Source organism: Pseudomonas sp. Soil_N_39, assembly GCF_057655955.1.
This window is the reverse complement of record NZ_JBDGLI010000006.1, coordinates 128863-184485: the sequence shown is the minus strand read 5'-3', so window position 1 is coordinate 184485 and position 55623 is coordinate 128863. Positions and strand designations below refer to the sequence as shown.

Below are 55623 nucleotides of genomic sequence, written 5' to 3'. Positions count from 1 at the left end.
ACGACTTCCAGCGGTACGTCATCCAGCAGGGTTCGAGACTGGATGCGTCGGGCACGCAGATGGTCCAGCGCCAGGTTACGGGCGGTCTGGAACACAAAGGGTTCAAGGTGCTCGACCGTGCGTTCGGCCAATGCGCGGGTGACGCGCAGGTAGGTTTCCTGAAGCAGGTCTTCGGCGGTACTGGGGTTGCTGACCATGCGCTCGAGGGTGCGCAGCAGCGGCGTGCGCTGGGCGAGGAAGACGTGATGAAAGCGCGATTGACTCACGGTAGGGCCCGATCCGGTTCGAGCTGATGATAATGCTTATCATCTACAGGGCGGGTCAAGCCTTCATTTCACCAGCGTTGAAACCCTGTGGGAGCGAGCTTGCTCGCGATGACGGAGTGCCAGTCGCCATTGATGTTGGCTGATACACCGCTATCGCGAGCAAGCTCGCTCCCACAGAAAAGCTCAAGACTGCCGTGTCGATTATTCCGCGTTACACAACGCCAGGCAGTTATCCAGCATGCGGTTGGAGAAGCCCCATTCGTTGTCATACCAGGCCAGTACCTTGAGCAGCTTGCCGCTGGCCTTGGTGTGGTTGGCGTCGAAGATCGACGACAGCGGGTTGTGGTTGAAATCGCTGGAGACCAGCGGCAGGGTGTTGTAGCCGAGGATCTTCGAATGCTGGCTGGCATGGCGCAGCAGCTCGTTGACTTCTTCGGCCGACGCTTCGCGCTTGAGCTGCACGGTGAGGTCGACCAGGGACACGTTGATCACCGGTACGCGCACCGCCATGCCGGTCAGCTTGCCGGCCAGTTCCGGCAGCACCAGGCCCACCGCTTCGGCGGCGCCGGTCTTGCTCGGGATCATGTTCTGGGTGGCCGAACGGGCGCGGTACGGGTCGCTGTGGTAGACGTCGGTCAGGTTCTGGTCGTTGGTGTAGGCGTGGATCGTGGTCATCAGGCCACTTTCGATACCCAGCTCGCGGTGCAGCACCTGGGCCACCGGGGCCAGGCAGTTGGTGGTGCACGACGCGTTGGAGATGATCTGGTGGGACTGGCGCAGGATATCGTGGTTCACGCCGTACACGACGGTGGCATCGGCGCCCTTGGCCGGGGCCGAGATGATCACCTTGCGGGCGCCGGCGCTGATGTGCGCGGCGGCCTTGGCACGGTCGGTAAACAGGCCGGTGCATTCGAACACGACGTCGATCTTCTCGGCCGCCCAAGGCAGTTCGGCCGGGTTGCGGATGGCGCTGACCGAGATGCGGTCGCCATTGACCGTCAGGCTTTCGTGGTCGTGCTGCACGTCCGCATCGAAAGTGCCATGCACGGTGTCGAACTTGAGCAGATGGGCATTGATGGCACTGTCACCCAGGTCGTTGATGGCGACGATCTGCAGGTCGCGACGATAGCCTTGGGTATACAGTGCACGGAGGACGTTGCGGCCGATGCGGCCAAAACCATTGATTGCGATTCGAAGAGTCATTAACTGCGCCGCCGTCGATTTGTTGTTGGAATTACAAGATTATTCGCATAAAAATAGAAAACAAGCCTTTTTAGTGGCAATATTTTGTTTTATCTACAACGAGTGACCTGAATCAACTGGTCCGAATGGTCAAAAACCGTCTGTCGCCTCGCCTTCCACACAGCGTGCGGCGGGCTTTTGACCAGCATAGACAATCAGGTCGCCACACCCGTTAGCCTGGAGTTCTACACATGCATCCCCGCGTTCTTGAGGTCACCGAACGGCTTATCGCCCGCAGCCGCGCCACGCGTGAGGCTTACCTTGCATTGATCCGTGGTGCTGCCAGCGACGGCCCGATGCGCGGCAAGCTGCAGTGCGCCAACTTCGCTCACGGCGTGGCCGGTTGCGGCACCGAAGACAAACACCACCTGCGGATGATGAACGCCGCCAACATCGCCATCGTGTCGTCCTATAACGACATGCTCTCGGCCCACCAGCCCTACGAAACCTTCCCGGAACAGATCAAGAAAGCCCTGCGCGAGATCGGCTCGGTCGGCCAGTTCGCCGGTGGCACGCCGGCGATGTGCGACGGCGTGACCCAGGGCGAGGCGGGGATGGAACTGAGTCTGCCGAGCCGCGAAGTGATCGCGCTCTCCACGGCGGTGGCGCTGTCCCACAACATGTTCGACGGCGCGCTCATGCTCGGCATCTGCGACAAGATCGTCCCGGGCCTGATGATGGGCGCGTTGCGCTTCGGTCACTTGCCGACGATCTTCGTGCCAGGTGGGCCGATGGTCTCGGGCATTTCCAACAAGGAAAAAGCCGACGTGCGCCAGCGCTACGCCGAAGGCAAGGCCACCCGCGAAGAGCTGCTGGAATCGGAGATGAAGTCCTACCACAGCCCCGGCACCTGCACCTTCTACGGCACCGCCAACACCAACCAGTTGCTGATGGAAGTGATGGGCCTGCACCTGCCTGGCGCCTCGTTCGTCAACCCGAACACGCCGTTGCGCGATGCCCTGACCCGTGAAGCGGCGTTCCAGGTCACGCGCATGACCAAGCAAAGCGGCAACTTCATGCCGATCGGTGAGATCGTCGATGAGCGCTCGCTGGTCAACTCCATCGTCGCGTTGCACGCCACCGGCGGCTCCACCAACCACACGCTGCACATGCCGGCCATCGCCATGGCGGCAGGCATCCAGCTGACCTGGCAGGACATGGCCGACCTCTCCGAGGTGGTGCCGACCCTGAGCCACGTCTACCCGAACGGCAAGGCCGACATCAACCACTTCCAGGCGGCGGGCGGCATGTCGTTCCTGATCCGTGAGTTGCTGGAAGCCGGTTTGCTTCACGAAAACGTCAACACCGTGCTCGGTCACGGCCTGAGCCGCTACACCCAGGAGCCGTTCCTCGAGGATGGCGAGCTGGTGTGGCGCGACGGCCCGATCGAAAGCCTCGACGAAAACATTTTGCGCCCGGTGGCTCGCGCCTTCTCGCCGGAAGGTGGGTTGCGAGTGATGGAAGGCAACCTGGGCCGTGGGGTGATGAAGGTCTCGGCCGTGGCCTTGGAAAACCAGATTGTCGAAGCCCCGGCCATGGTCTTCCAGGATCAACAGGACCTGGCGGACGCGTTCAAGGCCGGCCTGCTGGAAAAAGATTTTGTCGCAGTGATGCGCTTCCAGGGCCCGCGCTCCAACGGCATGCCGGAGCTGCACAAGATGACGCCATTCCTCGGTGTGTTGCAGGACCGTGGCTTCAAAGTGGCGCTGGTGACCGACGGGCGCATGTCCGGTGCGTCGGGGAAAATCCCGGCGGCCATTCATGTCAGCCCCGAAGCTTATGTCGGCGGCGCGTTGGCCCGGGTGCAGGAGGGCGATATCATCCGCGTCGATGGCGTCAAAGGCACCTTGGAGTTGAAGGTGGACGCCGAGGAATTCGCCGCGCGCACGCCGGCCAAGGGCCTGTTGGGTAACAACATCGGCACCGGCCGCGAGCTGTTCGGTTTCATGCGCATGGCCTTCAGCTCGGCGGAGCAGGGCGCCAGCGCCTTCACTTCTGCCCTGGAGACGCTTAATTGAAACTGGCTTTGGTCGGTGATATCGGTGGGACCAACGCACGCTTCGCGCTGTGGAAAAACCACACCCTGGAAAACATTCAGGTGCTGGCAACGGCGGACTACGCCTGCCCGGAAGATGCCATCCAGGTGTACCTGAGCGGCATGGGCCTGAAGCCGGGCGCCATCGGTTCTGTGTGCCTGTCGGTGGCCGGCCCGGTGAGCGGCGATGAGTTTCGTTTCACCAACAATCACTGGCGCCTCAGCAACGTGGCGTTCTGCAAGACCCTGGAGGTCGAGAAGCTGTTGCTGGTCAATGACTTCTCGGCCATGGCCCTGGGCATGACCCGCTTGCGTCCCGATGAATACCGGGTCGTCTGCGAAGGCACCCCGGAGCCGATGCGGCCGGCGGTGGTGATCGGGCCGGGCACCGGGCTGGGCGTCGGGACGCTGCTGGACCTGGGCGAGGGCCGCTTCGCCGCGCTGCCGGGGGAGGGCGGCCATGTCGACCTGCCCATGAGCAGCCCACGGGAAACCCAGCTGTGGCAGCACATTTACAATGAAATTGGCCACGTCAGCGCCGAGACCGCCCTCAGTGGCAGCGGTTTGCCGCGGGTGTACCGGGCCATTTGCGCCGTGGACGGCCATGTGCCGGTGCTCGATACCCCCGAATCCATCACCGCGGCCGGCCTGGCTGGCGACCCCATCGCCCTGGAAGTGCTCGAGCAGTTCTGCCGCTGGTTGGGGCGCGTGGCCGGCAACAATGTGTTGACGTTGGGTGGGCGCGGCGGCGTCTACATCGTCGGTGGCGTGGTCCCGCGCTTTGCCGATTTCTTCCTCGAAAGCGGTTTCGCCCGTTGCTTCGCCGACAAGGGTTGCATGAGCGATTACTTCAAGGGCATTCCGGTCTGGCTGGTGACCGCGCCATACTCCGGCCTGATGGGCGCGGGCGTGGCGTTGGAGCAATCCGCCGCCGCTTAAAATTCGATATATACCCACCCCTGTGGGAGCGAGCTTGCTCGCGATGACGGAGTGCCAGTCGCTATTGAGGTGACTGTTACACCACTATCGCGAGCAAGCTCGCTCCCACAGGGTTTTTGTAGTGTGTTTGTAGTCCTCATCCATCAGGCATAATCGCCCCAATCCAAACAACAAGGACGAGGCCCGTGAGTTCAGTAAACAAATCGATTTTGTTGGTCGACGACGACCAGGAGATTCGCGAACTGCTGGACACCTACCTCAGCCGTGCGGGGTTCCAGGTGCGCACCACGCCCGACGGCGCCGGGTTTCGCCAGGCGTTTAACGATGCGCCGAGCGACCTGGTGATCCTCGATGTGATGCTGCCCGATGAAGATGGCTTCAGCCTTTGCCGCTGGGTTCGCCAGCACCCCCGCCAGGCCCATGTGCCGATCATCATGCTCACCGCCAGTTCCGACGAGGCCGACCGGGTCATCGGCCTGGAGCTGGGCGCCGATGATTACCTGGGCAAGCCCTTCAGCCCCCGTGAATTGCAGGCGCGCATCAAGGCGCTGCTGCGCCGGGCGCAATTCGGCCAGGAACGTTCCGGCGGTGAAGTGCTGGCCTTCGATGAATGGCGGCTGGACATGGTCAGCCATCGGCTTTTTCACACCGACGGTGAAGAAGTGATTCTCTCCGGTGCCGACTTCGCCCTGCTCAAGTTGTTTCTCGACCATCCCCAGGAAATCCTCGACCGCGACACCATCGGCAATGCGACCCGTGGCCGTGAATTGATGCCCCTGGACCGGATCGTCGACATGGCGGTCAGTCGCCTGCGCCAACGCCTGCGTGACACCGACAAGCCGCCGCGGCTGATTCGCACGGTGCGGGGCAGCGGTTACCAACTGGCGGCCAGTGTGGTTGCCAGCAATGGGCATTGACTGGATCAGGAAAATCGCCCGGCGGGTACCGGTACCGCGCTCGTTGCTAGGCCGGATGCTGTTGCTGACCTTGCTGGTGGTGTTGTTCGCCCAGACCCTGTCCAGCGTGATCTGGGTCTCGCAATTGCGCGCCACCCAGCTCGAAGGCCTGATCACCAGTGCCCGCAGCCTTGCCCATTCGATGAACGCCAGCGTCAGTTATTTGCGGTCGCTGCCGGTGGCTTACCGGCCGCTGGTGCTCGATCAGTTGCGCAGCATGGGCGGCACGCGGTTTGTCGTCACCCTCAATGACAAACCCCTGGGCATGGACGTGTTGCCGGTCACGCCGCGCAAGCTGGCGGTGCTCAAGGCGGTGGACGAGGTGCTGCGCCAATCCCTGGGCAGTAGCGCCGACATCTCCGTGCAGTTTGTCAGCCCCGATGACCTGCGGATTTTCAACGCCGGACTCAAGCTCGACGAACTGCCCCGTTCGTGGGCCCACTACGCCTTGACCCTCGAACCGGTGAACCCGCCAGTGCTGGTCACGCAGATCCAGATGGCGCCGGGCGAGTGGCTGTACATCGCCTCGCTGCTCCCTGAGCCCTACACCAGCCTCGAAGAACAGAGCCTGCCCAAGCAACAGGTCGGTTTCATCCTGCTCACCAGCAGCCTGTTGTTGCTGTTCATCGGTTTGCTGGTGCACTGGCAGAGCCGGCCTCTCAAGCGTCTGGCCCGGGCCGCGCGGGACATGTCGCTGGGTGCCGAAGTGGAACCGGTGGCCGAGGGCGGTGGCAGCGAAGTGGTGGAAGTGGGGCGAGCCTTCAATGCCATGCGCGAGCGCATCAGCCGTTACCTGACGGAGCGCAGCCAGTTGTTCAGTGCGATCTCTCACGACTTGCGCACACCGATCACCCGGTTGCGGCTGCGGGTCGAGCTGTTGGAAGACGAAAACCTGCAAGCCAAGTTCGGCCGTGACCTGGATGAGCTGGAGCTGCTGGTCAAAGGCGCGTTGCAATGCGTCAAGGACACCGACATCCACGAAAACATTGAGCCGGTGGACCTCAACCATGTGCTCGATTGCCTGGTCGAGCCGTACCTGGCGCCTAACGGCAACGGTCGGGTGACCCAGGATGGCCGGGCGCTGGCGCCGTATCCCGGCAAGCCGCTGGCCCTCAAGCGCTGCATCGGCAACCTGATCGACAACGCCTTGAAATACGGACAGAACGCCCATCTGCACATCGATGACGATGAAGCCGCGTTCATCCTGCACGTCGACGATGAAGGCCCCGGTGTGCCGGAACAGCGCTTGGAGCAAGTCTTCGAACCACACTTCCGCTTGGCCGGGCAGCAGCAGGGCTACGGCCTGGGTCTGGGCATCGCCCGCAACATCGCCCACAGCCATGGGGGTGAAGTGAGCCTGCAGAACCTGCGCGAGGGTGGGTTGCGGGTGACGTTGCAGTTGCCGCGCAGTGTGGATTGATCAGACCGCGTTATCGTTCATCGCGAGCAAGCTCGCTCCCACAGGAGTTTTGTGAACGCCGCAGACCCAGTGTGGGAGCGAGCTTGCTCGCGATGGCGCCAGTAGCCTCACCTCATCTCCCAGGTAAATGTCACAAGTCGGTGACATAACTCGCCCCTTTCGTTACCTGCCGCCCGCCATCCCTTGTTTAGACTCCCTGCGTCAAAACAACAAAAAAGGTATTCCGATGGACACCTTCCAACCGGCCTTCAGCAGTTGGCTGAACGCGCCTGCCCACCAGCAATGGCTTGCCGATGAAGGCTTGCGGCTGCTGGCGTTCGCCAAGGCCTCGAAGCTGCCGGACGGCTTTGGCAATCTGGACGAACTTGGGCGCCTGCCGGCCGATGCCCGGGCCGAGACCATGAACACCGCGCGCATGACCCACAGCTTCGCCATGGCTCACATCCAGGGCCTGCCGGGTTTCGCTGAGCTGGTGGATCACGGCATCCAGGCCCTCAACGGCCGTTTGCGCGACGCCGAGCACGGTGGCTGGTTCGCCACGACGCGGCCTGATGAAGACGGCGCTGGCAAGGCGGCCTACCTGCATGCATTCGTTGCCCTGGCGGCCAGTTCCGCGGTGGTGGCCAAGCGTCCCGGCGCGCCAGCACTGCTGGACGAAGCGGTGCGGATCATCGATGAGCATTTCTGGTGTGAGGAGGAAGGCGCGTTGCGCGAATCCTTCAACCGCGACTGGAGCGAGGAGGAGGCCTATCGCGGCGCCAACAGCAACATGCACGCCACCGAAGCCTTCCTGGCCCTGGCCGATGCCACCGACGATCCTCGTTGGCTGGCCCGCGCCCTGCGCATTGTCGAGCGGGTGATCCACGGTCATGCCGCGGCTAACGACTACCTGGTGGTGGAGCATTTCGATCGCCACTGGCAGCCGTTGCGCGAATACAACCAAGACAATCCCGCCGATGGTTTCCGCCCCTACGGCACCACGCCCGGCCACGGTTTTGAATGGGCTCGGCTGCTGCTGCACCTTGAAGCCGCACGGGTCCAGATCGGCATGCTGACCCCGGGATGGCTGGCCCAGGACGCGCAAAAACTCTTCGACCAGAACTGCCGCCACGGCTGGGACGTCGATGGCGCGCCGGGCATTGTCTACACCCTGGACTGGGATAACCGCGCCGTGGTTCGCCATCGCCTGCATTGGGTTCACGCCGAAGCGGCGGCCGCTGCCAGCGCCTTGCTCAAGCGCACCGACGAGGCGAAGTACGAGGCCTGGTACCGGTGCTTCTGGGAGTTCTGCGACAAACATTTCATCGACCGCTGCAACGGCAGCTGGCATCACGAACTCGATCCGCAAAACCGTCCCAGCGCCGATATCTGGCCGGGCAAGCCGGATCTTTATCACGCCTGGCAGGCGGTCCTGATTCCGCGCCTGCCCCTGGCACCGAGCATGGCGTCAGCCCTGGCGCGGTTATCCAGCTCTGCGCCTGTGTAACCATGTCGTGACATTTGCACGTCCCTTCGTTACCTGCGAAGGGATTCCCTCTGATTAGAATCCATGCAGCGCAAGCACCAGACTTGCATGCATAACAACAAGAAAGGTAATTCTAGATGAATGCGATTTCTCGCCTCGCTACTGTCATTTCTCTTGCTTCCCTGCTTCCCGTCGCAGCCTTCCCTGTCACCACGCTTGCCGCCGAATCCAAAGGTTCCGTGGAAGTCGTCCATTGGTGGACGTCGGGTGGTGAAAAAGCCGCGATCGATGTGCTCAAGGCCCAGGTAGAGAAAGACGGTTTTACCTGGAAGGACGGCGCTGTCGCCGGTGGTGGCGGTTCCACTGCCATGACCGTGCTCAAGAGCCGTGCGGTGGCCGGCAACCCACCGGGTGTCGCCCAGATCAAGGGCCCGGACATCCAGGAATGGGCGTCCACCGGCCTGCTCGACACCGACATCCTCAAGGACGTTGCCAAGGCCGAAAAGTGGGACAGCCTGCTCGACAAGAAAGTCTCCGATACCGTGAAGTACGAAGGTGACTACGTCGCCGTGCCGGTGAACATCCACCGCGTCAACTGGCTGTGGATCAACCCGGAAGTCTTCAAGAAGGCCGGCATCACCAAGAACCCGACCACCCTCGAAGAATTCTACGCAGCCGGCGACAAGCTCAAGGCCGCGGGCTTTATTCCGCTCGCCCACGGCGGCCAGCCTTGGCAGGACAGCACCGTGTTCGAAGCCGTGGTGCTTTCGGTGATGGGCGCTGATGGCTACAAGAAGGCCCTGGTCGACCTGGACAACAAGGCCCTGACCGGTCCGGAAATGGTCAAGGCGCTGACCGAGCTGAAGAAAGTCGCGACCTACATGGACGCCGACGGCAAGGGCCAGGACTGGAACCTGGAAGCGGCCAAGGTCATCAACGGCAAGGCCGGCATGCAGATCATGGGTGACTGGGCCAAGAGCGAGTGGACCGCAGCGAAGAAAGTCGCCGGCAAGGACTACGAGTGCGTGGCCTTCCCGGGCACCGACAAGGCCTTCACCTACAACATCGACTCCCTGGCGGTGTTCAAGCAGAAGGACAAGGGCACTGCGGCTGGCCAGCAGGATATCGCCAAGGTCGTGCTGGGTGAGAACTTCCAGAAAGTCTTCAGCATCAACAAGGGCTCGATCCCGGTGCGCAACGACATGCTGGGCGACATGGCCAAGTACGGTTTCGATTCCTGCGCCCAGACCGCTGCCAAGGACTTCCTGACGGACGCCAAGACCGGCGGCCTGCAACCGAGCATGGCGCACAACATGGCGACCACGCTGGCGGTACAGGGTGCGTTTTTCGATGTGGTGACCAATTACATCAACGACCCGAAAGCCGACCCGGCTGACGCAGCCAAGAAACTGGGTGCGGCGGTGCAGTCAGCGAAGTAATTAGCGCCGCGGTCCCTTTGTGGGAGCGAGCCTGTGGGAGCAAAGCTTGCTCGCGATGAACGATAACGCGGTCATTCGAAAGACCGAGGTGCCTTCATCGCGAGCAAGCTCAGCTCCCACGCAAGCTCGCTCCCACACAGGGAATGTTTTGTAGTCTTTTTCTCTTGTACTGGATCTTCCCATGAGTTCTGTTGCTGTGTTCAGCAAGGCCTCGCCGTTCGATGCATTGCAGCGCTGGCTCCCGAAACTGGTGCTGGCGCCGAGCATGTTCATCGTACTGGTGGGCTTCTATGGCTATATCTTGTGGACGTTCGTCCTGTCGTTCACCACCTCGACGTTCCTGCCGAACTACAAGTGGGCAGGCCTGGCGCAGTATGCGCGGCTGATGGACAACGACCGCTGGTGGGTGGCGAGCAAGAACCTGGCGCTGTTCGGCGGCCTGTTCATTGGTATCACCCTGGTGATCGGCGTACTGCTGGCGGTGTTTCTCGACCAGCGCATTCGCCGCGAAGGTTTTATCCGCACCATTTACCTGTACCCGATGGCGCTGTCGATGATCGTCACCGGTACGGCCTGGAAATGGTTGCTCAACCCGGGCATGGGCCTGGACAAATTGTTGCGTGACTGGGGTTGGGAGGGCTTCCGCCTGGACTGGCTGATCGACCCGGACCGCGTGGTGTACTGCCTGGTGATCGCGGCGGTGTGGCAGGCTTCGGGGTTCATCATGGCGATGTTCCTGGCCGGCCTGCGGGGTGTCGATCAATCGATCATCCGTGCCGCGCAGATCGATGGCGCGAGCATGCCGCGCATCTACTGGAAAGTGGTACTGCCGAGCCTGCGTCCGGTGTTCTTCAGCGCCGTGATGATCCTGGCGCACATCGCGATCAAGAGCTTCGACCTGGTGGCGGCGATGACGGCCGGTGGCCCGGGTTATTCCTCCGACCTGCCGGCGATGTTCATGTATTCCTTCACCTTCAGTCGCGGCCAGATGGGCATGGGCTCGGCCAGTGCAATCCTGATGCTCGGTGCGATTCTCGCGATCATCGTGCCTTACCTGTACTCCGAGCTGAGGACCAAGCGTCATGACTAGTCTCGCTGCCAAACCTTCCATCAGCCTGAGTCGCATCGCGATCTACGCGGTGCTGATCCTCGCCGTAGTGCTTTACCTGGTGCCGTTGGTGGTCATGCTGTTGACCAGCTTCAAGACACCGGAAGACATCAGCACCGGCAACCTGCTGAGCTGGCCGACCGTGGTCAGCGGCATCGGTTGGGTCAAGGCCTGGGCCACGGTGGACGGCTACTTCTGGAACTCGATCAAGATCACCGTCCCGGCGGTGCTGATCTCCACCGCCATCGGTGCCTTGAACGGCTACGTGTTGTCGATGTGGCGCTTTCGCGGTTCGCAGTTGTTCTTCGGCCTGTTGCTGTTCGGCTGCTTCCTGCCGTTCCAGACCGTCCTGCTGCCGGCCTCGTTCACCCTCGGCAAGATGGGCCTGGCCAGTACCACCACGGGCCTGGTGTTCGTGCACGTGGTCTATGGCCTGGCGTTCACCACGCTGTTCTTCCGCAACTACTACGTGAGCATTCCCGATGCACTGGTGAAGGCGGCGCGACTGGACGGTGCGGGTTTCTTCACCATTTTCCGGCGGATCATCCTGCCGATGTCCACCCCGATCATCATGGTTTGCCTGATCTGGCAGTTCACGCAGATCTGGAACGACTTCCTGTTCGGCGTGGTGTTCTCCAGCGGTGATTCGCAACCCATCACCGTGGCGCTGAACAACTTGGTCAACACCAGTACCGGGGCCAAGGAATACAACGTGGACATGGCGGCGGCGATGATCGCCGGGCTGCCGACCCTGCTGGTCTATGTGGTCGCAGGCAAGTATTTCGTGCGCGGCCTGACGGCCGGCGCAGTCAAGGGGTAATCATGGCAACGCTTGAACTTCGCAACGTAAACAAGACCTATGGTGCCGGCCTGCCGGACACCCTGAAGAACATTGAGTTGTCGATCAAGGATGGTGAGTTCCTGATCCTCGTCGGACCTTCGGGCTGCGGCAAGTCGACGCTGATGAACTGCATCGCGGGCCTTGAGACCATCACTGGCGGCGCGATCATGATCGGTGACCAGGATGTCAGCGGCATGAGCCCGAAGGATCGCGACATCGCCATGGTGTTCCAGTCCTACGCGCTGTACCCGACCATGAGCGTGCGCGAGAACATCGAGTTCGGCCTGAAAATCCGCAAGATGAAACAGTCGGACATCGATGAAGAGGTCAATCGCGTGGCCAAGCTGCTGCAGATCGAGCACCTGCTCAATCGCAAGCCCGGCCAGCTTTCCGGCGGCCAGCAACAGCGCGTGGCCATGGGCCGGGCCTTGGCACGGCGGCCAAAGATTTACCTGTTCGACGAACCGCTGTCCAACCTCGACGCCAAGCTGCGGGTCGAGATGCGTACCGAAATGAAATTGATGCACCAGCGCCTGAAGACCACCACGGTCTACGTGACCCACGACCAGATCGAAGCCATGACCCTGGGCGACAAAGTGGCGGTGATGAAGGACGGGATCATCCAGCAGTTCGGCACGCCGAAAGACATCTACACCAACCCGGCCAACCTGTTCGTGGCGAGCTTCATCGGTTCGCCGCCGATGAACTTCATTCCGCTGCGCCTGCAACGCAAGGACGGTCGCCTGCTGGCGCTGCTCGACAGCGGCCAGGCCCGTTGCGAGCTGCCGCTGGGCATGCAGGACGCCGGCCTGGAAGACCGCGAAGTGATCCTCGGCCTGCGCCCGGAACAGATCGCGTTGGCCGGCAGCGAGCCTAATGGCCTGCCGACCATTCGTGCTGAAGTCCAGGTCACCGAGCCTACCGGGCCGGACACCCTGGTATTCGTCAACCTCAACGACACCAAGGTCTGCTGCCGCCTGGCACCGGACGTGGCACCGCAGCCCGGGGAAACCCTGACGCTGCAATTCGATCCGTCGAAAGTGCTGCTGTTCGACGCCCAGTCCGGCGAACGCCTGGGCGTGGCCGGCCAGCCGCAAGCTGACGCCCGGGGTGCCAACGTGGCGCAGTTCAAGGGCCGATGAGGGATCAATGTGGCAGCGGGCTTGTGGGAGCAAAGCTTGCTCGCGATGAACGATAACGCAGTCATTCGAAAGATCGAGGCGCTTTCATCGCGAGCAAGCACAGCTCCCACACAAACCCGCTCCCACAAGGGAGTATGCGGTGGATGGGGACATTCGCCGCAATCGTTGTAAACCGCGTTAGATAAAAACAGTTAATAACAATAAATAAAGACGAGGATGTAGGGATGAAAAAGAAAAACAACGCCCAGCTTATCTGCCAGTTGTCAGCCGTTGCGGCGATGATGCTGGCCGGTAGCGCACACGCTGCCGACGCGTTCAGCGCCGATTCGCAGTGGATGACGGGCGACTGGGGCGGTGAGCGGACCAAGCTGATCGAGCAAGGTATCGATATCAAGGCTGACTTTGTCGGCGAGATGGGTGCCAACCTCCACGGCGGCTACAACGATGACAAGACCGCGCGCTGGTCTCAGCAGTTTGGCCTTGGGGTCGCGCTCGATCTGGAGAAACTGGCGGGCTGGGGCGATACCGAAGCCAAGATCCAGTTCACCCGCCGCGACGGTCGCAACATCTCCAACGACCGTATCGGTGATCCACGTGCCGGTACCCTCAGTTCTTCCCAGGAAGTCTGGGGTCGTGGGCAAACCACGCGTCTGACCCAGTTGTGGATCAAGCAGAAATACTTCGACAGCAAACTGGATGTCAAAGCCGGTTATTTCGGTGAGGGCGAAGACTTCAACACCTTCCCGTGCGAGTTCCAGAACCTGGCGTTCTGCGGTTCACAAGCGGGTAACTGGGCGACCGGTATCTGGTACAACTGGCCGATCATGCAGGCGGCGATTCGTGTCAAATACAACATCACGCCTGAGCTCTATGCGCAAATCGGTGCCTACAACCAGAACCCTTCGCAACTGGAAAACAAGAACCGCTACAAGCTCAGCGGCAGCGGCACCAAGGGTACCCTCATTCCGGTCGAGTTGGTCTGGTCACCCAAGATCAATAACCTGCCGGGCGAGTACCGTGTCGGTTACTACAAGAGCACGGCCAAGGCCGATGACGTCCGTGAGGACGACGATGGCAACGACGCCGCGACCACCCGCAACGCCTATCGCAGCCACAGCAGCAAGGACGGCTACTGGTTTGTCGCGCAACAACAGCTCACCACTCACAACGGTGATGCTTCTCGCGGTCTGAATATCGCGGCCAACGCCACCTTCCACGACAAGGAAACCAACATCGTCGACAACTACCAGTCGCTGATGTTCGTGTACAAGGGGCCGTTCGATGCGCGTCCTAAAGATGATGTCGGGATCGGTTTCTCCCGGATCCATGTCAACGAAGATGTGAAGAAAAACGCCGAGCTGGTCAACGTTGCCAATGGTGTCAGCGACTACGATGATCCGCTGTTCACGCCGTTGCGCAGCACCGAATACAACTACGAGATCAACTACGGTTTCCACGTGACCAACTGGCTGACTGTACGTCCCAACCTGCAATACATCACCCATCCAGGTGGCGTGGATGAAGTCGACAACGCGTTGGTGGCCGGCCTGAAAATTCAGTCGGTGTTCTAACGCTGTTGCGATAAGCTCCTCTCTATGTGCGCATATTTGCGGACGGCCAAGGCTGTCCGCTTTTTTTTGCGGAGTGCTCGGCTGGCGCAAAACCTGTGGCGAGGGGCCTGTGGGAGCAAGGCTTGCCCGCGATGAAGGCAACGCGGTCTCCCAGGGAAGCGAGGCGCTTTCATCGCGAGCAAGCTTTGCTCCCACAGCTCAATCGCCTGCCACAACAAGCGTTGCAAACAGATGAGCAACTCAATGATTTCCAGGACCGCGGCCCATGCATGAGCATCCGCTACAACGCTTTTTCAGATCCTTGCGCGAACGCCCGGTGTTCGCGTGGGAGCGCTATCGGCAGCGCGATGTGTTGGTGATCGATCACCCGTTGTGCCAGGCGGTGTTCAGCCGCCAGGGCGCGCAGTTGCTGCACTTTCAGCCGCGCGGCCAGAAGCCCTGGTTGTGGTGCGCGGCCAAATGGCCACACGTCGGCGCGATACGCGGCGGGGTGCCGGTGTGCTGGCCGTGGTATGGCCGCCATCCCAGCGAAAACGCCTGGCCGTGCCACGGTTGGGCGCGGTTGATCGATTGGAAACTGCTCGACAGCCGCAGTGACGACGAAGGTGTGCATTTGCACTGGCAACTGCAATTGTGCGACTGGCAAGTAGACCTGCATGCCGACCTGGGTGAGCGCATGGAACTGCGCTTGAGCACCGAGCACCAGGACAGCCTGCCGTGCCAGTTGAGCCAGGCCTTGCACGCCTATTGGCGCATCGGTGACGTCGGTGAGGTAGCGCTGTCTGGGCTCGAAGGTGCGCAAGGTTACGACCAGCTCAACCGTGAGGTTTGCCAGCAGGAAGGTGAGTTGCGGGTCGAGGGTGGCTGTCAGCGGGTGTTCCAGCACGAGGGTGAATTGCAGCTCAAGGATCACGCCTGGCAGCGCGAGCTGTGCATCGACACCGGTGACAGTGCTGACACCGTGGTGTGGCATCCCGGCGCCCGGCCATTGCTGGGGGTGAGTTGGGATGAGGTCAGTGAGTTTGTCTGTGTCGAAGCGGCCAGTGGCGGCACCGACAGTCTGTGCCTGGCGCCGGGGGAGCGGGCGCATTTGAGTTTGCAGGCGTGGGTGGGGGCTTAGTTCGGGATTGGAGTGTTGCTGCTGGCCCCATCGCGAGCAAGCTCGCTCCCACGGGGGGCTTGTGAGCGCCAAAGATCCCGTGTGGGAGCGAGCTTGCTCGCGATGACGGACTATCAGGCACTGAAGATTCTGGATCGAGTCAGTTGAACTCATCCCCCACCGGATACCGGCTGGCATTCAGGCTTTCCTTGATCTTGCGCAAATGCGGCTGGAAGTCCACGCCCCGCCGCAGGGTCATGCCGGTGGCGAGCACGTCCAGAACGGTGAGTTGGATGATCCGCGAGGTCATCGGCATATAGATGTCGGTGTCTTCGGGCAGGGGAATGTTCAGGCTCAGGGTACTGGCCTTGGCCAGCGGCGAGCCTTCGGCGGTCAGGCCCAGTACCGACGCGCCGTTTTCCCGGGCGATGCGCGCCACTTCCACCAGCTCGCGGGTGCGGCCGGTGTAGGAAATGATCACGAACAGCTCGCCGGTGTGGGCCACTGACGCGATCATGCGCTGCATCAGCACATCGGCGTGAGCGGTCACCGCGAGGTTGAAGCGGAAAAATTTGTGCTGGGCATCCAGGGCCACCGGGGCGGAAGCACCGAGGCCGAAGAAGTGGATCTGCCGGGCCTGGATCAGCAGGTCCACGGCGCGACTGATCAAATTGGGATCAAGGGCCTGGCAGGCGCTGTCCAATGACGCAATGGCACTGCCAAAGATCTTGCGGGTATAGGCTTCCGGGTTGTCATCGGCTTCCACTGCGCGGCTGACATAAGCGGCGCCGCTGGCCAGGCTCTGGGCCAATTGCAGCTTGAGTTCCGGGTAACCGCTGACGCCGAACGAGCGGCAGAAACGGTTGACGGTCGGTTCGCTGACCGAAGCCGCCTGGGCGAGGGCGGCGATGCTGAAGCGGGTCGCCTGCTGCGGGTTGAGCAGGATGATCTCGGCCACCTTGCGTTCGGCCTTGTTCAGGTCTTCAAGGCGACTCTGGATCTGTTCCAGTAAGTTTCGCACGCGGTCCATACAAGATTCCTAGGAAGACGGGTCTTTGATACGACCCTTTGCGGTGGCCTATCCTACTGATGGCTCCGACGGACCACCACTCGGAATCGGTATTTTCGAAAAATGTTGTGGTTATTACTACATTTTTCCTTGAGTGATACCTTGAAAAAAGGTATTTGTAGTTTAACTTGATAAAAGAACAAACATCATGCCTTCGATTACGGTTGAACCGTGCACCTTTGCCTTGTTCGGCGCGTTGGGCGATCTGGCCTTGCGCAAGCTCTTTCCTGCCCTGTACCAGCTCGATGGCGCCCAATTGCTGCACGAGGACACGCGGATCATCGCGTTGGCCCGTGAGCCCGGCGGCGAGCAGCAGCACCTGGCATTCATCGCCGCCGAGCTGCGCCGTTATGTCGGCGAAAAAGACCTGGACGAAGCCGTACTCGAGCGTTTCCTGGCCCGTTTGACCTACCTGCACGTGGATTTCCTCAAGGCCGACGATTATGTCGCCCTGGCCGAAGCGGCCGGTTCGGCCCAGCAGGTCATTGCCTATTTCGCCACCCCGGCGGCGGTGTATGGGGCGATCTGCGAGAACCTGGCGAAGGTCGGCTTGAGCGAGAATACCCGGGTGGTGCTGGAGAAGCCCATTGGCTCGGACCTGGAGTCGTCGCGCAAGGTCAACGATGCCGTGGCGCAGTTCTTCCCGGAAAACCGCACCTATCGCATCGACCATTACCTGGGCAAAGAGACGGTCCAGAACCTGATTGCGCTGCGGTTCGCCAACAGCCTGTTCGAAACCCAGTGGAACCAGAACTACATTTCCCACGTGGAAATCACCGTGGCCGAGAAAGTCGGTATCGAAGGCCGCTGGGGCTATTTCGACAAGGCCGGCCAACTGCGGGACATGATCCAGAACCACCTGCTGCAGCTGCTGTGCCTGATCGCCATGGACCCTCCGGCCGACTTGTCCGCCGACAGTATCCGCGACGAGAAGGTCAAGGTGCTCAAGGCCCTCGCACCGATCAGCCCGGAAGGCTTGACCACCCAGGTGGTGCGTGGCCAGTACATCGCCGGCCACAGCGAGGGCAAGTCGGTGCCTGGCTACCTCGAAGAACCCAATTCCAACACCCAGAGCGACACCGAGACGTTCGTCGCCCTGCGCGCTGACATCCGCAACTGGCGTTGGGCCGGGGTGCCGTTTTACCTGCGTACCGGCAAACGCATGCCGCAGAAGCTGTCGCAGATCGTCATCCACTTCAAGGAACCGTCCCACTACATCTTCGCGCCCGAGCAGCGTTTGCAGATCAGCAACAAGCTGATCATCCGCCTGCAACCGGACGAAGGGATTTCCCTGCGAGTGATGACCAAGGAGCAGGGCCTGGACAAGGGCATGCAATTGCGCAGCGGTCCGCTGCAACTCAACTTCTCCGACACCTATCGCAGCGCACGGATTCCCGATGCCTACGAGCGGTTGTTGCTGGAAGTCATGAACGGCAATCAGAACCTGTTTGTCCGTAAAGATGAAATTGAAGCCGCGTGGACGTGGTGTGACCAGTTGATCGCCGGGTGGAAAAAGTCCGGCGATGCGCCCAAGCCGTATGCGGCGGGGTCCTGGGGGCCGATGAGCTCCATTGCACTGATCACGCGGGATGGGAGGTCATGGTATGGCGATATCTGAAGTGAAACTGCCGCAGGGCGTCAGCGCCCACGAATTCAAGAACCCGGTGCTGCTGGCCGAAGGCCTGGCGCTGAACGTGGCCGAGCAGTTGCGCAAAGCGATCGATGCGCGCGGCACGGCGACCCTGGTGGTCTCCGGTGGCCGCAGCCCGGTGGCGTTTTTCCAGCACCTGGCCAAGCAGGCGCTGGACTGGTCCAAGGTGGTGGTCAGCCTGGCCGACGAGCGCTGGGTACCGGTTGAACACGCCGACAGCAACGCCGGTTTGCTCAAGCGTTATCTGTTGCAGGGCGCCGCGGCCAAGGCCCAGTTCCTGAGCCTCTACAGCGCCAGCGCGCACCTGGAAGCGGCTGCCGAGCAGGCCGATCGCTTGCTGGCCGAACTGCCGCCCATCGACGTACTGGTATTGGGCATGGGCGATGACGGGCACACCGCCTCGCTGTTCCCGGACAGTCCGAACCTGGCCCAAGCCCTGGACGCCAACGGCACTCGTCGTTGCTGGCCGATGCTGGCGCCGACCGTGCCGCACCAGCGCTTGACCATGAGTCGCGCCTTGCTGGCCTCGGCGCAACACAAAGTGCTGTCGATTTCCGGTCAGTCGAAATTGACCACCCTGAACGCCGCGGTGGCGGGTGACGATGTCGCCGAAATGCCGATCCGCGCGTTTTTGCAACCTACGTTAGAGATTTACTGGTGCCCATGAACCAAGGATCAGCCGCTATGACAAACCCATCCCCGACCGTTTCCATGGCGGACAAAGTTGCCCTGATCGACAGCCTCTGCGCCAAGGCGCGGATCCTGCCGGTGATCACCATCGCCCGCGAACAGGACATCCTGCCGCTGGCCGATGCCCTGGCCGCCGGTGGCCTGACGGCGCTGGAAGTGACGTTGCGTTCCCAATACGGTCTCAAGGCCATCCAGATTCTGCGCGAGCAGCGTCCGGAATTGGTGACCGGCGCCGGCACGGTGCTCGACCGCCACATGCTGGACGCCGCCGAGGCAGCCGGTTCGCAGTTCATCGTCACCCCGGGCATCACCCGCGACCTGCTCGAAGCCAGCGTCTATAGCTCTATCCCGTTGCTGCCAGGCATCAGCAACGCCTCGGGCATCATGGAAGGCTACGGCCTGGGCTATCGCCGCTTCAAACTGTTCCCGGCCGAAGTCAGCGGCGGTGTCGCGGCCATCAAGGCCTTGGGCGGCCCGTTCGGCGAAGTGAAATTCTGCCCGACCGGCGGCGTGAGCCCAGCCAACATCAAGAGCTACATGGCGTTGAAAAACGTGATGTGCGTGGGCGGAAGCTGGATGCTTGATCCGGAGTGGATCAAGAACGGCGACTGGGTCCGCATTCAGGAATGCACCGCCGAGGCCTTGGCGCTGCTGGACTGATTGTTTTACCGAACCTCGTTGGGTGTTCTACGGTTTTACGGTGCGCTTGGTCGGCGCACCGTTTTTTTTTGCCTGGACTTTTACGCCGGCACAGATTTCCTGTGGCGAGGGAGCAAGCTCCCTCGCCACAGGGATCTAGGTACGGCTTAGTGTAATCAGCGCCTGGGTCAACCGCTCGATATCACTCGCCAAGGTAATCAACCCAGGGGTAATGCGGATGCACGGCCCGACGCTGGTATGGCGCACCACCGTGAAGATTCCATGCTCAGTGAGCAGTCGATCGGCCATCGCCTGTTGATCGGCGTGAGCGGTGAAGCGCATCGCCGTGATGCCGCAATAGAGACGCCGGTCATCCGGGGTCATCACTTCGATGCCCGGCACATCGCGCACGGCCTTCACCCACAGGTCGCGCAGGTAACACAGGCGCGCGCCTTTGGCCAAGGCGCCGCCCAGGCTGCGGTGTTCTTCGAAGACCAGGGGCAGGGTGAGCAAGGCCGGGATGTTCGGCGTGCTATGGGGCGTGCGCGAGCGGACGTCGGTGGCGGGGTAGCTGTCTTCGTCCATGTCCGGGTCGATGTCGGCCAACCGCTGCGGGGCGATGTACAGGAAGCCCTGGGAGAGGGGGCCACCGATCCACTTCTGCAGGTTGAACCCGGCAAATTCGATCCCGAGTTTCTTCAGGTCGAAATCGATCTGGCCCAGGGCGTGGGCACCGTCGAGGATGATATCGACGGCAAACTCCCGGGCGTTCTCGGCAATGGCCTGGACCGGCATCACCAGCCCGGTGAGGTGGTTGACGTAGGTCAGCGCCATCAGCTTGAGACGAGGGTAGCGAATGAACGCTTCGCGATAAGTGCCCACCAGGCTTTCGAAACTGGCGGGGTGCTGGTGGACGATTTCGATCACTTCCACGCCACGCCGGCGGGCCAGCCAGCGCATCGCGCTTTTGACCGAGGCATATTCCACGTCACAGATCAGCACTTGATCGCCCGGCTTGAGGCCGTTGTAGTTGCGAATCAAGGTTTGCAGGGCATCCACCGCGCTGTTGGCCAACGTCACGCTCTGGGGGGAGGCGTGGATCAGTTGGGCCACCTGTCGCCGAATGGCTTCGCCGTGTTCCTGGTCGAACTGCTGGCGCACGTACACGGAGTTGCCGCGGTTGATGAATTCGATGTTTCGCTGGTATTCCTCCACCACGGTGCGGGACATGCGTCCGAAGTAGCCGTTTTCCAGATTGAGTGGCCCGGCGGGATCGATGTCGTAGCGGTCGACAAAGGTTTTCCAGAAAGCCTCGTCGTGGGCACGCAGCGTGTTTTCGGGCATGGCGGGTCTCAGTCAGTCAATGGCGAGGTTTGGGCAGGCCATGTTTGGCGCGCAGCGGGTCCAGCAGGTCGGACAAACCGTTGTGGTCGATTTCCTGCATCAACGCCAGCAAACCGCCCAGTTCACCCTTGGGAAAGCCCTCACGGGCGAACCAGTTCAGGTATTGACCCGGCAGGTCGGCGAGGATTCGGCCCTTGTATTTACCGAAGGGCATTTGACGCGTGACGAGCAATTCGAGCTTTTCCGGATTCATGGCAATCGTCTTGATTCAAACCTGTCTCGAAAATACAGGCATTCTGCATGCAGGCCAAATGACAGATCATGCAAATAGCGCGGATACAGATTTCAGTGGGTTTGTTAAGCAATTGATTTTTAAATAATTTTATTGGAGTTGATGGCTGGCATGGCCGATGCAATATCCCTTGCAGGTTTTCTATTCACCCGCAAAGGAACTGAAAAATGACTGACATCAACAAAGAATCCATCTCCGTCTTGAACGACCTGATCGAGACCAGCAAGGATGGCCAGGAAGGGTTCAAGACCTGCGCTGAAGACATCAAGCATCCGGAACTCAAGTCGCTGTTCGTCCAGCGTGCCGCCGATTGCGCAGCCGCTGCGGCTGAACTGCAAGCTGCGGTTCGCGCCCTCGGTGGTGATCCGGAAACTTCCACCAGCGTCGCCGGTGACATGCACCGTCGCTGGGTGGACGTGAAAGCCATGTTCACCGGTAAGGACGAAGAAGCGGTGCTCAACGAAGCCGAGCGCGGTGAAGACCATGCGCTCAAGGCCTATAAGGAAGCGCTGGAAAAAATCAGCAAGCATAATCTGGTCGGCATTCGTGACCTGGTTGAGCGCCAGTACCACGGTGTGCAACGCAACCATGACCAGGTCAAGGCGCTGCGTAACCAGGCACGTGCCCAGAGTTAAAAAGACGCAGCCAACACCGCCGAAAAAAACGCCAGCTTGCCTGGCGTTTTTTGTGGGGGCGACTCAAATTTAAGGTGAGCACTGTTGTGGCGAGGGGATTTATCCCCGCTGGATTGCGAAGCAACCCCTATATCCGGGCTGACACGACGCAGTAATACAGATGGGACTGGGGCTGCTGTGCAGCCCAGCGGGGATAGATCCCCTCGCCACAAGGTCGGGTCGAGGCATTTCAACTCAGCGCCAGACGGAAACAGTGTTTGTTAAATCCATCAATAATCACCTCTGGACTCTAATAGGTAGCTAGCTAATAATTGCATCGCCTATCCCCTCGCATTGCATCTATTGTTACTGGCATCCCCCAAAGAGTTTTTCGCGTGCCCATTACCTTCCAGGCCTTGTTCGCCCCTGATCGCCTCGCTCTGCAGTTCGCCATCAAGACCGTGCTTGGCGCCGGGCTGGCGTTGTGGCTGGCGTTGCGCTGGGGGTTGGAGCAGCCGTCATGGGCGTTGATGACGGCGATCATCGTCGCCCAGCCACTGTCCGGGATGGTGGTGCAGAAGGGGTTGGCGCGATTGGTCGGCACGTTGGTGGGCACCGTCATGTCGGTGGTGTTCATGGGCCTGTTTGCCCAGGCGCCCTGGTTGTTCCTGCTGGCCCTGGCGCTCTGGCTGGGCCTGTGCACGGCCTGTTCGACGCTGTTGCGCAGTGCCTGGTCGTATTCATTCGTGTTGGCCGGCTACACGGTGGCGATCATTGCCCTGCCGGCCCTTTCCCATCCGCTGGGGGTGTTTGATCAAGCGGTGGCACGCTGCACCGAGATCAGCCTGGGCATCGTCTGCGCCACGGCAGCCAGTGCCTTGCTTTGGCCGTTGCGGGTCGAGCGGCAATTGGCCGGGCAGGCCCTGGCTGCCTGGCAAAGCGGCATGCAGGCTGCCCGTGCGACCCTGGCGGGCGATGCCCAGGCCCGTAAAGGGTTGCTGGAAATCCTGGGCAGGATTGTCGCGGTGGATGCCCAGCGCGAACATGCCTGGTTCGAAGGCAGCCGTGGTCGACAGCGGGCCAGGGCCATCAGCGGCTTGAGCCAGAAATTGCTGATGTTGCTGCGTCTTTCGCGCTCGGTGCGTCGGCAGTGGAAACAGCTCGACCCTGAAGAGGCTCAGGCCCTCCAGCCGTGGATGAACGAGGTGCAACAAGCCCTCGACGCCGACAGTGCGACCCTGCAAGCCTTGCGTCCCCGGGTATGGGATGCGTCCCACGACCCGCAGTTCAGCGCGGCGCAAAGTTATTGCCTGGCGCGTTTCGCTCTGTTGCTCGATACCGCCCTGGCCGCCTGCGCAGCCTTGACGGCGGTACAGGAGGGCAGGGAGGCCGCGGATCCACCGCGAACCCTGGCGCCTCATCGTGATCTGTCCCTGGCGATAGTCTTCGGCGCACGCAGTGCCCTGGCGTTCCTGGTAGTTGCCTGTTTCTGGCTGGCAACCGCCTGGCCCGCCGCATCGGGCGCGATGCTACTGACGTGCGTGGTGTGCAGCTTGTTTGCCAGTCGTGAAAACGGCGCGCAGATCGGCATGAGTTTTCTGCGGGGCATCTTTTTGGCCGTGCCGACGGCGTTCGTGATCGGCGAGCTCGTGCTACCGCAATGGAGCAGTTTCGCGATGCTGTGCCTGGCCATGGGGGTGCCGTTGTTTTTCGGGGCATTGGGCATGGCCAAGCCGCAGATCTTCGCCACGGCGACGTCGTTCTGCCTGCATTTCGTGGTGCTGATATCGCCACTCAACACCATGAAGTACGACGTCGCGGCGTTCTTCAACAACGCCCAGGCCATGATGATTGGCGTGGGCGCGGCGGTGCTGGCCTTCAATCTGCTGATTTTGCGCAACCCGGCCTGGCACAGCCGCCGCCTGCTGGCCGCGACCCTTCACGACCTGGTGCGCCTGACCCATCGCCGCCTGCAGGGTGCCGAGAGCTGGTTCGGCGGGCGCATGGCCGACCGGCTGCTGCAACTGGCCAGGCATTACCCTGAACTGCCGGTGCAGGCGCGTAGCCGTTGGGATGATGGCTTGCTGGGCCTGGACATTGGCGATGAGCTGTTGCATTTGCGCCTGAGCCTGGCCGTCGCCCAAGTGCCCGATACCCGGGCACAGCGACGTTATTTCGAAGCGCTGGAGCAGGTGCTCGAACGCGGTCCTGCCGGCGACCAGGCCGATGCGCTGGCCCCGGCGAGCGCCGAGTTCCTGAACGTGTTGTCGACCCAGCCGCCCGGCGATGCACTGAAGCTGGCCCAGGGCGCGGTGGTGCAATTGCAAAACAGCTGGCGCGCCTGGTGCCGCCAGCACGAACCTGAACGACGGGAGCACAGCCATGGGCTTGCGTGAGTGGTCGATTGGCGGGGTGTTGCTCAGCCCGTTCCTGATTTATGTGGTGCTGGCATTGCTGGTGACCGGCGCGCTGCGCCTGTTGCTCAGCCTGGTGCCGGCCGGGCGCTGGATCTGGCATGAAGCCTTGTTCGACTGCGCCCTGTATGTCTGTGTCCTGACTGTTATTACCGTGGCCCTCGGGCCGCTATAGGAGTTGAACATGCGTACTTCCGTACGTGTCGTCGTCACGCTGTGCATGGTGGCTGTGGCGATCTTCGCCGGCTTTCACCTGTGGCAGTACTACATGCTCACGCCCTGGACCCGTGATGCGCGGATCCGCGCCGACGTGGTGGTGATCGCCCCCGATGTGTCGGGTTGGGTGCGCGAGCTCAAGGCGGTGGATAACCAGCAGGTCAAGGCCGGCGATCTATTGCTGAGCATCGACCGCGAGCGTTTCGAGGCGGCGGTGGAGAAGGCCCGGGCCGTGGTCCAGACACGCCAGCAGCAACTGAGCCTGCGCGAACACGAAGCCAGTCGCCGCGCCGCCCTGGGGCCCCAGGCCATCAGTGCCGAACTGCGGGAAAACGCCCAGATCAACGCCGGCATCGCCCGCGGCGAACTGCGCGAAGCCCAGGCCGAGGCCAAGGTCGCCGAGCTCAACCTGGCCCGCAGCCAGGTCCTGGCCCCGCGCAGCGGCCATATCACCAACCTGCGCCTGGCCGAAGGCAACTACGTGAATGCCGGGCAGCCGGTGATGGCGCTGATCGACGACTCGACCTTCTATGTGCAGGCCTATTTCGAAGAAACCAAATTGCCCAGGATTCGTGTGGGCGATCCGGTCAAGGTCTGGCTGATGAGCGCCGGCCATGCCCTGGAGGGGCACGTGGAAAGCATCAGCCGCGGCATTACCGACCGCAACACCAACCCCGATGCGCAGTTGCTGGCGGAGGTGGAGCCGACCTTCAACTGGGTGCGCCTGGCCCAGCGGATCCCGGTGCGGATCAAGTTGGACAAGGTGCCGGAGGGGGTAAACCTGAGCGCCGGGATGACGGCGAGTGTGCAGGTGCGTGAAGACCAACCATAAATGTGGGAGCAAGGCTTGCCCGCGATGAAGATGACTCGGTCTCTCAGGGAACCGAGGCGCCTGCATCGCGAGCAAGCTTTGCTCCCACACAGTGGCTCGCCACAGGTCATTCGCTTTAGAGGGTGGTAATCAACCGACAGTGATCGCCGGCAGCGTCGGCAACGTCACGGTCTGCTGCTTGCGCGGGGCGAGGATCTCGGCTTCGCCGTCCACCACCAGTTCGTCGCGTTGGTTGAACACCCGCGTAGCAATACGCACGCGAAACTTCGGCAGTTTTTCCAGGATTTCCAGGCGTACGGTCAAGGTGTCGCCGATTTTCACCGGCTTCTGGAAGCTCATCTGCTGGCCGAGATAGATGGTGCCCGGCCCAGGCAACTCGCACGCCACCGCCGCGCTGATCAGCGCCCCGCTGAACATGCCGTGGGCGATGCGTTCCTTGAACATGCTCGCCGCGGCGAATTCGGCGTCCAGGTGCACCGGGTTGTGATCGCCCGACATTGCCGCGAACAGCTGGATGTCGCGTTCCTCGACGGTCTTGCTGTAGCTGGCGGTCTGGCCGATTTCGAGGGCTTCGTAAGGGGTGTTGGTAACCTGGGTCATCTGTTTCAGATCCTGTGGAGTAAAGGAAAACGCTGCAAGCCTACTCGCTGCGTGGCGGCCGCTTGTGGTTCAAGGCCTGGGCAATCCAGGCCAACATGTCGGCGGTCACTTCATCGCGGTTGGTTTCATTGAACAATTCGTGCCGGGCCTGCGGGTAGATCGTCAATTGCAGGTGTTGGCTGCCGGCGTCGCGCAGGGCGTCGGCCAGATCCTTCAGACGCTTGCCTTCGCTCACCGGATCACATTCGCCGCCGATGACCAGCAAGGGCAGGCCCGGATCGATCTGGGCGAGATTGGACGCTTTGCTGATTTGCTGCAAGCCGCCGAGCAGGTCGACCCACAGTTGATTGGTGCAGCGAAAGCCGCACAGCGGGTCGTGGACATATTTGTCGACTTCGGCCGGATCGCGACTGAGCCAGTCGAAAGGGGTACGCGTGGGTTTGAATTTCTTGTTGAAACTGCCGAACGACAGCCACTCGATCAAGGCACTGCGCCCCGTCGCACCCTGGCGCCGACGTTCGAAGCGGGCGATCAGGCGAGCGCTGCGGTAGAGCGTCAGCGGCTGAAAGTTCGAACCGCTGAGTATCGCCCCGTGCAGGCTGGCGCTGTGATGCAGCAGGTAACCTTGGGCGATGTAGCTGCCCATGCTGTGGCCCAGCAGCAGAATGGGTGTATCAGGATGTTGCTGGACGATGTGGTGATTGAGGCTGGCCAGGTCGCCCACGACCTTGGCCCAGCCATCCTCGTCGGCGAAGTGGCCGAGAATCGCCTCCTCGCCGGTCTTGCCATGGCCGCGCAGGTCCAGTGCGTAGACACCGTAGCCTTCGTCGCACAGCGCCTGGGCCAGGCGCGCGTAGCGGCCGCTGTGTTCGGCCATGCCGTGGGCCAGCATGACCACCGCCAACGGGGCGGTGTCGGGCAGCCATTGGTTGACGAACAGGCGGCTGTGGTCGGTCGCGGTCAGCCAGAACGTTTGGTGGATCATGGCGATTCCTTTACACAGGGGCATGTGCAGCGTCGCTGCATTGTATAGCGCATCCGTTGCGTCTCGCCTGAGCCAAGGCAGGAAGATTCACACAATCTATGACGCAGGTTGCCATATTTGCCTGATTGGCCATAGCTGCTAGTGTCCCAGGAGCTCCGCCTCTGCAAGCGATACAGACGCGGCCCGGATATGCTCAGGTAAAGAGGACAAAAACAATGCAGCCTGATTTCTGGAATGACAAACGCCCGGCCGGCGTGCCCCTGGATGTCGACCTCGGGGCCTACAAGTCGGTGATCGAGGTGTTCGAGCGTTCCTGCAAGAAATTCGCCGACCGCCCGGCGTTCAGCAACATGGGAGTGACCCTCACCTATGCCGAACTCGAGCGCTACAGCGCAGCCTTCGCCGGTTACCTGCAAACCCATACCGACTTGGCGCCGGGTGATCGTATCGCGGTGCAGATGCCCAACGTCCTGCAGTACCCGATCGCCGTGTTCGGTGCCTTGCGCGCCGGGCTGGTCGTGGTCAACACCAACCCGTTGTACACCGCGCGGGAAATGCGCCATCAGTTCAAGGACTCCGGTGCCCGGGCGCTGGTGTACCTGAACATGTTCGGGCAGAAAGTCCAGGAGGTGTTGCCCGATACGGACCTGCAGTATTTGATCGAAGCGAAGATGGGCGACCTGATGCCCACCGCCAAGGGTTGGCTGGTCAACACGATGGTGAGCAAGGTCAAGAAAATGGTCCCGGCCTATTCGCTGCCCCAGGCCATTTCCTTCAAAAGCGCCTTGCGCCTGGGACGTGGCCAGGGCATCAAGCCACTGAAAGTCAGCCTTGACGACATTGCCGTGTTGCAATACACCGGCGGCACCACCGGGCTGGCGAAGGGCGCGATGCTGACCCACGGCAACCTGGTGGCCAACATGCAACAGGCCCGAGCCTGCCTGGGGCAGCTCGGCGATGACGGCCATCCATTGCTGCGCGAAGGCCAGGAGGTCATGATCGCGCCACTGCCGCTGTACCATATCTATGCATTCACGGCGAACTGCATGTGCATGATGGTGACTGGCAACCACAACGTACTGATCACCAATCCGCGGGACATCGGCGGTTTCATCAAGGAACTGAAGAACTGGCGTTTCTCGTTGCTGCTGGGGCTCAACACGCTGTTCGTGGCGTTGATGGACCACCCGGATTTCAAGACCCTGGATTTTTCCCACCTCAAGGTCACCAATTCCGGCGGCACCGCGTTGATCAAGGCCACGGCTGAACGCTGGGAGCAGATCACCGGTTGCGGCATTACCGAGGGGTATGGCCTGACCGAAACCTCGCCGGTGGCGAGCGCCAATCCTTATGGCGGCAAATCCCGGCTGGGCACGGTGGGGATGCCGGTGCCGGGCACGCTGATGAAAGTGATCGACGACGAGGGCGTCGAGCAGCCCTTGGGCGAGCGCGGCGAGCTGTGCATCAAGGGCCCGCAGATCATGAAAGGCTACTGGAACAAGCCTGAGGCCACGGCTGAAGTGCTGGACAGCGAGGGCTGGTTCAAGTCCGGTGATATTGCGGTGATCGACCCGGATGGGTTCGTGCGCATCGTCGACCGCAAGAAGGACATGATCATCGTCTCGGGTTTCAATGTGTACCCCAACGAGATCGAAGACGTGGTGATGGCCCATCCCAAGGTGGCCAACTGCGCGGTGATCGGCGTGCCGGACGAGCGTTCAGGAGAGGCGGTGAAGTTGTTCGTGGTGGCCCGGGAAAGCGGGGTCAGCCTTGAAGAACTCAAGGCCTACTGCAAGGAGAACTTCACCGGCTACAAGATTCCCAAGCACATCGTGCTGCGGGACTCGTTGCCGATGACACCGGTGGGCAAGATCCTGCGGCGGGAGCTGCGGGAGATCGCCTGAGGTTAGAGAAGACCCTAGAAACCCTGTGGGAGCGAGCTTGCTCGCGATAGCGGTAGGTCAGTCACAGAGATGTTGGCTGATACACCGCCATCGCGAGCAAGCTCGCTCCCACAGTTTCTTGTGTATTCAGAGCGTTTCAGTGGGATTTTGAATTTTTACTCTAAAAATGACCATTGAATATTCATGAGTCATGTTTATGACTGTGGGGGTTGTTTTTGGCTCTAGGCGACCCTCGGCAAAGCTGCTACTCTCGGCGCGCTTTTGTGACTTCTCGGCCTTGATTCAAGCCAGATTCACCAATAAACACACACCAATAATAATCGCATCAAATGCGGTGAGAATTCGCGTTGCTGAGGAGTGGGCTTCCATGATCGAAGACTTTTGGAAGGATAAGTACCCAGCTGGGATTGCTGCCGACATCAATCCAGACGAGTATCCGAATATTCAGGCGGTGTTGAAGCAGTCCTGCCAACGCTTTGCCAACAAGCCGGCGTTCAGCAACCTCGGCAAGACGATCACCTACGGTGAGCTCTACGAGTTGTCCGGAGCGTTTGCCGCGTACCTGCAACAGCATACCGATTTGCAGCCGGGCGATCGAATCGCCGTGCAGTTGCCCAACGTTCTCCAGTACCCGGTGGCCGTGTTCGGTGCGATCCGTGCCGGGCTGATCGTGGTCAACACCAACCCGTTGTACACCGCGCGGGAAATGGAGCACCAGTTCAACGACTCCGGTGCCAAGGCGCTGGTGTGCCTGGCGAACATGGCGCATCTGGCCGAAACCGTGGTGCCGAAGACGGGCGTCAAGCATGTCATCGTCACCGAAGTCGCCGACCTGCTGCCACCGCTCAAGCGCCTGTTGATCAACAGCGTGATCAAGTACGTCAAGAAGATGGTGCCGGCCTATCACTTGCCCAAGGCCGTCAAGTTCAACGACGTGCTGAGCAAAGGCCACGGCCAGCCAGTGAACGAAGCCAACCCCACCAGCGACGATGTGGCCGTGCTGCAATACACCGGCGGCACCACCGGCGTGGCCAAGGGCGCGATGCTCAGCCACCGCAACCTGGTGGCGAACATGCTGCAGTGCAAGGCGCTGATGGGCTCCAACCTCAATGAGGGTTGTGAGGTGCTGATCACGCCGCTGCCGCTGTACCACATCTATGCCTTCACCTTTCATTGCATGGCGATGATGCTGATCGGCAACCACAACATCCTGATCAGCAACCCGCGCGATCTTTCGGCGATGGTCAAGGAACTGTCGAAGTGGAAGTTCAGCGGTTTCGTCGGCCTCAATACGCTGTTCGTGGCCCTGTGCAACAACGAAGCCTTCCGCAAGCTGGACTTCTCGGCGCTGAAAGTCACCCTGTCTGGCGGCATGGCCCTGCAACTGGCTGCGGCCGAGCGTTGGAAAGCGGTGACCGGCTGCCCGATCTGCGAAGGTTATGGCATGACCGAAACCAGCCCGGTGGCCACCGTCAACCCGATCCAGAAAATTCAGGTCGGTACCATCGGCATTCCAGTGCCGTCGACGCTGTGCAAGGTGATCAATGATGCGGGCGTCGAACAGCCCTTGGGCGAAATCGGCGAGTTGTGCGTGAAAGGTCCGCAGGTGATGAAGGGCTACTGGCAGCGCCAGGAAGCCACCGACGAGATCCTCGACAGCGAAGGTTGGCTCAAGACCGGTGACATCGCGCTGATCCAGCCGGACGGTTACATGCGCATCGTTGATCGCAAGAAGGACATGATCCTGATCTCCGGTTTCAACGTGTACCCCAACGAGCTGGAAGATGTGCTGGCCACCCTGCCGGGCGTGCTGCAATGCGCGGCCATCGGCATACCGGACGAGAAGTCTGGCGAGGCGATCAAGATCTTCATCGTCGCGCGGCCGGGTGTCACCTTGACCAAGGAACAGGTGATGGAACACATGCGTGCCAACGTCACCGGCTACAAGGTGCCCAAGGCCGTGGAATTCCGCGATGCCTTGCCGACCACCAACGTCGGCAAGATTTTGCGGCGCGAATTGCGGGATGAAGAACTCAGGAAGCTGGGTTTGAAAAAGTAAGATCGCAGCCAATAAAAAGCCCCGTCGATGCGGGGTTTTTTATTGCGCGAAAAATCTTTGTGGCGAGGTAGTTTGTGTGGCGAGGGGATTTATCCCCGCTGGGTTGCGTAGCAACCCCAAGACTCATCAGCCACAGCGATGTGTCAGACAGGATGCAGGGGGTTGCTGCGCAACCCAGCGGGGATAAATCCCCTCGCCACAGAGAGCGCTTTTGTCCTCGGGAGTCGGGTTACAACCTGAACTGCGCAAAATCCAGATTGGTGCCACCCGGGCGCATGTCCTGAAGATAGGAGTCCTTGTCAGCGCTCAATTCCAGGCTCAGGGCTGCCTTGCGTTTGCCCTGGTTGCGCACTTCCAGGCCTTCCATTTTTTCCCGCAGGAACACGGTCGGCACCTTCAGGTGCAGCAGCTCATCGGTGGTCGGCGTGTGCAGCAGCAGGTGGATCCATTCGTACTGACCGATGGCCAGGCGCGCCACCGGAATATCGAACCAGAAGATATTGCGGTTGCGGTTCAATTCGCTGAAGTGGCAGTTGTTGACGCCCAGTACGGCGCCGCCCAGTTCCTGGTTTCTGCGGGCGATGGCCTGCTTTTTATCGAGTTTCATAACGTTCCTACGAGATTGGAGCTTCAGGCCGCAGCCTGAATACGTGGGGCATTCTCGGGGGTGGATCGGCAAACATAAAGCGCAACCTGCATCTGACGATGAAATGCGCTGCTGAAAAATGAAACTCCCCGCAAATAGCCTCGGTCAACCCTTATGTAATGACTTTTCGTACAGTTGTTCACAGGAGAGACGTCATGGGTAGCACGAGCGATAAAGTGAAGGGCGTTGCCAACGAAGCCGTCGGCAACATCAAGCAAGGCGTTGGCAAGGCCACCGACAATGACCGCATGCGCGCCGAGGGCGTGGTACAGGAGAAAAAAGGTGAGGCCCAGCAAACCGTGGGCAAGGCCAAGGATGCAGTCAGGAAAGGCGTTGACGAGGCATAACCGGCCTGTTGAAAAAGCGATTGGAACGGCCATCCGTGGGTGGCCGTTTTCATGTCGGCTCGAACTTGCACGGGGGAAATTGTTCCAAAGTCGCCAAACAGGTTACTTTTGTCTTGGATAGCAACCCCGTGAGTCGCCAGGCGACCTTCCTTTTTTGCGGCGAAAGGAGACGCACATGATGTTCCCGGCCTTGAAAGGCTTGCCCTTGCATCGTGTGATGATGCGCACCGTGACCGAGTTTCTCGACGACGAGATGTCGACCTACGCCTCGGCATTGGCCTACCAGATGCTGTTTTCGCTGTTTCCGTTCATTCTCTTTCTGATCGCGTTGATCGGCTTCCTGCACCTGCCGGACTTCTTCTCCTGGCTGCGCCTGCAATCGGAACTGGTGCTGCCGCCCCAGGCCCTGGAGCAGGTCAACCCGGTGATCGACCAACTCCAGCAATCCAAGGGCGGCTTGTTGTCGGTAGGTATCGTCATTGCCTTGTGGACCGCTTCGGCGGGCGTGCGGCTGATGATGAGCGCGATGAACGCCGCCTACGACGTCGTGGAAGGTCGTCCGGCCTGGAAGCGCTTTCCGCTGTCGATCTTCTACACCGTCGGCATCGCCGGCATGCTGCTGGCCGCTGCGGCGCTGATGGTGCTCGGGCCGCAGGTAATGGGCTGGATTGCGGCCCAGGTCGGCTTGGAAGAGTTCATCGTCACGCTCTGGACGATCGTGCGCTGGCCGGTGATCGTGATCTTGCTGATGGTCGCCGTGGCGCTGATCTATTACGTGATGCCCGACGTCAAGCAGGAGTTTCGCTTCATCACGCCGGGGTCGGTGCTGGCGGTGGTGGTCTGGATCATCGCCTCCCTGGGCTTCGCGTTTTACGTCAAGACCTTTGCCAACTACAACGCCATGTATGGCAGCATCGGCGCGATCATCGTGTTGTTGCTGTATTTCTATATTTCTGCGGCAGTGCTGTTGCTCGGCGCGGAGATGAATGCGGTGATCGAGCACATGTCCACCGAGGGCAAGGACCCCGGCGAAAAGAGCCCGGGCGAGCACGAAAAACAGCACGTGTCGGGCCTGGGCCGCGACCATTCCATTCCTCTCACCCACCCTGACGAAGCCCGACCATGATCCGTGACATCCTGAAAATGGGCGATGAACGCCTGCTGCGCATCGCCCCGCCGGTGCCCGTCGAAATGTTCGACAGCCCAGAGTTGTGGCAATTGATCGACGACATGTTCCAGACCATGGAAAGCGTTGGCGGTGTCGGTCTGGCGGCGCCGCAGATCGGTGTCGACCTGCAACTGGTGATCTTCGGCTTCGAGCACAGCGAGCGTTACCCCGACGCCGAGGCTGTGCCCCAGACCATCCTGATCAACCCGCTGATCACCCCCCTGGGCCCGCAGATGGAAGAGGGCTTCGAAGGTTGCCTGTCGGTGCCGGGCCTGCGCGGTGCGGTCGAGCGCTACCAGCACATCCGCTACGAAGGCTTCGATCCCAAGGGCGAGCCGATCGTGCGTTATGCGTCGGGCTTTCATGCGCGGGTGGTGCAGCATGAATGCGATCACCTGATCGGGCGCTTGTACCCGTCGCGCATCACGGATTTCAGTAAGTTCGGGTTTACCGAGGTGATGTTTCCCGATCTGGATCCGACTGCAGACGATTGACACCCCACCACCAAACCCTGTGGGAGCGAGCTTGCTCGCGATGGCGTCAGGTCAATTGCATCCATGTGGCTGACACACCGCAATCGCGAGCAAGCTCGCTCCCACAGTGGGCTGCGTTGATCTCAGGGTTTTGTGGGCACCAACCCCATCGCAATCATCGGCTTGCTACGCGCATACCGGCTCAGACGCTCAGCCATCGCATAGGGCAGTTCAGGATTGAAGCTGAAACCGCGCCGCTCATAAAAACCACGCAAGTCCGGGTGGCAGAACAGCCACACAGGCTCGTCCACGTCTTTCACCGCCTCGGCGATCAACCGCGCTGCAACGCCCTGTACGCGGTACGCCGGGTCGACGAACAACCCCGTCAACCAATGCCCGCCCGACACCGGCCGCAGGCACAGGGCGGCGACGATCTCATCGCGCCGCGCCACCCAAAGCTGCGCGTCACGCACGGCTTTCATCGAGGATTGGTGGGCGCGATAGAACTTGTTCATCAGCGGCCAAAGCGATGCTTCGAGCGCGGCGTAATGGATTTCAGGCATGGCAGGATCGTGGGCGATGAGAGGAGGGCGATTATAAAAGAACGCGAGTGCGGCGATAGGTGTATACCTGACTTCACATCCCGTATGACTGGAGTACGTATCATGGCCAAAGGCATGGATTCAAAAAAAGCGGCAAAGAAAAAACCGGCGAAGACTGCCGATGAAAAGCGCGCCGACAAAAAAACCAAGAAGGTGAACCTGTTCGGTCATTGAGCCGGTAACGCCTCGGCGGGCCTCCGGTTTGAGCTGGGGTGGTCACCCCAGCTCAAACGCTTCGTGATGTGCCGAGGCTCAAAGCGAGGCGAGAAACATGTCCGTGGCCGAGGCGTTGTCGTCCGTGCGACTCTCCTGGGCCTTTTCCACTTGTGCCATCGCTGACTTGTCCTGCATGCGTTGGGCAATCTCTTGGCTGACCGCCATCTGCTTCTCGGGCGGCATTGCCTCGAACTCCTCCTCTGTAATGCCCATCTCTTCGAGAATGCTGTCGCGCAGGCGCTCTTCAGGCGTCTTGCTCATGTAGTCCTTGAATTGCGCCAATGCGGAACTGCCAATGTTCTTGGCCTCTTCGGACGCTGTCGAGGCGACCGTCTGCAAGTGCACGCGCGTCTTGGCGAACGCCTCATCCACCTTGTCGCTGATGGCGGTGGCAGCGTTGACCTGCTGCGTGGCTTGTCGGGTGAAGGAATCCTGGACCTGGGCACTGCCTTGGCTGGCCTGGGCCTGGACGTTATCGCGCAACGCCTGCAACGCGGCGCTTTGCAGGCCGCTGGCGGCTTCGGCGGTGGGATCCTCGCCCGGGCGTTTGAGTGGCAAGACCATCGCTTGCTGTTTGGCACTGACCAACATGATGAACACCTGTAGGTAATGGCTGAGGGATGGGCAGGAGCAATTCCCATGCCGTCGCTGCGAGGGCCATATTCCAAGGGCTGTGGACAAGTGCGTGGCGAGTGGGGCGGCCAACCCTTGCCGTCGGACGGCATGGATCGACCGCTTGAGCGTGGTGCTCAGGTGCTTTCGCGAACCTTGAGTTCAAAGCCCAGGTCCACCACCGGTTGGGCGATGCGGTTGCCGGCCATCAGCGTCAGCATCTGTTCGGCGGCGCGGCGGCCGATGGCTTCCCGTGGGGTGCTGATGCTGCTCAGGCGCGGCACCATGTGGGCCGAGGCGGGCAGGTCGTTGAAGCCCAGGACCGAGACCTGCTCGGGGATCTTGATGCCGCAGCGCAATGCCTCGAACAAGGCGCCGTGGGCCAGGTCGTCGTTGCCGAAGAAGATCGCATCGACGTCCGGGTGGCTGTCGAGCAATTGCAGGAACAATTCGCCACCCAGGCCCACCGATGATGGACGCGGTGTCAGCACTTCCAGGTCTGGATCGTACAACCCGGCGTTTTGCAGGGCGCGACGAAAGCCTTCGCCGCGCAGCAGGGTGCGCTGATCCAGTTGCGCGCCGATGTAGGCCAGGCGCTTGCGGCCCTTGGAAATCAAGTGTTCGGCCGCCGTTTCGCCGGCCTTGAGCTGGGAGAAACCGACGCAGTTGAGCCCGGCACCGGGGTCCAGTTCCATCATGTACACGCACGGAATGTTGCTGGCCTCGATCATGCGTCGGGCGCTTTCGGTGCGGTCGAAACCGGTCAGCAGCAAGCCCCGTGGCTGATAGGCCATGTAGTTGCGCAACAGGTCTTCTTCCTCGTCCCGGGAGTAGTGGTAGTTGCCGATCACTACTTCGAAGCCCTTGGGCCGCAGCACCCGATGAATGGCTTCCAGGGTGTCGATGAACAACAGGTTGGACAGCGACGGCACCAGCACCACCACCGAATGGCTCTGGGCCGAAGCCAGGGCGCGGGCGGCGGGATTGACGACGTAGTTGAGCTCCACGGCGGCCTGGCGGACTTTTTCCACCAGCTCCGCGGCGACGGTGCTGACGCCGCGCAGGGCTCGGGAGGCGGTGATGGGGCTGACACCGGCCAGGCGTGCGACTTCATTGAGCGTAGGGCGACCGGTGGTGCGAGTATTCTTATCGTTTTTAGGGGCGGTCATCAGGGCGGCTTGCCAAACAAAAATCAAGGTACTAAGGTAGCGCTGTCTCGACGCCGCTGCAAATGCGTGAGCGGGGGTTGCCTGATCCCCCGTCCGTTGGTGTCGTGAACGAACATGCTGCAACCACAAAAATGACAAGAAGGCGTCGGCAACTTCTGCTTTTGCTGCGGTGTCATAACTGGCAAAGGTAGCGCTGTCTGCGCGCTGAGGTGTTACATGAACAATCCCATCACCGCCCTGGTCATCATGGGCGTTGCCGGTTGCGGCAAAACTTGCGTCAGCCAGGCCCTGTGCCAATTGAGCGGCGCCACCGCCATCGAAGGCGACACGTTCCACCCCGCGGCCAACATCCAGAAGATGAGCGCCGGTATCCCCTTGAACGACGACGACCGTGCCGGCTGGCTCGACAGCCTGTGCGACGAGTTGCGCCGTGTCGACGCCACGGGCGAGCGCCCGGTGCTGACCTGCTCGGCCCTCAAGCACAGTTATCGCGAGCGTCTGCGCAGCGCCTTGCCAGGCCTGGGCTTCGTATTCCTTGAATTGACCCCCGAAGTGGCCGCCGACCGTGTTTCCCACCGTCCTGGCCATTTCATGCCATCGACCCTGATCGACAGCCAGTTCGCCACCCTTGAATCCCCTGTCGGCGAGCCCCTGACCCTGGCTCTGGACGCGTCCAGCCACAGCGTTGACGAACTGGCCCAGCAGGCTTACGTCTGGTGGTTGGCCCACGGTTTGAAGCTTGCCAGCTGAGTTTCAAAAATTTGCGTCAGAAAGATAGCGCTGTCCCGATGGCTCATAAATAACTGCTTCAATAACAACAACAAATCAGGAGACACCTCCCATGTTCGGCATGTCCCACGAGACGTTCCTACTGCTTGATGCAGTGGTCACGGTGATCGGACTCATCGTCCTCATCACCAAGTTCAAATTCCACCCGTTCATTGCGCTGACCATCGCCGCCGCATTCCTCGGCCTGACGTCGGGCATGCCGACCGGCACCATCATCAAGGCGTTCCAGGACGGCTTCGGTGGCGTGCTGGGCTTTGTCGGCATCATCCTGGCGCTGGGCACGATGCTCGGCAAGATGATGGCCGAGTCGGGCGGGGCCGATCAGATCGCCCAGACCCTGATCCGCGCTTTCGGCAAGGACAAGGTGCAGTGGGCCATGATGTTCGCCGCGTTCCTGGTGGGCATCCCGCTGTTCTTCGAAATCGGCTTCGTACTGCTGATCCCGCTGGTGTTCATCGTTGCGCGTCGCACCGGCGTGTCGATCATCAAGATCGGTATTCCGTTGCTGGCCGGCCTTTCCGCAGTCCACGGCCTGGTGCCGCCGCACCCGGGGCCGCTGTTGGCGATCGGCATATTTGGCGCTGATATTGGCAAGACCATTCTTTACGGCCTGATCGTCGCGCTGCCGACCGCCATCATTGCCGGGCCGATCTTTGGTACGTTCATTGCCAAGCACATCCCCGGCCATCCTAACCAGGAGCTGGTGGACCAACTGGCCCGCGAGACGAACTCTGCCGAGCTGCCAAGTTTCAGCATCACCCTGATCACCGTGCTGTCGCCGGTGTTCCTGATGCTGCTCAAGACCTTTGCTGACGTAGCGCTGCCGGACGGCAATCTCTTCCGTGTCTGGATGGACATGATCGGCCACCCGATCTCGGCCTTGCTCCTGGCTTTGCTGCTGTCGCTGTACACCTTCGGCTACAAACAGGGCATCGGTTCCAGCCAGATGCTCAAATGGCTGGACGCCAGCCTCGCGCCGACCGCCGCGATCATCCTGATCATCGGTGCCGGTGGTGGCTTCAAGCAGATGCTGGTCACCAGCGGCGTGGGTGATGTGATCGGTCACATGGCGGTGAGTGCGCAGATCTCGCCGATTCTGCTGGCCTGGCTGGTGGCGGCAGTGATTCGGATTGCGACGGGTTCGGCGACGGTGGCGACCATTACCGGTGCCGGGATCGTGGTGCCGGTGGTGGGGATGATGCCGGGTGTGAACCGTGAGCTGCTGGTGCTGGCGACCGGTGCCGGTTCGTTGATCCTGTCCCACGTCAACGATGCGGGCTTCTGGCTGGTCAAGCAGTACTTCAACATGACCGTGGCCGAGACCTTCAAGACCTGGACCGCAATGGAAACCATCCTGTCGGTGGTGGGGTTGATCTTTATCCTGCTGCTGTCGCTGGTGGTCTAAGCAACAACGCATAACCCACTGTGGGAGCGAGCTTGCTCGCGATGGCGGACTGACAGTCGATACCTTCGCTGACTGTTATGCCGCTATCGCGAGCAAGCTCGCTCCCACGTTGGTTTCTGGTGATCAGTAGATCCAAGGTGGGATCCAACTCCCACCGATGGTTTTGTCTCAGGCGTTAGGTTTGCTTACCAGCCCATCCGCCCGAAACATCCCGCGGATCCCACGCACCGCCTGGCGAATCCGGTCCTGGTTCTCGATCAGCGCAAAGCGCACGTGATCGTCCCCATATTCCCCGAACCCCACCCCTGGCGAGACGCAGACCTTGGCTTCGGCCAGCAGCTTCTTGGCGAATTCCAACGAACCCAGGTGCGCGTAGGCCTCGGGAATCTTCGCCCAGACGTACATCGAGGCCTTGGGATTTTCTACCATCCAGCCCAGTTCATGCAGGCCCTTGACCAGCACATTGCGGCGCTGGCGGTACTGCTCGGCGATGTCGCGCACGCATTGCTGGTCGCCTTCGAGGGCGGCGATGGCGGCCACTTGCAGCGGGGTGAAGGTGCCGTAGTCGTGGTAGCTCTTGATCCGCGCCAGGGCGTTGACCAGTTCCGGGTTGCCCACCATGAAACCGATGCGCCAGCCGGCCATGTTGTAGCTCTTGGACAGGGTGAAGAACTCCACCGCGATGTCTTTCGCGCCGGGTACTTGCATGATCGACGGGGCTTTCCAGCCGTCATAGACGATGTCGGCGTAGGCCAGGTCGTGGATCACCAGCACGTCGTACTGCTTGGCCAGGGCGATGACCCGCTCGAAGAAGTCCAGCTCCACGCACTGGGCAGTGGGGTTGGAGGGGAAGCCGAGGATCATCATCTTCGGCTTGGGAATCGAGCCGCGGATGGCCCGCTCCAGTTCGTCGAAGAAATCCACCCCTGGCACCAGCGGCACCGAACGCACCTGGGCGCCGGCGATCACCGCGCCGTAGATGTGGATCGGATAGCTGGGGTTGGGCACCAGCACCGTGTCGCCCTGGTCCAGGGTCGCGAGCATCAGGTGGGCCAGGCCTTCCTTGGAGCCAATGGTGACAATGGCTTCGGTTTCCGGGTCGATGTCCACCTCATAGCGGTCCTTGTACCAGCGCGAAATAGCGCGGCGCAGGCGCGGGATGCCTTTGGAGGTGGAATAGCCGTGGGTGTCTTCACGCTGGGCGACGGTGACCAGTTTTTCCACGATGTGCGGGGGCGTGGCGCCGTCGGGGTTACCCATGCTCAAGTCGATGATGTCTTCGCCGCGCCGACGCGCAGCCATCTTCAGCTCGGCAGTGATATTGAATACATACGGGGGGAGTCGATCGATGCGCGCAAAGCGGCGCGGCGAACCTTGTTCGGCCATTGTTGCCTCGAGATACGTGAGCGCCCGGAACCGTCCGAGCGACGTTGGCCACTGCGGTGGCCTGCGGCGCAAGATAATCGGGCGGATGTCGGATTGTCCAGTAGCGGCGCGCAACTATTTTCGACGACACTGTCGACCTCGCCGCGCAGCCATCAACGACGGCTGCGGGCAGTTGAATTCGCCGCACCCCAATCGAACGGAATGAATGATGGAATTTTCCAGCGGTTTCCTGCTGAGTCTCTCCCTGTGCCTGGACATTGGCGTGGCCAATATCGCGATGATCACCCTGGCGATGCAACGCGGCTATTTCCAGGGTTTCGCCCTGGGCCTGGGCACCTGCGTGGGCGACCTGGTCTACGCGGTCCTGGCCCTGGCCGGCATGACCGTACTGCTGCAATACGAAGCGGTGCGCTGGGTGCTGTGGGTCGGCGGCTCGGTGTTGTTGCTGTACTTCGCGGCGAAAATGATCCACTCGGCGATCTATCACAGCGCGGTACTGGCCGAGGCCGACGAAGTGCAGGGCAACTCATCGCGCCAGGAGTTCTTTCGCGGGATTTTCCTGGCCATGTCATCGCCCAGCGCCATCCTCTGGTTCGCGGCGGTGGGCGGCACGCTGATCGCCCGTTCGGGCGGCGGAACCTTGCTCAGCTCGGCGCTGTTCCTCAGTGGTTTTCTCTGCGCCGGGCTGCTGTGGTGCGCGGCCCTATGCCTGGCGGCGACCCAGGGCGGCAAACTGTTGGGGGATAAACTGTTGCGGTATTCCTATTGGGCATCCGCCGCGATCTTCTGCTATTTCGCGGTGTACGTGATTGTTTCTGGTTACAACGAGTTTGTAGGGAAAGCCGTCACCAGCGCCCTGCCGGGCATCTGACAAGCGAAACGGCCTGGCAATTACGGTTTGGCTTCTATACTGCAAAGCCCTACTTCACGTTTTGCTGGAGTGTTGCCGCATGGAAAAGCCCAAACGCGATTACACAGCCGTACCACGCTTTGAACAGGGACGTTTTCAGCTCATCGCCGGTTTTGGTGCTCGGTTTACCCAGGACACTGCCCAAGACATCCCTTTGCTCTGGGAAAAGTTCCTGCCCTGGCTCGGCAAGGTGCCAGGGCAGAAAGATGAAGTGACCTACGGCGTATGCTGCAATCCGGACAAGAAAGGTGGGTTCGAATACATCGCCGGCGTGGAAATCAGCCGGCTCGACGATTTGCCGCCACAATACCGTTGGATCGAGATCCCGCCCGGGCCCTACGTCGTGTTCGAACACAGGGGCCCGCTGAAGACACTGCCGCAAACCTTCCAATACATCTGGAACGAGTGGCTACCGCAGTCCGGCCACAAAGGGGCCTGCACACCGGAATTCGAACGCTACAGCGAAGACTTCAACCCCAGGACCGGCCAAGGCACCCTGGAGATCTGGATCCCGCTCAAGCCGAGTTGACCGCCACGGCTTCAGTACAGGCTGGCCTGTATCCGTGCGGGCGCTTCACGGTCGTAAGTTTCGGCATCGAACTGCCCATCATTCAAGCGCTTGTGGATTGCCCCGGCGCTGGGCAGGGCCGAGCGTTCAAGGTGGCGAGCCGGATTCCACAGGTCTGAGCGCACGATGGCTTTGGAACAATGGAAAAACGCCGCTTCGACCGACACCAGCAACACCGTGCGGGCCGGCTTGCCGTTGACCGCAAAGCGCTCCAGCAGTGCGGGTTCGGCGCTGATCCGGGCGGCACCGTTGACCCGCAAGGTCTCGCCAATCCCGGGAATGAGGAACAGCAGCGATACCCGCGGATCGTGCAGAACGTTGCGCAGGGTGTCGATGCGGTTGTTGCCGGGACGATCCGGCAAGGCCAGGGTACGCTCGTCGAGGATCTGCACGAAACCCGGCACATCGCCCCGGGGCGAGCTATCGAGGCCATCGGGCCCTGCCGAACCGATGACCACCAGCGGCGAAGCCCGGATCATCGCCTGATAATCCTCGTTCAGGAAGGGGATCTGTTTACGCACTGCCCGTTCGTGGGGCAGGCCATAAAGGGCTTCCAACTGTTCAATCGACGTCAACATCATCCATTCATCCTGAGTCTATTGGGCAAGTTCTATCAAAACACCAACCCCATCCGCCGCTCATAACCGATGCGGCCCTTGTAGGCTTCGCCACTGTCGACCCAGCCCAGCCGGGTGTACAGGCCGATGGCCAAGTCGTTGTCGGCGTCGACCGAGAGTTCCAGGCCACGGATTTCCGGCCAGGCGGCTCGTGCCACGGCGGGCAACGCCTGCAGGCAGGCCTTGCCATAGCCTTTGCCTTGGGCCCGATGGTCGACTTGCAAGGCATGCAGGGTGGCGCTGTGTTCGTTGGCCCAGGCGGGCAGTACCGGCGGGCGCTTGAGCAGCAGGAAGGCTACCGGCACCTCTTCAGCCAATAACGCAAAGCCTTTGACCCCCGGGCCGGGCTTGGACAGCAGCATGTGCAGGGCGCCATGGATATCGCCGGCGAACTTGATCTGTTCGGGGTGGATTTCGATGGCGCTGACCTGTTCGCGTTGCAGCGCGGTCAGGTCTTCGTAGGGGACGAGCTGAGGGGTCACAAAAACGTCCGTTGTTTGCCGGCAGAATAGGACCTGGATTCTAGCGAATTTTTTTCTTTGAATTATTTTTGTTGGATTGTCGATTCGCTGTTTCTCCAAACGACAAAGGGTGTCTTCAACAAAAAACTGCGGAGAATCACCATGAATACCCAAGCCACTGAAACCGAAATCCAGACCCTGATCGACACCTATCGCCAAGCCGTCATGGCCAAGGACGTCGAAAAAGTCATGGCGCTCTATGACGAGGACATTGTCTCGTTCGATGCCATCCAAGCCTTGCAATTCAAGGGCAAGGCCGCCTACCGGGCCCATTGGCAAGCCTGTATGGAAATGTGCCCCGGCCCGCACAAGTTCGATTTCCATCAGGTCAAGATCACCCCGGCCGACAACATCGCCTTCGCCCACTGGCTGGCCTATTGCGGCGGTACCAACGAAAAAGGTGAGGAACAGGCCTGCTGGATGCGTGTGACGGCCTGCTACCAGCGCGTAGCCGGACAATGGCGGATCGTCCACGAACATTGGTCCGCGCCATTCGACCCGATGGCCGGGACGGCGCTGTTCGACCTGCAACCCTGATCGTCGGTTTTTTCGCCGAGCGTCATTCTGCCGTCCATAGTTGATCAGTCCGATCACGGAGCCTTCCATGAAGTACCTATGCCTGGTGTATAGCAACGAACACACGCTGCACAACTCGCCTGACAGCCCGGAGGACGCCGAGTGCATGGCCTATGCCGAATCGATCCTGGGCAGTGGACGCATGCTGGCCGCCGAGGCGTTGGAGTCGGTACAGACCGCCACCACGGTGCGCATGCGCGGCGGCAAGCTGTCGATCACCGACGGCCCATTCGCCGAGACCAAGGAGCAACTGGCGGGCTTCTACCTGATCGACGCCAAGGATCTCAACGAAGCCATCCAGGTCGCCGGCAATATCCCGGCGGCCCGGGTCGGCTGTGTCGAAGTACGACCGGTACGCCAACTGAACCCCTGAACAACAATCACAAACAGGATTTCATTCATGAACCTTACAGCTGCCCCTTACGCGTTATCCATCAGCCGGGTCATTGACGCCCCGCGCCAGAAGATCTTCCGCGCCTGGACCGAGCCGGGCTTGCTCGTCCAATGGTGGGGTCCCCATGGCATGACCACGCCGGAGTGCGAAATGGACCTGTGGGTCGGCGGTCAGTTTCGCACCCTGATGCGCGCCCCCGATGGCAGTGAATACCCGACCATGGGCGTGTTCCTGGAGATTCTCGCCCCGCAGCGCCTGGTGTTCACCGATGCGTTCCTGCCCGGCTGGATTCCCTCCGGCAAGGCCTTCATGACCGCTGAAGTGCTGCTGGAGGAGGTGGACGGCAAGACCCGTTACACCGCCCGGGCGCTGCACTGGAGCGAGGAGGATCGCCAGGCACACGAAGCCATGGGCTTTCATGACGGTTGGGGCCAGAGCCTGGACCGGCTTGAGACGCTGATTACCCAAGGCATGCCCGACTGATGTCGGTCGAAACGGTCAAGGCGCGGGTCGAGCAGGTTTATCGGCAAGACTCGCGGCGGATCCTGGCGACGCTGATTCGCCTGCTGGGGGACTTCGATCTCGCGGAAGAGGCCTTGCACGAAGCCTTTTTCATTGCGGTCGAGCGCTGGCAGCGCGACGGTGTACCGGACAACCCGCGGGCCTGGCTGGTGTCTGCCGGGCGCTTCAAGGCCATCGACAGTTTGCGTCGCCGCGCGCGTTTCGCTGCGTCCCGACCGATGTTGATCGCCCAGCTCGAAGAGCTGGAGCAGGGCCAGTGGAGTGACGAAGACGTGGAAGACGATCGCCTGCGGCTGATTTTTACCTGTTGCCACCCGGCCCTGGCGGCGGATGCCCAAGTGCCCCTGACGCTGCGGGAAGTCTGCGACCTGACTACCGAACAAATCGCCCGGGCGTTCCTCGCCGCCCCTGCGGCCATTGCCCAGCGCATCGTGCGGGCCAAGGCGAAAATTCGCGATGCCAGGATCCCCTATCAGGTGCCGTCCCGCGCGGAACTGCCGGAGCGGCTGGACAGCGTGCTGCGGGTAATTTACCTGGTATTCAACGAAGGGTATTCGGCCTCGATGGGCGCCGAGCTGACCCGCGAAGACCTGACCCGCGAAGCCATCCGTCTCGGGCGTCTGCTGATGGAGTTGCTGCCCGAGGCCGAGGTCATGGGGTTGCTGGCGTTGATGCTGCTGCACGAATCCCGGCGACCGGCGCGAACGTCGTCGACCGGTGAGCTGATCCTGCTGGATGAACAGGCGCGATCCTTGTGGGATGCCGAGCTGATCGCCGAGGGCTGCGCGCTGGTGGAAGCCGCGCTAAAAACACGGCGGTTCGGGCCGTACTGCCTGCAAGCGGCGATTGCGGCGGTGCATGCCGAAGCGCCGACCGCCGAGGAGACCGATTGGCCCCAGATCGTCGGGCTTTATGATGTGCTGCTGCGTGCCGTGCCATCGCCGGTGATCGAACTCAACCGCGCCGCCGCCCTGGCCAAGCGCGATGGGCCGGAAGCAGGCTTGCGTCTGGTCGAGGCGATTCTGGGGCGTGGGGAGTTACTCGACTATCACCTGGCCTACTCGGCGCAGGCAGAATTCTGTCGCCAATTGGGGCGATTGGACGAGGCGAGGGCGGCGTATCGACGCGCGCTTGAGTTGACGCAGCAATTGCCGGAACGGCGGTTTATCGAAGGGCGGCTTGCGGGGTTGCAGTGATGAGCCACCAAACGACGAAACTCCTGTGGGAGCGGGCTTGCTCGCGAAGGCTGAGTGTCAGACTACACCAATGTCGACTGTGCCGACGTCTTCGCGAGCAAGCCCGCTCCCACAAGGGAATTGATAGCAGATCGCGCATTTTCGAAAACGCCAGAAACCACTGTGGGAGCGAGCTTGCTCGCGATAGCGGTGGACCAGCCAACATCAATGTCGACGGATAGACCCCCATCGCGAGCAAGCTCGCTCCCACAGGTTTTGTGGCTTGGCTGGCTGCGTTAACCCTCAGCCAGCCGGTGTTGATCAGAACTCGTGATCAGCGCTGTCCGGGTTCAGGTCGCTGATGCCCAGTTTGCCCGCAGCCTGTTCGATCGAACCGGTCTGCTTGACCAGTGCGGCGATGGCGTCGCGCACGATCTGGTTGCCAGCGGTGTTGCCGGCGGCGATCAGTTGGTCGTAGTGCTCACCCTTGTTGGCGTGATCGACCATGACCTGGATCTTGGCTTCGGTGTCGGCCAGGTCGGCCTTGAGCGCGGTGTCCGCGGCCGGGTCGGCCTTGGCCACCAGGGACGACAGGCTGGCGCCGGTCATCTTGCTGCCGTCGACGCGGGTGTATTCGCCCAGGTACACGTTACGCACGCCCTTGGCATCGTAGAAGTGCGAGTTGTGGGTGTTGTCGCTGAAGCAATCCTGCTCGTCTTCTGGCGAGTTGGCTTCCAGGGACACCTTCATACGCTCGCCCGCCAGTTCACCCAGGGACAGGCTGCCCATGCCGAACAGCATCTTGCGCAGGCCGCTTTCGGCCGGCTCGGCTTCCAGGGTGGCGCGGTAGTTGTCGGCCACGTTCGGTTTCCAGTTGCCGACCATTTCCTGCAGGTCATTGACCAGCAGTTGGGTCACGGACTTGAGGTACGCACGACGACGGTCGTTGTGGCCGCCAGTGGCACCGGCGCCTTCCAGGTAATCCGAAGCAGGGCGATTGCCGGCACCCGGGCCAGTGCCGTTGAGGTCTTGGCCCCACAGCAGGAATTCGATGGCGTGGTAGCCGGTGGCGACGTTGGCCTCGGAACCGCCCAGCTCGTTCAGGCTGGCGAGTTTTTCCGGGGTGATGTCTTTGACGTCGACTTTGTCTTCGCCAACCTGGACTTCGGTATTGGCGATGATGTTGGCGGTCGCGCCCGGGTTACCCAAGGCGTGCTCGTAGGATTTGTCGACGTAATCGATCAGGCCTTCGTCCAAGGGCCAGGCGTTCACTTGGCCTTCCCAGTCGTCGATGATGGTGTTGCCGAAGCGGAACACTTCGCTTTGCAGGTACGGCACGCGTGCGGCGACCCAGGCAGCCTTGGCGGCCTTCAGGGTCTCGGCGTTCGGCTTGGCCAGGAACGCGTCGACGGCGGTTTGCAGGGTCTTCGCAGTGGATTCGGCATCGCTGTAGACGGCATAGACGATGTCGGCATAGTGCGCGACAACGGCCTTGGCGGCGGCTTCGTCGATTTTGCCGGCGGCAGCAGGGGCGACCGGTGCCGCGGTGCTGGCGGCCGGCGTTGGCGCTTGCGGCGCGGCGGCCTTGTCTTTGCCTTCGCCGCAACCGGCGAGGGAAATAGCGATGGCCAGCAGACTGGCGGTAGCCAGGGGCATACGAATCATGGCGAACATCCTGCTTCGGTGATGGATGGGACAGGCGCGAGGGTGCGCAAAAACTGCGACATAATGCGAAAGATTTGCATTATGTGTAAAGGGTTATGGTTGTAAATATTTCTTATTTAATGATGCAGATCACCCCGTTTCGGCGGCGTCCGTAGGAGCTGTCGAGCGAAGCGAGGCTGCGATCTTGTCTCAGCCAATGGAGTCGCAAGTGAAAGATCAAGATCAAAAGATTGCAGGCTTCGCCAGCTCCTACAGGGGGGCTTGGAGGAATCAGATGATGGACACCTTGGCGCGCTCGGCCTGCTTCAGGTAAAGGCCCAATTCCCGGGCCGGCAGCGGTTTGCTGTAGTAGTACCCCTGACCTTCGTGGCAGCCCTCGGCGATGATGTAGGCTTCCTGCTCGACCGTCTCGACGCCCTCGGCAATGACCTGCATCCCCAGGCTCTTGCCCAATTGGATGATGGCCCGGACGATGGTTGCGTCGTCTTCGTCGTCGAGCAGGTCCTGGACGAAGCTCTTGTCGATCTTGATCTTGTCCAGCGGCAGGCTCTTGAGGTAGCTCAGGGACGAATAGCCGGTACCGAAGTCATCGATGGCAATCAGCGCCCCGGAGCGGCGCAGGCTCAGCAAGTGCTGGGCCGCGGTGGTGATGTCTTCCATCAGGCCGGTCTCGGTGACTTCCAGCTCCAGGCTGCGCGGCGGCAGCCGGTACATCTGCAGGAGATTGTTCACCACCCGCGGCAGCTCGGCGTGGTGCAGTTGCACCGTCGACAGGTTGACCGCCATGCGCAGGTCGAGGAAACCCTGGTCGTGCCATTCGCGCAATTGCCTGCACGCCTGGTCCAGCACCCATTCACCGATGGCGATGATGGTGCCGTTCTGCTCGGCCAGGGGAATGAACAGGTCCGGCGGGACCAGGCCGTGCTCGGGATGGTGCCAGCGGATCAGGGCTTCGGTGCCCACCACCCGCAGGTCGCGGTAGCTGATCTGTGGCTGGTAAACCAGGCTGAATTGCTCGCGGACCAGGGCCTCGCGCAGGTCTTTCTCCAGTTCGCGACGACGGCGCATCTCGCTGTCGACGCTGGCGATGTAGAACTGATAGCGATTGCGCGAGCGGCTCTTGGCCAGGGTCATGGTCTGCTCGGCTTTCTGCAAGAGTTTCTCGGTGCTGTCGCCGTCTTCAGGGAAGAGGGTGATGCCGATGGTAGCCCGCAGGCGGATTTGCTGATCGTCGATGGCGAACGGCGCTTCCAGGTCATCGAGGATGCTCTGGGCCAGTTCGGCGGCCTCGTATGGCTGTTCGATGTCGGCCTGGACCAGGGCAAACTGGTCGCCCCCCAGCCGCGCCAGTGCTCCGAGCCGGCCACTGTGGGCCCGCAGTCGATCGGCCAGGGCCAGCAGCAACTGGTCGCCGGTCTGATAGCTGAACTGTTCGTTGATGCCCTTGAAATCATCCAGCCCTACACACAGCACCGCCACCCGACGTTGCAGGCGTCCGGCGTCCACCAGGATCTTGTCCAGTTGCTGTTGAAGTTGCTGGCGGTTGGGCAGGCCGGTGAGAAAGTCGTACTGCGCCATTCGCAGCAGGCTGTTTTCCGCTTCGTGGCGCAGGTGCGTGTTGCGCTCGATGGATTCGAGCAGTTGGTTGGCGGTGTTGATCCACAGGCCCAGCTCGTTTTGCTCGTGGCCGCGCAACTGCGGGATCTTGTGCGCGCTGGGGCGATCGGGGTTGATTTCGGTCAGGTGCTCGATGATCCGCGACAACGGCTTGGTCAGCAGCCAGTGATAGACCAGGTACAGCACCAGGCCCATGGCCAGGGCCCGCAGCATCCCGGAGATGAAGATGATCACCGAGCTGACGATGAAACCTTCGCCGTAGGTGGCGGTGTCGAGGGTAATGCTCAGGTCGCCGTAATATTCGCTGTAGGGGCCTCGTCCCACCAGTTGCGTGGTGAAGGTGCGTTCCTTGCCCAGGATCAGGTCGGTCAGCCAGCGGCTTTCGGAGTGCTGCAAGGGCCGGGTTTTTTCGGCGAGCATGGTTTCGCGGGGATGGCCGATGGACGCCATGCGCACAGCTTCATCCTGGAACAGGCCCTCGATTACTTGCATGCCCATTTCCCGGTCCAGGCTGTAGACGGCCTGGGTCGACGGATCGCGGAACATGTCGAGGATACGCTGGGCGTCACTGGCGACGGCCTGGTTGGTTTTGTAGGCATCGAACACGATCTGGGCGCAGCTCAAGACCACGCCAACGATCAATGCCGAGAGGAGCACGACCCGGAGCAACTTCACAGACAAGCTGTTCTTGAGTTCCAGCTTCAAAGAGTGGTTCCTTGTTCCGTGCGGGTAGCGTCAAGTTGCCATGAGTATTGGCAATCCTGTGATGTCAGTCAAAGGGACAATCAAACACAAGGTTTTTCGCTTGAAACCTGACCGATATACGTTTTTTCCAGAGTGATTGCTCTACGACCATTGTGTCGGTTGAAAGGCACCGTAACTTGAGGCCTGTCAGGATTTTTTCTTGAGTTCCAGGCGCGAGGTAGCTTGCCCGCGGTCAATTTGCCGCGCAAAAAAAACCCGGCACGGCGCCGGGTTTCTTTGGTCTGGCATCGAGCTTAGGCAGTGAAGGCTTTACCTTCGAACTGCTCGGCGACGAACTTCCAGTTGACCAGGTTCCAGAACGCTTCGACGTATTTCGGACGAACGTTGCGGTAGTCAATGTAGTAGGCGTGTTCCCACACGTCGCAGGTCAGCAGCGGGGTGTCGCCGTTGGTCAGCGGATTACCGGCACCGATGGTGCTGGCCAGGGCCAGGGAACCGTCAGCTTTTTTCACCAGCCAGCCCCAGCCGGAACCGAAGGTGCCGATGGACGTCTTGCTGAATTCTTCCTTGAACTTGTCGAACGAACCGAAGGCTGCATTGATGGCTTCGGCCAGCGCGCCGGTTGGTTGACCGCCGGCGTTTGGTGCCAGGCAGTTCCAGTAGAAGGTGTGGTTCCAGACCTGAGCGGCGTTGTTGAAGATACCGCCCGAGGAAGTCTTGACGATTTCTTCCAGGGTCTTGCCTTCAAACTCGGTGCCAGGCACCAGGTTGTTCAGGTTCACGACGTAGGTGTTGTGGTGCTTGTCGTGGTGGTATTCCAGAGTCTCTTTGGAGATGTGCGGCTGCAGTGCATCGTGTGGGTAGGGCAGCGGCGGCAATTCGAAAGCCATGGTGATTCTCCTAATCAGGTCAGTTGCGGTGAGCGCAAGGCCGATCACGGGCGGCCAGACTAGCGCCGGGGAGTTTGTACTCTTTGCGGCGCAGGAGTCGGATCATAGCACCGGGGGTGCGGCATAACCACGCAACAACTGTGTGGAATAGAGGTTCCAGAGCGGTTTGGAATAATCAGCCGGTGACAATCAATTGCACCGCCACGGTAAACATCATCACCGCCACCAGCAGGTCCAGGATCCGCCAGGTGCTTGGACGGGCCAACCACGGGGCCAACCATGCCGCGCCGATGGCCAGGGTGAGGAACCACAGCAGCGAGGCACTGGCCGCGCCCACCACGTAGGCGCCGGGCACGCTCTGCTGGGCGCCGAGTGAGCCGATCAGCAGCACGGTGTCGAGGTAGACGTGGGGATTGAGCAGCGTCACCGCCAGCGCGCTGAGCAACACCGCCCGTAGCGAGCGCACGGCTTGGTTTTCACCCTGTTGCAGGCTCTGCTTCGAGCAGGCCCGACGCAAGGCCAGGCTGCCATACCAGAGCAGGAACGCCGCGCCGCCCCAGCGGGCTATCGACAGCAGCAATGGGCTCTGGGCCAGCAAGGTCGCCAGACCGAAAACCCCGGCGGCGACCAACAGGGCGTCACAGGCGATGCACAGCGCCGCGACCGGCAAGTGATGCTCGCGGCGCAGGCTCTGGGCCAGCACAAATGCGTTTTGGGCGCCGATGGCCATGATCAGCCCGAGGGCCACCAAGAGCCCGTTCACATAGCTTTGCCACATCGTTTTATCCCCGGTCAGTTGATGAATTGCTGGCCATTCTCCTGTGGCTGGATGTATAAGAAAAACCAATATTGCTGATTGCTCATTAGGAAAACTGATGTTCGATTACAAATTGCTCTCTGCTCTGGCTGCCGTGGTCGAGCAGGCCGGTTTCGAGCGCGCGGCCCAAGTGCTGGGCTTGTCGCAGTCGGCTATTTCCCAGCGGATCAAGCTGCTGGAAGCGCGTGTCGGCCAGCCCGTTCTGGTGCGTGCCACACCGCCGGCGCCGACGGAAATCGGCCGACGGTTGCTCAACCACGTGCAACAGGTGCGGCTGCTCGAACGCGACTTGCAAAGCCTGGTACCGGCGCTGGATGAGGAGGGGTTGCCGGAGCGGCTGCGCATCGCCTTGAACGCAGACAGCCTGGCGACCTGGTGGGCGCTGGCCGTCGGTGATTTCTGCGCCGAGCATCAGCTGTTACTCGACCTTGTGGTGGAAGACCAGACCGTCGGCCTCAAGCGCATGCGCGCCGGAGAAGTGGCGGCCTGTGTCTGCGCGAGCGAACGCCCGGTGGCGGGTGCTCGCAGCGTGTTGCTGGGGGCGATGCGCTACCGGGCGTTGGCCAGTCCGGCCTTCATCGCCCGGCACTTTCCCGACGGCGTGCGGGCCGATCAACTGGCCCGCACGCCGGCATTGGTGTTTGGTCCGGATGATTTCCTGCAGCACCGCTACCTCGCATCCGTGGGCGTGGAGGGTGGTTTCGAGCATCATTTGTGCCCCTCGTCCGAAGGTTTCATCCGTCTTGCCGAAGCGGGATTGGGCTGGGGGTTGGTGCCGGAGCTGCAGGTGCGCGAACAGCTGGAACGAGGCGTGCTGGTGGAATTGTTGGCAGATAAACCGATCGATGTGCCGCTGTACTGGCATCATTGGCGCAATGGTGGGCAGTTGCTCGGCTTATTGACCGAGCGATTGATCGCAGCGGCAAGCAGCACGCTGCAAGCGGTAAGTGAAAAGCGTCTGGCTTGAAGCTTGTGGCTTGTAGCTCGAATCTGATTTTTAGGAGCATGCATGAAGATTTTGGTCACCGGCGCGAGCGGCTTCATTGGCGGGCGCTTTGCGCGTTTCGCCCTGGAGCAGGGCCTGGATGTACGGGTCAACGGTCGCCGGGCCGAGAGTGTGGAGCATTTGGTGCGACGCGGTGCGCAGTTCGTCCAAGGCGATCTGAGCGACCCGCTGCTGGCCCGCGACCTGTGCCTGGATGTCGAGGCCGTGGTGCATTGTGCCGGCTCCGTGGGGCTGTGGGGCCGCTACCAGGATTTCCACCAGGGCAATGTCCAGGTCACGGAAAATGTCGTCGAGGCCTGTCTCAAGCAGAAGGTACGTCGCCTGGTTCATCTGTCCTCGCCGTCCATTTACTTCGACGGCCGTGACCACCTCGGGTTGACCGAAGAACAGGTGCCCAAGCGCTTCAAGCACCCTTATGCTGCCACCAAGTACCTGGCCGAGCAGAAAGTCTTCGGCGCCCAGGAGTTCGGCCTCGAAGTGCTAGCCCTGCGTCCGCGCTTCGTGACCGGTGCCGGTGACATGAGCATTTTCCCGCGCCTGTTGAAAATGCAGCGCAAGGGAAGACTGGCCATCGTTGGCAACGGGTTGAACAAGGTGGATTTCACCAGTGTGCAGAACCTCAACGAAGCGTTGCTCAGCAGTCTGCTGGCCACCGATTCAGCCTTGGGCAAGGCCTACAACATCAGCAACGGCGCACCGGTTCCGCTGTGGGATGTGGTCAATTATGTGATGCGCCAGATGGAAGTCCCACAGGTCCGACGTTATCGTTCCTACGGCTTGGCTTACAGCGTCGCGGCGCTGAATGAAGGTGTCTGCAAGCTGTGGCCGGGTCGCCCCGAACCGACGCTGTCGCGCCTGGGCATGCAGGTCATGAACAAAAATTTCACCCTGGACATCAGCCGGGCCCGGCATTATCTCGATTACGATCCGCAGGTCAGCCTGTGGACGGCGCTTGATGAATTTTGCGCTTGGTGGAAGGTCCAAGACGCCCGCTGATCGGCCCATCATGAACCGAGTGCCCGGTTCGGGGTCAATCGGTGCGGCGGGCGAGAGGGTTATACTCGCCGCATCAAGCCATTACCGGTTTCCCAAAGGTCGAACCATGCCCATGCGTAACGATGCCAACGACGACTTCGATGATGTACCGAGCCTGCGGATGCGGGCCGACATTCCCGATGACGATGATTTCATGCCCAACCGCCAGCCCCACGTGCAAGCGCGCCCGGCGCCCGCTGGCGTGGCGAAGGTCAAGGGGCCCAGCACCGGGCCGCTGTGGGCACTGGTCGGCGCGCTGCTGTGTGCATTCGGTTTCCTGGCCTGGTGGAGCTTCCAGCAGATTTCCCTGATGGAGCAGCAACTGGTAGCGACTCAGGAAAGCTTTGCCCGGATCAGTGAGGATGCGGCGGGGCGCTTGCAGGACATTTCCGGCAAGGTGGTCGCCGGGCAGTCCAACGTCATGAGCGACAGTGAAGCCTTGAAGCTGCAGATCAAACAGTTGGAGAGCAAGCTGCAGGAGCAGGGGCGGCAATTCGACAACAAGCTGGTGGAGCAGTACAAACAGCAGCAAGCCACGTTCGGTCCGTCCGCTGACCTGGACAAGGAATTGGCCCAGCTCATTGCCCAGGCCTCTGAGCAGCAGAACACCAACACTCAGCTACAGGCTTCCAACAAGGAGCTCCAAACCCAGGTCAAAGCGCTGGCGGCTGAAGTGACCGCCCTGAAAGGCCAGGGCGAGGGTGGTGCCCTGGATGCCCAGCTCAAGAGCATCGGTGCCGACATCACCGCCCTTAAAAGGGCCACCTCCAACTCTGCCATCGACCGCCTGGAGCAGGACGTGATCGTGCTCAAGAGCCAGCAGGACAAGGGCGGCAACACTGCCGAGTTCGACGCCTTCCGCGGCCAGGTCACCCGTAATATCAACACCCTGCAGGCGCAGATCCAGAACTTGCAGCAGCAACTTAGCGCTGGGCAATAGGCCGGTAGGCATGAGCTTGCCCGCGATGGGGCGTCGCGCTTGAATGTGCCGCCGCCATCGCGAGCAAGCTCGCTCCCACAGGAAACGCGGTCCAGTGTGGGAGCGAGCTTGCTCGCGATGGCGTCCTGTCAATCAATACCAATACTCACTGACTCACCACACTCTCCAGCAATCCCCTGAATACTCCAACATCACCCCACGCCGTCTACGCTCTTGAAACACCAACAAGAACGAGGGGCGCACGCATGGTTTTTTTTCACAGGATGGCCTGGCTGGGCGCAATGCTTATGTTGGGGCTAGCCCCCGTTCATGCAGCGACACCTGACGATGGCCAGGCAGCCCGGGCGCTGCTGGAGAAGGCCTTGGCCTATTATCACGACAACGGCGAGAAAGCCTTTGCCGCCTTCAGTCGCCAAGGGGAATTTGTCGACAAGGATCGCTACGTGTTCGTGGTGGATACCCAGGGTGTGATGCTCGCCAGCGGCGGGCCGTCCTCGGCGTTGATCGGGCGGGACGTGTCCGAGGTGCTGGGGCCGGATTTGCGCAAAGCCTTCAAGGACGCCTTGAAAACCCCCGAGGCCAGTGGCATCCAGCAAGCTGAGTACCGTTGGCAGAACTGGGCGGACGGCAAGGTCGAGCGCAAACATGTGTATTTCCAGCGTGTTGGTGAGCGAATCCTGGCCGTCGGCTACTACCTGCCACGTGCTTCCGCCGAACAGGCCAGGGCGCTGTTGGACAAGGCCTCGAGTGACCTGCTGAAAAACGAGAAAGCCACGCTGACGGCGGTTAACTCACTCAAGGGCGGTTATCTGCAGGATGATTTGTATGTCTTTGTCGTCGACCTCGATACCCGGCGCTATGTCGGTCATGGCACCAATTTGCGTTTGATCAATACTGACTTTTCCAGGGTCAAGGATCCGGATGGCAAACCGGTTGGGGAGCCGATCCTGGCCATGATCGGCAAGCAGGATGTGGGGGAGTATGAGTATCGCTGGAAGAATCCGGTGACCGGGAAGGTTGAGGACAAGCATGCGTATTTGAAGAAGGTTGGGCATTTTCTGGTGGCGGTGGGGTATTACAGTCCTTGAGGGGGGCTTCGTTTGGTGTGTATATCCGTTGCTGCGGTAACGGCTACTTAGGGTTCCGCTCTTACAGCGGGTCACTTTTGGAAGAGCGCCAAAAGTAACCAAAAGCGCTTTGCCCCACCACTCGGCACCTCGCCTAGGCTCGGTGTGCCCGAACGAAGGCATTGCTCCGTGGGCCGCCGCGAAGGGCCATCCATGGCCCAGCGCGGCTACCTCGGCATCCATGCCGAGGTGCCCACTGCGCAATGCCTGCGTTCGGCCATCGTGGTTAACGGGGCGCCCCAGATCAAAAACAAAAGCGAGGCGGCCTGATAGCCGACCTGGTTCTTGGTGGGACCGCGTTTCTCCTGTGGGAGCGAGCTTGCTCGCGAAGCGGAGTGTCAGTCGATGAGGATGTTGGATGTGCCGGCCTCTTCGCGAGCAAGCTCGCTCCCACAGAAGTACTGTGGCTCACATGAATTCTGTGACCACTGAAGATCAAATGTGGGAGCGAGCTCGCTCGCGATAGCGGTCGTTCAGTTACAGAGGCGTTGGATTTGCTGCCATCATCGCAAGCAAGCTCGCTCCCACAGAAGTACTGCGGCTCACATGAATTCTGTGACCACTGAAGATCAAATGTGGGAGCGAGCTTGCTCGCGATAGCGGTCGTTCAGTTACAGAGGCGTTGGATTTGCTGCCATCATCGCGAGCAAGCTCGCTCCCACAGGAGAAACGCGGTCCCACCAAGAACCAGATCGGCTATCAGGCCGCCTCGTGGTGGGGCAGAAGCGCTTTGGTTACTTTCGACTGGGCCGGCTTCCGGGCTTTTCGAAAGTGACCCGCCGTAAGGGCGGAACCCTAAGCCGCCGTTACCGCAGCAACGGATATACACCCGATAAAAGCACCACAGCCGGCCCCCCAGCCAAAATCACCCAGCCACCAACACCCGAATCGCC

At 61.1% G+C, this 55623-nt stretch carries 55 protein-coding genes (2 of these 55 cut by a window edge); 36 read left to right on the top strand and 19 right to left on the bottom strand.

Features of this window, described 5'->3' with window-relative positions:
• Positions 1-266, bottom strand: the 5' portion of a protein-coding gene (locus AC3A5O_RS11625; RefSeq protein ID WP_122566851.1) for an RNA polymerase sigma factor. The gene continues 241 nt to the left of window position 1, outside the view; the window shows 266 of its 507 coding nt (coding positions 1-266); the start codon lies at positions 264-266; its stop codon lies beyond the left edge, outside the window.
• Between the two features lie 201 nt (positions 267-467).
• A complete protein-coding gene (gene gap / locus AC3A5O_RS11620) occupies positions 468-1469 on the bottom strand; it encodes a type I glyceraldehyde-3-phosphate dehydrogenase (protein ID WP_003184623.1) in 1002 nt (333 codons plus the stop codon).
• 230 nt (positions 1470-1699) lie between these two features.
• On the opposite strand from gap, the gene edd reads away from it, so the two are divergent.
• The 11 genes from edd to AC3A5O_RS11565 all read left to right on the top strand — a co-directional run bounded on the left by edd (position 1700) and on the right by AC3A5O_RS11565 (position 15544).
• Positions 1700-3526: a phosphogluconate dehydratase gene (gene edd, locus AC3A5O_RS11615; RefSeq protein ID WP_122566850.1), complete on the top strand. Its 1827-nt coding sequence runs from the start codon at positions 1700-1702 to the stop codon at positions 3524-3526.
• The gene (locus tag AC3A5O_RS11610) at positions 3523-4482 is read left to right on the top strand and encodes a glucokinase (protein ID WP_305470026.1); all 960 of its coding nucleotides are present in this window, start codon (positions 3523-3525) and stop codon (positions 4480-4482) included. Before edd ends, AC3A5O_RS11610 begins: the two co-directional genes overlap by 4 nt.
• 185 nt (positions 4483-4667) lie before the next feature.
• Entirely contained in the window at positions 4668-5399 is a 732-nt protein-coding gene (locus AC3A5O_RS11605) for a response regulator (protein ID WP_060738873.1), read from the top strand.
• A complete protein-coding gene (locus AC3A5O_RS11600) occupies positions 5389-6858 on the top strand; it encodes an ATP-binding protein (RefSeq protein WP_305482881.1) in 1470 nt (489 codons plus the stop codon). The genes AC3A5O_RS11605 and AC3A5O_RS11600 overlap by 11 nt, the downstream gene beginning before the upstream one ends.
• Before the next feature lie 226 nt (positions 6859-7084).
• Positions 7085-8344 carry a D-mannose isomerase gene (locus AC3A5O_RS11595; protein ID WP_487753197.1) on the top strand — a complete coding sequence of 420 codons (1260 nt, stop codon included), beginning with the start codon at positions 7085-7087 and terminating at the stop codon, positions 8342-8344.
• 116 nt (positions 8345-8460) lie between these two features.
• Positions 8461-9762, top strand: a complete 1302-nt coding sequence (locus tag AC3A5O_RS11590; RefSeq protein ID WP_122566844.1) for an ABC transporter substrate-binding protein — start codon at positions 8461-8463, stop codon at positions 9760-9762.
• Positions 9763-9943: 181 nt separating this feature from the next.
• Entirely contained in the window at positions 9944-10852 is a 909-nt protein-coding gene (locus AC3A5O_RS11585) for a carbohydrate ABC transporter permease (protein ID WP_003198535.1), read from the top strand.
• Positions 10845-11690, top strand: coding sequence for a carbohydrate ABC transporter permease (locus AC3A5O_RS11580; protein WP_053182577.1), 846 nt, complete (start codon positions 10845-10847; stop codon positions 11688-11690). Before AC3A5O_RS11585 ends, AC3A5O_RS11580 begins: the two co-directional genes overlap by 8 nt.
• Positions 11691-11692: 2 nt before the next feature.
• Positions 11693-12853 carry an ABC transporter ATP-binding protein gene (locus AC3A5O_RS11575; RefSeq protein WP_122566843.1) on the top strand — a complete coding sequence of 387 codons (1161 nt, stop codon included), beginning with the start codon at positions 11693-11695 and terminating at the stop codon, positions 12851-12853.
• 224 nt (positions 12854-13077) lie between these two features.
• A complete protein-coding gene (locus tag AC3A5O_RS11570; protein ID WP_122566842.1) occupies positions 13078-14424 on the top strand; it encodes a carbohydrate porin in 1347 nt (448 codons plus the stop codon).
• Positions 14425-14689: 265 nt separating this feature from the next.
• Positions 14690-15544 carry a D-hexose-6-phosphate mutarotase gene (locus AC3A5O_RS11565; RefSeq protein ID WP_122566841.1) on the top strand — a complete coding sequence of 285 codons (855 nt, stop codon included), beginning with the start codon at positions 14690-14692 and terminating at the stop codon, positions 15542-15544.
• Between the two features lie 139 nt (positions 15545-15683).
• Here AC3A5O_RS11565 and AC3A5O_RS11560 read toward each other — a convergent pair whose 3' ends face one another.
• Complete coding sequence (locus tag AC3A5O_RS11560) at positions 15684-16544, bottom strand: MurR/RpiR family transcriptional regulator (RefSeq protein ID WP_170842276.1); 861 nt, start codon at positions 16542-16544, stop codon at positions 15684-15686.
• 196 nt (positions 16545-16740) lie between these two features.
• Between AC3A5O_RS11560 and zwf the strand changes: the two genes are divergently transcribed.
• The 3 genes from zwf to AC3A5O_RS11545 are packed head-to-tail and all read left to right on the top strand — an operon-like array spanning position 16741 to position 19593.
• Positions 16741-18210 carry a glucose-6-phosphate dehydrogenase gene (gene zwf / locus AC3A5O_RS11555; RefSeq protein ID WP_092203908.1) on the top strand — a complete coding sequence of 490 codons (1470 nt, stop codon included), beginning with the start codon at positions 16741-16743 and terminating at the stop codon, positions 18208-18210.
• Positions 18197-18910: a 6-phosphogluconolactonase gene (gene pgl / locus AC3A5O_RS11550; RefSeq protein ID WP_122566840.1), complete on the top strand. Its 714-nt coding sequence runs from the start codon at positions 18197-18199 to the stop codon at positions 18908-18910. The genes zwf and pgl overlap by 14 nt, the downstream gene beginning before the upstream one ends.
• A 17-nt stretch (positions 18911-18927) precedes the next feature.
• Positions 18928-19593: a bifunctional 4-hydroxy-2-oxoglutarate aldolase/2-dehydro-3-deoxy-phosphogluconate aldolase gene (locus AC3A5O_RS11545; RefSeq protein WP_487753196.1), complete on the top strand. Its 666-nt coding sequence runs from the start codon at positions 18928-18930 to the stop codon at positions 19591-19593.
• Between the two features lie 135 nt (positions 19594-19728).
• Here the strand turns inward: AC3A5O_RS11545 and AC3A5O_RS11540 are convergent, their stop codons facing one another.
• Positions 19729-20916 carry an aminotransferase class V-fold PLP-dependent enzyme gene (locus AC3A5O_RS11540; RefSeq protein ID WP_305491817.1) on the bottom strand — a complete coding sequence of 396 codons (1188 nt, stop codon included), beginning with the start codon at positions 20914-20916 and terminating at the stop codon, positions 19729-19731.
• Between the two features lie 16 nt (positions 20917-20932).
• Positions 20933-21169 carry a DUF3820 family protein gene (locus AC3A5O_RS11535; RefSeq protein WP_053119117.1) on the bottom strand — a complete coding sequence of 79 codons (237 nt, stop codon included), beginning with the start codon at positions 21167-21169 and terminating at the stop codon, positions 20933-20935.
• Positions 21170-21375: 206 nt separating this feature from the next.
• Between AC3A5O_RS11535 and AC3A5O_RS11530 the strand changes: the two genes are divergently transcribed.
• The 4 genes from AC3A5O_RS11530 to AC3A5O_RS11515 all read left to right on the top strand — a co-directional run bounded on the left by AC3A5O_RS11530 (position 21376) and on the right by AC3A5O_RS11515 (position 25284).
• On the top strand, positions 21376-21843 hold the full coding sequence (locus AC3A5O_RS11530; RefSeq protein WP_122566836.1) for a PA2169 family four-helix-bundle protein: 468 nt from the start codon (positions 21376-21378) through the stop codon (positions 21841-21843).
• Positions 21844-22217: 374 nt separating this feature from the next.
• Positions 22218-24218 (top strand): FUSC family protein, encoded by a 2001-nt coding sequence (locus AC3A5O_RS11525; protein ID WP_122566835.1) that lies wholly within the window; start codon positions 22218-22220, stop codon positions 24216-24218.
• Positions 24205-24411, top strand: coding sequence for a DUF1656 domain-containing protein (locus AC3A5O_RS11520; RefSeq protein WP_122566834.1), 207 nt, complete (start codon positions 24205-24207; stop codon positions 24409-24411). Before AC3A5O_RS11525 ends, AC3A5O_RS11520 begins: the two co-directional genes overlap by 14 nt.
• 9 nt (positions 24412-24420) lie before the next feature.
• Positions 24421-25284, top strand: coding sequence for an efflux RND transporter periplasmic adaptor subunit (locus AC3A5O_RS11515; protein WP_122566833.1), 864 nt, complete (start codon positions 24421-24423; stop codon positions 25282-25284).
• Between the two features lie 129 nt (positions 25285-25413).
• Here the strand turns inward: AC3A5O_RS11515 and AC3A5O_RS11510 are convergent, their stop codons facing one another.
• Positions 25414-25884 carry a MaoC family dehydratase gene (locus AC3A5O_RS11510; protein ID WP_122566832.1) on the bottom strand — a complete coding sequence of 157 codons (471 nt, stop codon included), beginning with the start codon at positions 25882-25884 and terminating at the stop codon, positions 25414-25416.
• 40 nt (positions 25885-25924) lie between these two features.
• Positions 25925-26869, bottom strand: coding sequence for an alpha/beta hydrolase (locus AC3A5O_RS11505; RefSeq protein ID WP_122566831.1), 945 nt, complete (start codon positions 26867-26869; stop codon positions 25925-25927).
• Positions 26870-27084: 215 nt separating this feature from the next.
• On the opposite strand from AC3A5O_RS11505, the gene fadD2 reads away from it, so the two are divergent.
• Together fadD2 and fadD1 are read left to right on the top strand one after the other, a co-directional pair.
• Positions 27085-28773, top strand: coding sequence for a long-chain-fatty-acid--CoA ligase FadD2 (fadD2, locus tag AC3A5O_RS11500; RefSeq protein WP_122566830.1), 1689 nt, complete (start codon positions 27085-27087; stop codon positions 28771-28773).
• A 367-nt stretch (positions 28774-29140) separates the two neighbouring features.
• Positions 29141-30832 carry a long-chain-fatty-acid--CoA ligase FadD1 gene (fadD1, locus tag AC3A5O_RS11495; RefSeq protein WP_305470038.1) on the top strand — a complete coding sequence of 564 codons (1692 nt, stop codon included), beginning with the start codon at positions 29141-29143 and terminating at the stop codon, positions 30830-30832.
• A gap of 229 nt (positions 30833-31061) precedes the next feature.
• Here fadD1 and AC3A5O_RS11490 read toward each other — a convergent pair whose 3' ends face one another.
• A complete protein-coding gene (locus tag AC3A5O_RS11490) occupies positions 31062-31439 on the bottom strand; it encodes a hypothetical protein (protein ID WP_122566828.1) in 378 nt (125 codons plus the stop codon).
• Positions 31440-31633: 194 nt separating this feature from the next.
• Between AC3A5O_RS11490 and AC3A5O_RS11485 the strand changes: the two genes are divergently transcribed.
• From AC3A5O_RS11485 to def, 3 genes are all read left to right on the top strand, one after another.
• Positions 31634-31825 carry a CsbD family protein gene (locus AC3A5O_RS11485; protein ID WP_305482891.1) on the top strand — a complete coding sequence of 64 codons (192 nt, stop codon included), beginning with the start codon at positions 31634-31636 and terminating at the stop codon, positions 31823-31825.
• 175 nt (positions 31826-32000) lie between these two features.
• Entirely contained in the window at positions 32001-32951 is a 951-nt protein-coding gene (locus tag AC3A5O_RS11480; RefSeq protein ID WP_122566827.1) for a YihY/virulence factor BrkB family protein, read from the top strand.
• Entirely contained in the window at positions 32948-33487 is a 540-nt protein-coding gene (def, locus tag AC3A5O_RS11475) for a peptide deformylase (protein ID WP_122566826.1), read from the top strand. The genes AC3A5O_RS11480 and def overlap by 4 nt, the downstream gene beginning before the upstream one ends.
• Before the next feature lie 122 nt (positions 33488-33609).
• Here the strand turns inward: def and AC3A5O_RS11470 are convergent, their stop codons facing one another.
• The 3 genes from AC3A5O_RS11470 to gntR form a co-directional block, all read right to left on the bottom strand.
• Positions 33610-34029 (bottom strand): GNAT family N-acetyltransferase, encoded by a 420-nt coding sequence (locus tag AC3A5O_RS11470; protein WP_305470044.1) that lies wholly within the window; start codon positions 34027-34029, stop codon positions 33610-33612.
• 291 nt (positions 34030-34320) lie between these two features.
• A complete protein-coding gene (locus AC3A5O_RS11465; protein WP_122566824.1) occupies positions 34321-34875 on the bottom strand; it encodes a hypothetical protein in 555 nt (184 codons plus the stop codon).
• Between the two features lie 158 nt (positions 34876-35033).
• Positions 35034-36065 carry an HTH-type transcriptional regulator GntR gene (gene gntR, locus AC3A5O_RS11460; protein WP_305470046.1) on the bottom strand — a complete coding sequence of 344 codons (1032 nt, stop codon included), beginning with the start codon at positions 36063-36065 and terminating at the stop codon, positions 35034-35036.
• Between the two features lie 216 nt (positions 36066-36281).
• Here gntR and AC3A5O_RS11455 point away from each other — a divergent pair, with 216 nt between their 5' ends.
• Positions 36282-36815, top strand: coding sequence for a gluconokinase (locus tag AC3A5O_RS11455; RefSeq protein ID WP_305482897.1), 534 nt, complete (start codon positions 36282-36284; stop codon positions 36813-36815).
• Positions 36816-36906: 91 nt separating this feature from the next.
• On the top strand, positions 36907-38259 hold the full coding sequence (locus AC3A5O_RS11450) for a GntP family permease (protein ID WP_122566821.1): 1353 nt from the start codon (positions 36907-36909) through the stop codon (positions 38257-38259).
• Between the two features lie 168 nt (positions 38260-38427).
• Here AC3A5O_RS11450 and alaC read toward each other — a convergent pair whose 3' ends face one another.
• Positions 38428-39645, bottom strand: coding sequence for an alanine transaminase (alaC, locus tag AC3A5O_RS11445; RefSeq protein WP_060738844.1), 1218 nt, complete (start codon positions 39643-39645; stop codon positions 38428-38430).
• Between the two features lie 208 nt (positions 39646-39853).
• Here alaC and AC3A5O_RS11440 point away from each other — a divergent pair, with 208 nt between their 5' ends.
• Positions 39854-40516, top strand: a complete 663-nt coding sequence (locus AC3A5O_RS11440; RefSeq protein ID WP_487753195.1) for a LysE family translocator — start codon at positions 39854-39856, stop codon at positions 40514-40516.
• A gap of 79 nt (positions 40517-40595) precedes the next feature.
• Positions 40596-41084 carry a GyrI-like domain-containing protein gene (locus AC3A5O_RS11435; protein WP_487753194.1) on the top strand — a complete coding sequence of 163 codons (489 nt, stop codon included), beginning with the start codon at positions 40596-40598 and terminating at the stop codon, positions 41082-41084.
• Between the two features lie 11 nt (positions 41085-41095).
• Here AC3A5O_RS11435 and AC3A5O_RS11430 read toward each other — a convergent pair whose 3' ends face one another.
• Positions 41096-41701, bottom strand: a complete 606-nt coding sequence (locus AC3A5O_RS11430) for a pyridoxamine 5'-phosphate oxidase family protein (RefSeq protein ID WP_487753216.1) — start codon at positions 41699-41701, stop codon at positions 41096-41098.
• Between the two features lie 35 nt (positions 41702-41736).
• The gene (locus AC3A5O_RS11425) at positions 41737-42222 is read right to left on the bottom strand and encodes a GNAT family N-acetyltransferase (RefSeq protein ID WP_122566818.1); all 486 of its coding nucleotides are present in this window, start codon (positions 42220-42222) and stop codon (positions 41737-41739) included.
• A 141-nt stretch (positions 42223-42363) separates the two neighbouring features.
• Between AC3A5O_RS11425 and AC3A5O_RS11420 the strand changes: the two genes are divergently transcribed.
• From AC3A5O_RS11420 to AC3A5O_RS11405, 4 genes are all read left to right on the top strand, one after another.
• Positions 42364-42798 (top strand): YybH family protein, encoded by a 435-nt coding sequence (locus tag AC3A5O_RS11420; protein ID WP_487753193.1) that lies wholly within the window; start codon positions 42364-42366, stop codon positions 42796-42798.
• Between the two features lie 67 nt (positions 42799-42865).
• Positions 42866-43210: a YciI family protein gene (locus AC3A5O_RS11415; RefSeq protein ID WP_487753192.1), complete on the top strand. Its 345-nt coding sequence runs from the start codon at positions 42866-42868 to the stop codon at positions 43208-43210.
• 27 nt (positions 43211-43237) lie between these two features.
• Positions 43238-43714, top strand: a complete 477-nt coding sequence (locus AC3A5O_RS11410; RefSeq protein ID WP_487753191.1) for an SRPBCC family protein — start codon at positions 43238-43240, stop codon at positions 43712-43714.
• Positions 43714-44949, top strand: a complete 1236-nt coding sequence (locus AC3A5O_RS11405) for an RNA polymerase sigma factor (RefSeq protein WP_122566815.1) — start codon at positions 43714-43716, stop codon at positions 44947-44949. The genes AC3A5O_RS11410 and AC3A5O_RS11405 overlap by 1 nt, the downstream gene beginning before the upstream one ends.
• A gap of 300 nt (positions 44950-45249) precedes the next feature.
• Here the strand turns inward: AC3A5O_RS11405 and AC3A5O_RS11400 are convergent, their stop codons facing one another.
• The 4 genes from AC3A5O_RS11400 to AC3A5O_RS11385 form a co-directional block, all read right to left on the bottom strand.
• Positions 45250-46593 (bottom strand): imelysin family protein, encoded by a 1344-nt coding sequence (locus tag AC3A5O_RS11400; RefSeq protein ID WP_460079876.1) that lies wholly within the window; start codon positions 46591-46593, stop codon positions 45250-45252.
• Between the two features lie 270 nt (positions 46594-46863).
• Complete coding sequence (locus AC3A5O_RS11395) at positions 46864-48915, bottom strand: putative bifunctional diguanylate cyclase/phosphodiesterase (RefSeq protein WP_122566813.1); 2052 nt, start codon at positions 48913-48915, stop codon at positions 46864-46866.
• Positions 48916-49208: 293 nt separating this feature from the next.
• Positions 49209-49805 (bottom strand): superoxide dismutase, encoded by a 597-nt coding sequence (locus AC3A5O_RS11390; protein ID WP_122566812.1) that lies wholly within the window; start codon positions 49803-49805, stop codon positions 49209-49211.
• 175 nt (positions 49806-49980) lie between these two features.
• A complete protein-coding gene (locus AC3A5O_RS11385; RefSeq protein WP_122566811.1) occupies positions 49981-50583 on the bottom strand; it encodes a LysE/ArgO family amino acid transporter in 603 nt (200 codons plus the stop codon).
• 97 nt (positions 50584-50680) lie between these two features.
• Between AC3A5O_RS11385 and AC3A5O_RS11380 the strand changes: the two genes are divergently transcribed.
• From AC3A5O_RS11380 to AC3A5O_RS11360, 5 genes are all read left to right on the top strand, one after another.
• A complete protein-coding gene (locus tag AC3A5O_RS11380; protein ID WP_305470055.1) occupies positions 50681-51589 on the top strand; it encodes a LysR family transcriptional regulator ArgP in 909 nt (302 codons plus the stop codon).
• A 42-nt stretch (positions 51590-51631) separates the two neighbouring features.
• Positions 51632-52624, top strand: a complete 993-nt coding sequence (locus tag AC3A5O_RS11375; RefSeq protein WP_305470057.1) for an NAD-dependent epimerase/dehydratase family protein — start codon at positions 51632-51634, stop codon at positions 52622-52624.
• 106 nt (positions 52625-52730) lie between these two features.
• Positions 52731-53603: an ATPase gene (locus AC3A5O_RS11370; protein ID WP_487753190.1), complete on the top strand. Its 873-nt coding sequence runs from the start codon at positions 52731-52733 to the stop codon at positions 53601-53603.
• Positions 53604-53848: 245 nt separating this feature from the next.
• The gene (locus AC3A5O_RS11365; RefSeq protein ID WP_487753189.1) at positions 53849-54691 is read left to right on the top strand and encodes a cache domain-containing protein; all 843 of its coding nucleotides are present in this window, start codon (positions 53849-53851) and stop codon (positions 54689-54691) included.
• A gap of 168 nt (positions 54692-54859) precedes the next feature.
• Positions 54860-55000 carry a hypothetical protein gene (locus tag AC3A5O_RS11360; protein ID WP_163006771.1) on the top strand — a complete coding sequence of 47 codons (141 nt, stop codon included), beginning with the start codon at positions 54860-54862 and terminating at the stop codon, positions 54998-55000.
• Between the two features lie 595 nt (positions 55001-55595).
• Here AC3A5O_RS11360 and rapA read toward each other — a convergent pair.
• On the bottom strand, positions 55596-55623 hold the 3' end of the coding sequence (gene rapA / locus AC3A5O_RS11355; RefSeq protein WP_122566806.1) for an RNA polymerase-associated protein RapA. 2819 nt of this gene lie beyond the right edge of the window; 28 of the gene's 2847 nt are visible here — the last part of the coding sequence; its start codon lies off the right edge, out of view; the stop codon is at positions 55596-55598.

Bases quoted from the DNA above. Each gene is read 5' to 3' on its own strand.
- edd (WP_122566850.1), top strand. From the start codon at position 1,700: ATGCATCCCCGCGTTCTTGAGGTCACCGAACGGCTTATCGCCCGCAGC.
- AC3A5O_RS11505 (WP_122566831.1), bottom strand. From the start codon at position 26,869: ATGATCCACCAAACGTTCTGGCTGACCGCGACCGACCACAGCCGCCTG.
- AC3A5O_RS11380 (WP_305470055.1), top strand. From the start codon at position 50,681: ATGTTCGATTACAAATTGCTCTCTGCTCTGGCTGCCGTGGTCGAGCAG.
- AC3A5O_RS11535 (WP_053119117.1), bottom strand. From the start codon at position 21,169: ATGAATCCGGAAAAGCTCGAATTGCTCGTCACGCGTCAAATGCCCTTC.
- AC3A5O_RS11545 (WP_487753196.1), top strand. From the start codon at position 18,928: ATGACAAACCCATCCCCGACCGTTTCCATGGCGGACAAAGTTGCCCTG.
- AC3A5O_RS11530 (WP_122566836.1), top strand. From the start codon at position 21,376: ATGACTGACATCAACAAAGAATCCATCTCCGTCTTGAACGACCTGATC.
- AC3A5O_RS11370 (WP_487753190.1), top strand. From the start codon at position 52,731: ATGCCCATGCGTAACGATGCCAACGACGACTTCGATGATGTACCGAGC.
- AC3A5O_RS11540 (WP_305491817.1), bottom strand. From the start codon at position 20,916: ATGCCCGAAAACACGCTGCGTGCCCACGACGAGGCTTTCTGGAAAACC.
- AC3A5O_RS11490 (WP_122566828.1), bottom strand. From the start codon at position 31,439: ATGAAACTCGATAAAAAGCAGGCCATCGCCCGCAGAAACCAGGAACTG.
- AC3A5O_RS11435 (WP_487753194.1), top strand. From the start codon at position 40,596: ATGGAAAAGCCCAAACGCGATTACACAGCCGTACCACGCTTTGAACAG.
- fadD1 (WP_305470038.1), top strand. From the start codon at position 29,141: ATGATCGAAGACTTTTGGAAGGATAAGTACCCAGCTGGGATTGCTGCC.
- AC3A5O_RS11410 (WP_487753191.1), top strand. From the start codon at position 43,238: ATGAACCTTACAGCTGCCCCTTACGCGTTATCCATCAGCCGGGTCATT.
- AC3A5O_RS11580 (WP_053182577.1), top strand. From the start codon at position 10,845: ATGACTAGTCTCGCTGCCAAACCTTCCATCAGCCTGAGTCGCATCGCG.
- alaC (WP_060738844.1), bottom strand. From the start codon at position 39,645: ATGGCCGAACAAGGTTCGCCGCGCCGCTTTGCGCGCATCGATCGACTC.
- def (WP_122566826.1), top strand. From the start codon at position 32,948: ATGATCCGTGACATCCTGAAAATGGGCGATGAACGCCTGCTGCGCATC.
- AC3A5O_RS11600 (WP_305482881.1), top strand. From the start codon at position 5,389: ATGGGCATTGACTGGATCAGGAAAATCGCCCGGCGGGTACCGGTACCG.
- gap (WP_003184623.1), bottom strand. From the start codon at position 1,469: ATGACTCTTCGAATCGCAATCAATGGTTTTGGCCGCATCGGCCGCAAC.
- AC3A5O_RS11515 (WP_122566833.1), top strand. From the start codon at position 24,421: ATGCGTACTTCCGTACGTGTCGTCGTCACGCTGTGCATGGTGGCTGTG.
- AC3A5O_RS11575 (WP_122566843.1), top strand. From the start codon at position 11,693: ATGGCAACGCTTGAACTTCGCAACGTAAACAAGACCTATGGTGCCGGC.
- AC3A5O_RS11400 (WP_460079876.1), bottom strand. From the start codon at position 46,593: ATGATTCGTATGCCCCTGGCTACCGCCAGTCTGCTGGCCATCGCTATT.
- AC3A5O_RS11565 (WP_122566841.1), top strand. From the start codon at position 14,690: ATGCATGAGCATCCGCTACAACGCTTTTTCAGATCCTTGCGCGAACGC.
- AC3A5O_RS11375 (WP_305470057.1), top strand. From the start codon at position 51,632: ATGAAGATTTTGGTCACCGGCGCGAGCGGCTTCATTGGCGGGCGCTTT.
- AC3A5O_RS11590 (WP_122566844.1), top strand. From the start codon at position 8,461: ATGAATGCGATTTCTCGCCTCGCTACTGTCATTTCTCTTGCTTCCCTG.
- AC3A5O_RS11570 (WP_122566842.1), top strand. From the start codon at position 13,078: ATGAAAAAGAAAAACAACGCCCAGCTTATCTGCCAGTTGTCAGCCGTT.
- AC3A5O_RS11390 (WP_122566812.1), bottom strand. From the start codon at position 49,805: ATGGCTTTCGAATTGCCGCCGCTGCCCTACCCACACGATGCACTGCAG.
- gntR (WP_305470046.1), bottom strand. From the start codon at position 36,065: ATGACCGCCCCTAAAAACGATAAGAATACTCGCACCACCGGTCGCCCT.
- AC3A5O_RS11510 (WP_122566832.1), bottom strand. From the start codon at position 25,884: ATGACCCAGGTTACCAACACCCCTTACGAAGCCCTCGAAATCGGCCAG.
- AC3A5O_RS11455 (WP_305482897.1), top strand. From the start codon at position 36,282: ATGAACAATCCCATCACCGCCCTGGTCATCATGGGCGTTGCCGGTTGC.
- AC3A5O_RS11430 (WP_487753216.1), bottom strand. From the start codon at position 41,701: ATGTTGACGTCGATTGAACAGTTGGAAGCCCTTTATGGCCTGCCCCAC.
- fadD2 (WP_122566830.1), top strand. From the start codon at position 27,085: ATGCAGCCTGATTTCTGGAATGACAAACGCCCGGCCGGCGTGCCCCTG.
- zwf (WP_092203908.1), top strand. From the start codon at position 16,741: ATGCCTTCGATTACGGTTGAACCGTGCACCTTTGCCTTGTTCGGCGCG.
- AC3A5O_RS11405 (WP_122566815.1), top strand. From the start codon at position 43,714: ATGTCGGTCGAAACGGTCAAGGCGCGGGTCGAGCAGGTTTATCGGCAA.
- AC3A5O_RS11420 (WP_487753193.1), top strand. From the start codon at position 42,364: ATGAATACCCAAGCCACTGAAACCGAAATCCAGACCCTGATCGACACC.
- pgl (WP_122566840.1), top strand. From the start codon at position 18,197: ATGGCGATATCTGAAGTGAAACTGCCGCAGGGCGTCAGCGCCCACGAA.
- AC3A5O_RS11450 (WP_122566821.1), top strand. From the start codon at position 36,907: ATGTTCGGCATGTCCCACGAGACGTTCCTACTGCTTGATGCAGTGGTC.
- AC3A5O_RS11470 (WP_305470044.1), bottom strand. From the start codon at position 34,029: ATGCCTGAAATCCATTACGCCGCGCTCGAAGCATCGCTTTGGCCGCTG.
- AC3A5O_RS11465 (WP_122566824.1), bottom strand. From the start codon at position 34,875: ATGTTGGTCAGTGCCAAACAGCAAGCGATGGTCTTGCCACTCAAACGC.
- AC3A5O_RS11365 (WP_487753189.1), top strand. From the start codon at position 53,849: ATGGTTTTTTTTCACAGGATGGCCTGGCTGGGCGCAATGCTTATGTTG.
- AC3A5O_RS11585 (WP_003198535.1), top strand. From the start codon at position 9,944: ATGAGTTCTGTTGCTGTGTTCAGCAAGGCCTCGCCGTTCGATGCATTG.
- AC3A5O_RS11440 (WP_487753195.1), top strand. From the start codon at position 39,854: ATGGAATTTTCCAGCGGTTTCCTGCTGAGTCTCTCCCTGTGCCTGGAC.
- AC3A5O_RS11485 (WP_305482891.1), top strand. From the start codon at position 31,634: ATGGGTAGCACGAGCGATAAAGTGAAGGGCGTTGCCAACGAAGCCGTC.
- AC3A5O_RS11415 (WP_487753192.1), top strand. From the start codon at position 42,866: ATGAAGTACCTATGCCTGGTGTATAGCAACGAACACACGCTGCACAAC.
- AC3A5O_RS11480 (WP_122566827.1), top strand. From the start codon at position 32,001: ATGATGTTCCCGGCCTTGAAAGGCTTGCCCTTGCATCGTGTGATGATG.
- AC3A5O_RS11385 (WP_122566811.1), bottom strand. From the start codon at position 50,583: ATGTGGCAAAGCTATGTGAACGGGCTCTTGGTGGCCCTCGGGCTGATC.
- AC3A5O_RS11520 (WP_122566834.1), top strand. From the start codon at position 24,205: ATGGGCTTGCGTGAGTGGTCGATTGGCGGGGTGTTGCTCAGCCCGTTC.
- AC3A5O_RS11595 (WP_487753197.1), top strand. From the start codon at position 7,085: ATGGACACCTTCCAACCGGCCTTCAGCAGTTGGCTGAACGCGCCTGCC.